The sequence below is a fragment of the Kribbella steppae genome, assembly GCF_004342025.1.
GTDB lineage: Bacteria > Actinomycetota > Actinomycetes > Propionibacteriales > Kribbellaceae > Kribbella > Kribbella steppae.
This window is the reverse complement of sequence record NZ_SLWN01000011.1, coordinates 284011-341681: the sequence shown is the minus strand read 5'-3', so window position 1 is coordinate 341681 and position 57671 is coordinate 284011. Positions and strand designations below refer to the sequence as shown.

Below are 57671 nucleotides of genomic sequence, written 5' to 3'. Positions count from 1 at the left end.
CCGTGAGGTCGCAGAATCCCTTATCCACAAGGGGAAACGTCACACGAGCGCGACATGCTTTGAGTGGTAAGAACCTGTGACTGTCGGGACCGGCGAGTGAGTCGCAGAGCCGACGCACATGCTTCGGTTCCGGCTTCAGGCACTCGCGAGGGGCGGCTCGGGTGCGCGACGGCACGGTTCGTTGAGGTGGCTTCTGATTGAGGACACGCGACGAAGACAGCGCGAACGAGGGCGAGTGGGAGCGACTGGCCAGCATGTGATGGAGGAGCGGGCGCGGCGTCGCGTGGGGTGGGCCGCGCTCGCCCCTCGGCGTGCGACGTGGCCCTAGGAGTCGTCGGCTTTGCGGACCCAGACTTCTCGGATGATGAGGAGGAGGGCGGCGGCGGTGGGGATGGCTAGGAGGGCTCCGACTACGCCTAGGAGGGCACCGCCCAGGAGGGCGGCGATGACGGTGACGGCGCCGGGGATGTCGACGGCTCGGCGCATGATGCGGGGGGCTATGACGTAGTTCTCGATCTGCTGGTAGACGATGCCGTAGGCGAGGCAGGCGACGCCGGTCCACAGGCCGGTGGTGAAGCCGATGAGGGCGACGATGATGACGCCGATCAGGCCACCGACCATCGGGATGAAGGCGGTGAACATCACCACGATCGCCAGCGCCAGGGCGTACTCGCGCACGCCGACGATCTGCAGGAAGACGAACATGAAGAAGCCGGCGCAGGCCGCGACCAGGAACTGGCCGCTGACGTAGCCGCCGACCCGGCTGAGTACCTCGTCGCCGAGGATGGAGACGCGGGCACGGCGGCTGGCCGGGACCAGGCTGTACGCCGCGCGCTTCACCGAGGGCAGGGACGCGAGGAAGTACAGCGTCAGGATGAGGATGGTGAAGGCGGAGAACAGGGCGTTCGCGACCACCCTGCCGACGCCGAGGATGCCGCCGAACGCGCGCTGCGCCAGGGCCGGGTCCTGGATGTAGTCCTGGGCCTTCTGGATGAACTGGTAGCGGTCGTTGAGCTCGTTCAGGGTCCGCGACTTGGTCAGCAGATCGAGATAGTCGGGCGCGTTCCTGATCAGGCTGTTGATCTGGTCGGTGACGACCGGGACGATCGCGAAGCCGACGCCGGCCACTGCCATGATCATCAGCAGGAAGACGACGCCGACGGACAGGCCGCGCTTCAGGCCGCGACGCATGAACCACTCGACCAGCGGGTTCAGGCCGACCGCGATGAACATCGAGACCAGCAGCAGGATGAGCACCGACCGGGCCTGGCCGAGTGCGTTCCACAGACCCCAGGCGACCAGTACGCCGAGGGCCGCGAAGAACCCGAACATGAACGGGTTCGACCGCCGCAGCGGTGGGCCCGGCAGGCCCATGCCGACGTCGGGGTGTCGCTCCTCGATCAGCAGCTCGCCGGCCAGGTTCTCGTCCCCGGCGGCCACCTCGACCTGATCCGCCGACCGATCAGCCTCGTCGGCCGACTTGTCCGCCTTGTCGGCGGAGGCTGCGGCCTTGTCAGCGGCACCCTCGGCCGCGGCCTCGGATTCGTCGGCCTCGTCGGCTGACTCGTCGGCATCGTCGGCGGCGTGCTCGGCCTGGGTTGCCGACTGCTCGGCGTCCTTGGCGGCGGCTTCCGCCTCGGCAGCGGCGGCCTTGGCCTCGCGGGTGGCCTCCGCGAGGTCCCGCTCAGGCGTCGCTGTGGAGTTTTCGTCGCCGGGTGGCGTCACATCTTGTCCTTCGGGGATCGCGAGCCGGAAGCGGTCTCGTCGGTCTTCTTCTTCTCGTCGTCGGCGGCCGCTTCCTCATCGGACGTCTCGGCCGACGCGTCCGGAGCCGCCTGCACCCGAGTCTCCTCGTCCTCGAGGTCACTCAGCCGGAACTCGTCGATCCTGGTCGAGTCAACCGGCTCCTCGTCCAAGTCCGCAGGCCCGCCGGCGGACTTGCTGGCGAGCTCGTCGGCCAGCTTCGTGTCCACCCGCAGCCCGGTGTCGATCCGCGTCTCGTCCACCCGCGCGTCACCCGCATCGGCGCCCACGAACGGGCTGGACCCGGTGAACGGGCCGTCGTCCTCGTCGTACGACGCCTCAGCCGGCTCCTCCGTGGACGCGGCCGGCGCGAACGGGCTGTCGGCAGGCGCATCGTCCTTCGCCTTCGGCGCGAAGGGGGTCGACACCGCTGCGTCGTCGTCCGCCTCCTGCGTGAAGGAGTCGTCCTCGTCCGGCTTCGGGGCGAACGGGCTCGGCGCGGCCAGGGAGTTCTCCCGCGGCGCGAAGGAGGGCGCCGGGGGAGGGGTCTGCGGCCGGGCGAACGGGTTCACGTACGCCGGTGCGGCCGTTTCGGAGTCGAGTTCGGCGGCCTGGCGGGCGATGTTGCTGGCGATCTCGTTCAGCCCGGCGATCTGGGTGAGGATGCCGTCGCGGCGCTTGGCCAGCCGCTCGGTCTCGCGGGCGACGATGGTGCGCGACCGCTCGGCCTCGTCGGCTGCGTTGGCCAGCTCGGCCTCGGAGCGGGTCCGCGCGGTGGTGAGCAGCTGCTCGGACTCGCGGCGGGCGCGGGAGATGGTCCGCTCGGCCGATTCCTCGGCCTCGGCGCGGATCTTGCGGGCCTGCTCGGTCGCCTCGGCGACGCGCCGCTCGGAGGCCTCGGCGGCCTCGCGCATCTGGGTGGTCAGGTTCTCGGTGTCGGCCGCGATCTGCTGGTGCTTGTCGGCCAGCTCCTTGGCCTGCTGCTCACGCTCGTCGGCCAGCCGGGCCCGCAGCGCGGCGGACTCGCGCTGGATCGCGGTCCGGATCTTCTCTGCCTCGTGCAGGGCGCCGTTCTTCAGCGTGCTGGCCTGCGACTCCGCGGTCAGGATCAGCTGCTCGGCCTTGCGCCGCGCGGTCTGGAGCACCTCGGCGCCCTCGGTCTCCGCGGTCCGGCGAAGCTCCGCGGCATCACCCTCGGCGGTCCGGCGCATGCTGTCCGCCTCGTTCAGCGCGACGGAGCGGATGTCCTCGGCCTCCCGGTCGCCGGTCGCGCGGGCAGAGGCTGCTTCCTTGGCCGCGGTGATGCGAAGCTCGTCGGCCTCACGCCGCGCTTCCTCGAGGGCCTCGGACGCCTGGTCCTGAGCGAGCCGGAGGATCTGCGCTGCTCGGTCGCCGAGACCGGCGTACGACGGGTTGGCGCTGGCCTCGAGTTGGCGCCGGGTTTCCTCCAACTGGCGCTGCATGGGCGCAACGCTGCCCTGGAGCTCGTCGGCGCGGTTGCGGGCCTCGACGAGTTGCATTTCCAGCGCGCGGACATAGTCGTCCACGGCCTGCTTGTCGTACCCACGGCGACTGACCGGGAATCCCCCGGCCGCGGTCGCCGTACGGTCGAAGAATGGCAGGCTCGACTCGTCAGGCATTTCCCGAGATTCCCTTCTGGCGGCTCAGTGTGAATCCCCCACCTTAAGCCTGTCAGAACCCGGGTGTAACCAGCCAGTCGGCCCCGGTGGACAACCCCGCCCCAACTACCTGTTGCGGAAGCGATTGATGGCCGCTTCGTGTTGTTCGCGAAGGGCAGCATCGCGGACGCCGAGGCCTTCGGCCGGAGCGAGGGTGAGGACGCCGACCTTGCCCTGGTGCAGGTTGCGATGGACGTCGTACGCCGCCTGGGCCGTCTCCTCCAGCGAGTACACCTTGCTGACGGTCGGGTGGACCATGCCCTTGGCAATCAACCGGTTGGCCTCCCAGGCCTCGCGGTAGTTGGCGAAATGCGAGCCGATGATCCGCTTCAGGTTCATCCACAGGTAGCGGTTGTCGTACTCGTGCATGAAGCCCGAGGTCGAAGCGCACGTCACGATCGTCCCGCCGCGCCGGGCGACGTACACCGAAGCGCCGAACGTCTCCCGTCCCGGGTGCTCGAACACGATGTCGGGGTCGTCGCCACCGGTCAGCTCCCGGATCCGCGCGCCGAACCGCTTCCACTCCCTCTGGTCCTGGGTGTGCTCGTCCGACCAGAACTTGTACCCCTCCGCCGACCGGTCGATGATCAGCGAGGCGCCCATCGCCCGGCAGATCTCCGCCTTCTCCGGCGACGACACCACGCACACGGGGATCGCCCCGCCGTTCAGCGCGAACTGGGTCGCATAGGAACCGAGCCCGCCCGACGCGCCCCAGATCAGTACGACGTCGCCCTGCTTCATGTCGGCGCCGTTCGAGGAGACCAGTTGCCGGTACGCCGTACTGTTCACCAGACCCGGCGACGCGGCCTCCTCCCAGGTGAGGTGGGCCGGCTTGGGCATCAGCTGGTTCGACTTGACCAGCGCGATCTCGGCCAGCCCGCCGAAGTTGGTCTCGAAACCCCAGATCCGCTGCTCGGAGTCGAGCATCGTGTCGTTGTGCCCGTCCGGCGACTCGAGCTCGACCGACAGGCAGTGCGCGACGACCTCGTCGCCGGGCTTCCAGGCGTTCACGCCGGGGCCGGTCCGCAGTACGACGCCCGACAGGTCGGAGCCGACGACGTGGTAGGGCAGGTCGTGGCGGGCGGTCAGCGGCGACAACTTCCCGTACCGCTTGAGGAAGCTGAACGTCGACACCGGTTCGAAGATCGACGTCCAGACGGTGTTGTAGTTGATCGCGCTCGCCATCACCGCGACCAGCGCCTCACCCGGGCCAAGCTCGGGGGTGGGGACGTCGTCCAGGTGCAGGCTCTTGCGGGGATCCTTCTCCTTGCTGTCCAGACCCTCGAACATGCCCGCCTCGTCGGCGTGCACGGTGATGCCGCGGTAGTGATCCGGTACGTCGAGCGCGCCGACGGACGCGGTGTCACCGGACAGAATCGCTTCGAGGATCTGCTTCACGTCGTACCTCCTGCAGCGGCGGTCTGGGTGAGCGGAACTTACCGCTGAGTATGCCCGTCTGGCTGTGCCTTGTGACACAGGACAGGACAGGTGAGACGACCGTCACTTTTCAGTCCACCGTTGTCAGTGGTCTTATCAGCGCAGACGGGTGTGCAGCCGCACCTGGGTGAAGTCGTCGCCGGACCTCAGCTGGACCAGATCGCACAGCTGATTGGCCAGCCAGACACCACGACCACCGAGCCCGTCGAGCGGCGGGAGCACCCGGCCGACGAGCAGGTTGTCGATCCGGCCGCGGTCGGCCACGTCGCAGATCAGCGAGCCGTCCGCGATCCACACCGACAACGTCCCGCGCGCACCGCCGAAGCGGATGCTGTTCGTGCAGATCTCGTGCAGCGCGAGCGCCAGGTCGTCCAGCCGGTCCCGCGACACCCCGTGCGACGACGCCTGCGCGTTCACCCACTGCCGCACCTGCCCGAGATCGGCCAGCGTGAACTCCCACCGCTCGGCCCGATCCGGTACTTCGCTCAGCGCCATCCGAAACGCCTTCTCTGCAAGGGCTTCCGCGCCGGAATGGGTCGCGGTCGGGTCGATGCCGACCGAGGCCTCGTACGGGCAGACCAGCCGGAAGCCGGTGTCGTTGGCGAAGGCGATGTCGAGCAGGGCCTCGTGCAGCACGGCCTCGTCGTACTCCGCCGTGCTCCGGCCGGCGTAGGCCGGTTCGCCGAGGCCGCGGACCGGGCGGCCGGGGTTGCGCTCGAGCGCGTCACGCCAGAGTGGGATCAGGCGGGCCGGGTTGCGGCCGGCCATGGTCATGTCGATGAAGCCGACCTGGTCGCCCTCGGGCCCGAGCGCCTCGCGCAGGCGGGCGATCCGGGCAGGCGGCAGGGCAGCCACGATCGCCTCACCCGTTGCCAGGCCGTCGCGGACGAAAGGTGTCGCGAGCCGCACGAACTCCTCGTCCGAGGTGTAGACGAAGGCGCCGTGCTGGAACCCCGTCGGCACACCGTCAAGAGCGTCGGTGGCGCTGTCCCTCAGCACTCGGACAGCCTAGTCCGCGAAACGCGACTCAGCAGTGTGTCGGCGCGTGCCGTTACCGCCTGTTCGACAGTGGTGACGGTGAGGTTTCTTCAGCTTTATCGTGCAACACGCTCAGAGTCGCCCCGGTCACACAGAGGTCAGGCGGGTTCGACGAGTTCGACCAGGACGCCACCGGCCGACCGTGGGTGGATGAAGTTGACCCGCGACCCGGCCGTGCCCCGCCTCGCCTCGTCGTACAGCAACTGGGCGCCGCGCTCCCGCAGCGTCGCCGAGACCGCGTCCAGGTCACGCACCCGGTAGGCGAGCTGCTGGATCCCCGGACCGCGCTGGTCGAGGAACTTGGCGATCGGCGACTCGTCCGACAGCGGCGCCAGCAACTGGATCGACGAACCGGACCCGCCCACGGACAGCATCGCCTCGCGGACGCCCTGCTCCTCGTTGATCTCCTCGTGCGCGACGGTCATCCCGAACACGTCGGCGTAGTACCGCACGGCCTCGTCGAAGTCGGCCACGGCGATTCCCACGTGGTCGATCGCCTCGAACAGGGTCTTGGTGGCGGTGAGGTGGTCCATACCGCCAGCGTGGACCAGTCAACGGCATGATTCCAATGAAAAGTGGCCGATGCGACACTCGAGCTGTGGCGGGGGATGTGCTCATCGGCCTCGGCCGACTGCTGGCGGCCGTGCAACCCTGGCGCGCGCCCGGGACCTTCCACCGGCACGGCCTGACGCTGGCCACCCTGACAACTCTTGCCGCGCGCAACCATCCCGCCGACACGGCGCTCATCGACGACGACGGTGCGCTCACGTACGCCGACCTCGATCAGCTGACCCACGAAGCCACCGCCGGCGAACGGATCGCGGTCCGCGAGCCCAACGGACGGTCGTTCGTCACAGCCGTCGTCTCCGGTCTGCGGGCGAACGCGGACGTCGTCCTGGTCGATCCCCGCGCACCGGCCGTCGAAGTGGGGACACGACGGGCCGGGCAACGCGGTCAGGTCGTAGTCATGACGTCCGGCAGCACGGGTACGCCGAAGGTCGTCGATCGGAAGGTGAGTACGGCGCAGGCTGTGCCGGTCGCGACCTTGCTGCGCCATTTGCCCTTGCAGCGTGGGGTTCCGCTGGTGATCACGCAGCCGCTGTTCCACGGGTTCGGGGTGGGGTTCCTCGCGTTGGGGTTGGCCTTCGGGATGCCGGTCGTCGTACGGCGTCGCTTCCACGCGGACGAGGTGGCGGACTTCCTGCGCGACCACCCGGGCGCTGTGCTGACTGGCGTACCGCCGATCCTGTCCAAGGTCGCGCGAACCGGAGTCGTGGTTCCGCTGGCGGCTGTGGTGAGCGGAGGCGGGTCGTTGCATCCAGTGGTCGCAGATCGGTTGGCGAAGGCATTCGGGCCGGCACTGTTCAACCTGTACGGATCGACTGAGCAGGGCTGGTCGACGCTCGCGACACCCACCGATCTTGCCGAAGCACCAGGGACGATCGGCCGACCCGCGGTCGGTGTGAAGCTGGCGATCCTCGACGATGCCGGCCTGCCGATGCCGGCCGGCGAGATCGGTCACTTGTGGGTCGGTGGCGAACTGGCCGGCCGGATGACGGACTCCGGCGACCGGGGCCATCGCGACTCGGCCGGGCGGTACTTCGTCGACGGGCGGGTCGACGACCTGATCGTGACGGGCGGGGAGAACGTATTCCCCATCGAGGTGGAGAACGCGCTCCTCAGTCACCCGGCCGTGGCCGACGTACGCGTGGTCGGCGTACCGGACGAGGAGTACGGCGCTCTGCTCGAGGCTCACGTCGTACGACGGGAGGCCGTGGACGGATGGGAATTGCTCCGGCACGCACGGACCCGGCTCAGTCCCGCGAAGGTGCCGCGGTCGATCACGTTCGTGACCGAGCTTGCGGTCACGTCGACGGGTAAACCGGCCAGGCGTGTGACCTGATCGACAGCGGCGTACCAGTGCCGTCGCAGGTATCGTGACAAGCATGTCTGACGCTACTCGCAGCTCGCAGAACCAAACCGTCATAGTCGCCGGCGCGCGCACCCCGATCGGGCGGCTGCTGGGTGGCCTCAAGGGCTTCACCGGCGCCGAGCTCGGTGGGTTCGCGATCAAGGGCGCACTGGACAAGGCCGGGGTCGCACCGGACCAGGTCGAGTACGTGATCATGGGCCAGGTGCTGCAGGCCGGCGGCGGTCAGATCACCGCCCGCCAGGCCGCGACCAAGGGCGGCATCCCGATGAGCATCCCGGCGATCACGATCAACAAGGTCTGCCTGTCCGGCCTGAACGCGATCGCGCTCGCCGACCAGCTGATCCGCGCCGGTGAGTACGACATCGTCGTCGCCGGCGGGATGGAGTCGATGACGAACGCCCCGCACCTGCTGCCGAAGTCCCGCGAGGGCTTCAAGTACGGCAACACCACGCTGGTCGACTCGATGGCGTTCGACGGCCTGTGGGACGCGTTCACCGACCAGGCCATGGGTGCCCTCACCGACCAGGCGAACACCACCGGCCTCAAGCTCAGCCGCGAGGAGCAGGACGAGTTCAGCGCCCGCTCACACCAACTGGCCGCGGCAGCCTGGAAGAACGGTGTCTTCGCCGACGAGGTGGTGCCGGTCGAGGTGCCGCAGCGCAAGGGCGACCCGATCGTGGTCGACAGTGACGAAGGTGTCCGGAGCGACACCTCGGCCGAGTCGCTGGCCAAGTTGCGGCCGGCCTTCGGCAAGGACGGCACGATCACCGCCGGTTCGGCCTCGCAGATCTCCGACGGCGGTTGTGCCGTGGTCGTGATGAGCAAGGCGAAGGCCGAAGAGCTCGGGCTGACCTGGCTCGCCGAGATCGGCGCGCACGGTTCGGTCGCAGGTCCGGACTCGTCGCTGCAGAGCCAGCCGGCGAACGCGATCGTCAAGGCCTGCACGAAGGAAGGTATCGAGCCGGCCGCGCTCGACCTGATCGAGATCAACGAGGCCTTCGCGGCCGTCGGGATCGCGTCGGCGCGGGAGCTTCAGGTCGACGTCGACAAGGTCAACGTGAACGGCGGTGCGATCGCCCTCGGCCACCCGATCGGCATGTCGGGTGCCCGGCTCGTGCTGCACCTGGCGCTGGAGTTACAGCGTCGCGGTGGTGGCGTCGGAGCCGCGGCGCTGTGCGGCGGTGGCGGTCAGGGTGATGCCCTGATCGTGCGGGTACCGCAGCGCTGACTGAAAGAGGGCTGATGCCACGACGCACCGCTCCGGTCGGCGAGTTGGTCGAGCGTGCCCGGGAGGGTGACTCCCGGGCCGTCGCCCGGCTGATCTCGTTGGTCGAGGACGAGTCGCCGCTGCTTCGCGAGGTGATGGCGGCACTCTCGCCGTACGCCGGTCAGGCGCACATCGTCGGGATCACGGGCTCGCCAGGTGTCGGTAAGTCCACGTCGACGTCGGCGCTGGTTTCGGCGTACCGGGAGACCGGGAAGCGGGTCGGCGTACTGGCGGTCGACCCGTCGTCGCCGTTCTCCGGCGGTGCGTTGCTGGGGGACCGGGTGCGGATGCAGGACCACGCGACGGACGCCGGGGTGTTCATCCGGTCGATGGCGTCGCGCGGGCATCTGGGCGGTCTGGCGTGGACGACTCCGCAGGCGTTGCGGGTGCTGGACGCGGCCGGGTTCGACGTGGTTCTGGTGGAGACGGTCGGGGTCGGGCAGTCCGAGGTGGAGATCGCCGGGATGGCCGACACGACCCTCGTGCTGCTGGCGCCGGGGATGGGTGACGGGATCCAGGCGGCGAAGGCCGGCATCCTCGAGGTCGGCGACATTTACGTTGTGAACAAGGCCGATCGCGACGGCGTGCAGAACGTCACCCGCGACCTGCGCGCGATGCTCGCACTGGCCGAACGGGCCGAAGGCGCCTGGACGCCGCCGATCCTGAAGACTGTTGCCTCGCGCAACGAAGGGATCGCCGAGGTGGTGACGGCGATCGAGGACCGGCTGGCCTGGATGACGGCGAACGGCGTCCTGGAGGAGCGCCGGCGCAGTCGCGCCCGGGACGAGATCGAGGCGATCGCGATGACCGCGCTGCGGTCGCGGTTCGCCCACCTGCACGGCGACGCCAGGTTGGACGTGCTGGCGGCCAAGGTCGCCGAGGGGAACACCGACCCCTACACGGCCGCCGACGAACTGATCGACGCGCTCTGAGTGCGACATTCGACCACTGTCTGTCACATTGTGTCGCCGGATGTGATATGAGTGGGGCGATTTCCGAAATCGGGCAAATACCGGACGATTTACGCTCCACGGCGCGATCCGCGTCTCACGGCGGCGCGCCGGTGGCTGCCATGCCCCCGAATCCGTTACAGAATGGACCTTGTAGCTGGTGAGCATTGTGCGGTGGGCTGTGTTCAGTCAGTGACAATTGGTGACGGTCCGTGATACAACACAAACACAGTCGACCGAGTGGTTGCGAACGAGGAGTGGTGACATGCCGAAGAAGCTGTTGATCTGGTCGGTCATCGCCTTTGCGGCTTTTTATCTGTTCACTCAGCCGGCCAACGCCGCCGACGCGGTAGGAGGCGCGTTCTCGGCCGTCGGCGACGCGTTCGAGAGCGTGATCACGTTCCTGAGCGCGCTGTTCGGCTGATCTGCTGACCGGGTGTCCCGTAACGAGCGATCGTGCGGGACACTTGGCTGTAAGGCACGCAGCCGGAGCCGACCGGCCGACAGCTAGGTGTTCAGGGGAGTGAACGGATGGCCGGACTAGGCCTGTTCCGGATCTTCGACCCGAAGGTCCGGCGGCACCTGATCTCGGACGAGGGCGAAGTCGTCATCGACGAGGTCCGCCAGCACTGGGTGGTGTACTCGGTGCCGATGCTCGAGGTGGCGCTGGCGACCGCCCTGCTGGTGGCGCTGGCGAGCAACTCGATCGGTGGCACACAGGTGCTGCTGGCGATCGTGCTGGTGCTGCTGTCGCATGCCTTCTGGACATTCCTCACCCATCACCGGGACCGGTTCGTGGTCACCAACATGCGGGTCATGCGGATCCGTGGCGTCTTCTCCCAGACGGTCGCGACCACTCCGATCGCGCGAGTCCTCGACATCACCCTGCAGAAGCCGATCGTCGGCCGGATCCTCGGCTACGGCCACTTCGTGTTCGAGTCGGCGGCGCAGGACCAGGGCTTCCGCGAGATCAGGTGGGTCAGCCGCCCGGACGACCGGGATCTGACCATCCAGCGAGTCATCCAGCGCACCGGTCTGCGCGCGTCGGCGAGCGTCGACGTGGTGGAGGGCGACGACGACTCCGACGACGACGGCACCGGTCCGATCGGGATGGACTCCGCGCAGGAGGTCACGACCACGGTCGCCCCCGCGCCCGCCCATCAGGCCCGCCCGGCGCCCGGCGGCTCCGGGACCAAGTCCATCTTCAACAGCGACCGCGGCAACTGGACCGACGACCCGACTGACTGACCAGTCAGTCGGGCTGGGCCTGGCTGAGGAAGACCCGGCGACGATGTTCGCGGTGTGCGTGTTCCGGGTCCGTGGCGGGTCCGGCGAGTGCCTGGGTGAGCTCTGCGGCCGCTTCGGCGTACCGGTGATCACGCGCGAGCAGTTCGGCGCGTACGGCGTGCCAGCGAGGGCTCGGTGGGAGTTCGTCGAGCAACGCGAGCCCGGACGCGGTGCCGTCGGCCTCGGCAATGGCGACCGCGTGGGCGAGGTGAGCGGACGTGCTGGGTGCGATCGACACGAGCAGGTCGTACAGGCGGACGATCTCGCGCCAGTCGGTGGCGGCGTAGCTGGGCACGCGGGCGTGCTCAGCCGCGATGGCCGCTTGGAGTTGATAGGCGTCGGCCTGCTGGCCCGAGCGCAGGAGTGAGTCATTCAGAAGCGCGATCCCGCGGCTGATCGCTGTCGCGTCCCACCGCGTGCGATCCTGCCGGTCGAGTGTGACCACCTCGCCGTCGTCGTCCAGCCGAGCCGGTCGACGTGCCTCGGTGAGAAGCAGCAGGGCCAGTACGGCGGTCGGCATCGGCTGCTCGGGTAGCAACTCATGTAGCAACTCGGCCAGCCGGATTGCCTCGGTGCAGCCGTCGACGTCGTACGCCGTCTGTCCCTCGACCGGGGCATGGCCAGAGGTGTAGAGGCTGTGGATGACACCGCACACGGCCGGCAGCCGAGCGGGTAGCTCGTCCTCAGCCGGCACCCGGTACGGGATCCGCGCCGCCGCGATCTTCTGCCGCGCCCGGGTCAGCCGCTTGGTGGTCGCGACCTCGGTGGTCAGCAGGACGCCAGCGATCTGCGCCGGCGACAGACCACACAATGTGCGCAGCGCCAGCGCTATCCGGGTCGGTGGCGACAACGCGGGATGACAGCAGGTGAAGATCAGCCGCAGCAGATCGTCCTGCACGACGCTGTCCGGGACGATTCCGTCCGACTGGGAGAGCTCCATCAGCTCCAGCCCGTCTCGCTCCTTGCCGCGGCGTGCTTGCTCGCGGCGGATGATGTCGATCGCCTTCCGCCGGGCGGTCACGGTCAGCCAGGCACGCGGTTCCGGCGGTACTCCGGTGACCGGCCAGGCGCCGAGCGCCGCCAGGGTTGCCTCCTGGACGGCGTCCTCGGCCAGCTGTACATCGCCGACGGTCCGGATCAGGGTCGCCAGGATGCGCGTCCCCTCGACCCGGATCGTCTCCGCGACTGCGTCGTACATGGTGTTACTTGGCCAGGATGACCGGCCGCACCTCGACGGCGCCGTTCCAGGCGGCCGGGATCTGCGCGGCGATCGCGATCGCTTCCTCCAGATCCTCGGCCTCGATCAGGTAGTAGCCGGTCAGCGCTTCCTTCGTCTCGGCGTACGGCCCGTCCGTCGTGACGACCTTCCCGCCGCGCGCGCCCTCCACCCGGACGACGGTCGCCGTCGGCGTCGGATGCAGGACGGCGCTCGCCTTGACGCTCTCGGCGTGGTCCACCCCGAACTGCCGGTACTCCGCCAGCTCACTCGCCTGCTCAGGCGCCCACCAGTCGACGTCCGCGGTATAGGTCAGTGCAAGGTACTGCGCCATCGGAACGCTCCTTCTTCGTCAGGCCCACTGTGGCCCCTCAGCAAGTGAACGAACAGCCACCCGCATCCAGGACATCCCTCAGGTGGTGCACTCCGCGACCCGCGCCCGGAACTCCTGTACGACGTCCGCATCACCGGCGGACTGAATCGCGGAATCGTCCAGCCGGCCCCACAACCACAGGAACACCGCATCGGCCGCCCCGAAGATCTCGGCCGCCACCTCACCCCCGGCGTCCTGGCTCACCACGACACTCGTCGCGTCGGCGCGGACCGTCCACGACCTGCCGTCGGCCGTGATCCGTACGGCGGCATCCAGCGGATGCGCGGTGTCGCCTTCCTCCCACCAGGGACCGCCGAGGTTGGGGAAGAGCAACTCGTCGATACCGTCGAGGGCCAGCGCAGGGTCGATCGGGGTGACCACGTCGTGAGCCTGCTCGACGTCGATCCGGTGAACCACACTCTCCAGCGCCATCCGCCGGTACCAGAACCCGGAGGTCTTGTCGTCCGGGTTGAACGTCCACGTCTCCCGCTCGGTCCCGGCCGCCTCCAAAGCGGCCACGATCGCCGCGCGCGCCTCGTCGTACAACTCGAGCGCATCCCGCCCACCGAAGTCCGGCGGCCACGGATCCGGCAGCGCCCCGAGCCTCAGGACCTCCACCTTGTGCAGATACACCGTCGCGACATGCCGCACCACCGACTCGACCGTCCACCCGGGACAGCTGGGCACCGCGGCATCCAACCCCATCCGCCCGACCTCACCCAACCGCGCAGACTCAGCCCGCAACTGCTCGAGGTAGAACCCAGCCAGCTCCGTCATAGGGCAGAGCATGACACCATCCCCGGACACTTTCAGATACTGCGGGCCTTCAACGCCGTCTCCCAGTCGACGGTCTCCGACCGGCTGATCTCGGCAACGCGCTCGGCGAGCAGTTTGGCCGGCTCTTCGGCCGCGGCGTAACGGCCGGCCAGTTGGGCATAGAGCCATGCTTCGCTGCGCAGTTCCTCGGCGGCCCGGCGGTAGGTCGGGTAGGAGTCCTTGAAACCGAAGAGTGTACGAATTCCCTCGGCGAGGGCGATGAGACCGCCCAGCGCCGGGGCCAGCCAGGTCGGCACGTCGAAGGCGACCGAGACTGCGATCGAGAGCGCGGCCACGAGTTGCACGACACCCAGGGTGCGGTAGGCGATGCGAGCCTGGATGGCCTGGCGGTGATACCAGCGGAAGCGGATGTCGATCATCCGCTCGGCGGGCGAGTCCTTGCCGAGCGTCGGGAAGTCTGAATCTCTGAGAGTCGCCACGGTCAGCCACGATAAGCGTTTCGGCAGTTAATGTTCCGGTCATGGCGAGGAAGAGGGCGTTGCCGTTCGATCCTATTGACGAGGCCTCGCGGCAGTGGGGGCGACGGTGGGGCGCGGTCGAGCAGATGCGGGCCGTCACGTCGCTGATGCGGGCCCAGCAGATCGTCATCGGTGAGCTCGACGACATCCTGAAGCGGCACGGGCTGACGTTCGCGCGGTTCGAGGCGCTGGTGCTGCTGACGTTCTCCCGGCGCGGGTCGTTGCCGCTGGGCAAGATGGGGGAGCGGCTGCAGGTGCACCCGACCTCGGTGACGTCGATCGTACGGCGCTTGGAAGCGGCCGGCCTGGTCACCCGGACGCCGCACCCGGACGACGGCCGGGCCGTCCTCTGCGAGATCACCCCCGAGGGCCGCGAACTGGTCGAACGCGCCACTGCCGACCTGGTCGCTGCCGACTTCGCCCTGTCCGGCCTCACCGACGATCAGCTCAAGATGCTCTGGTCCGTCCTCGAACCCCTCCGCCACAACGCCGGCGACTTCACCTAGATCCCCGGGAGCAGGGCCCGGATCTCCAGGCCATCACAACCGCGCTGCTCTGCGTCCCTCCACGCGGCGGCCCGCCGCCGGCGCGCGATTGTGATGGCCTGGCGGTCCGTCACCAGTTGGAAATAGTTGGACGTCCTAGTATTTTGGGACCAGTTCCCGAGGAGGTCTGACTGATGGATGCCGAGCAGATTGCGGCCGGCCGGAGCCGGTGGCAGCAGCGGTACGACGCGGCACGGCGGCGGGAGGCGGATTTCACCACGCTCTCCGGCGTCGAGGTCGCCCCGGTGTACGGGCCTCCCGAGGGCGTGGACGACCCGCGGATGGACCGGATCGGCTGGCCCGGTGAGTTCCCGTTCACCCGCGGTCTGTACCCGACCGGCTACCGGGGCCGCACCTGGACGATCCGCCAGTTCGCCGGCTTCGGCAACGCCGAGCAGACCAACGAGCGGTACAAGATGATCCTCAACGGCGGTGGCGGCGGCCTGTCGGTCGCGTTCGACATGCCGACGCTGATGGGCCGCGACTCCGACGACCCGAAGTCGCTCGGCGAGGTCGGGCACTGCGGGGTCGCGATCGACTCCGCCGCCGACATGGACCGGCTGTTCAAGGACATCCCGCTGCAGGACGTCACGACCTCGATGACGATCTCGGGTCCCGCCATCCCGGCGTTCGTGATGTACCTGGTCTCGGCCGAGCGCCAGGGCGCCGACATCACGAAGCTGAACGGGACGCTGCAGACCGACATCTTCAAGGAGTACATCGCGCAGAAGGAGTGGCTGTTCCCGCCGGAACCGCACCTGCGCCTGATCGGCGACCTGATGGAGTACTGCGCCTCGACCATCCCGGCGTACAAGCCGCTCAGCGTCTCCGGCTACCACATCCGCGAGGCCGGTTCGACGGCCGCGCAGGAGCTGGCGTACACGCTCGCCGACGGATTCGGGTACGTCGAGCTGGGCCTCAGCCGGGGCCTCGACGTCGACGTGTTCGCGCCCGGCCTGTCGTTCTTCTTCGACAGCCACCTGGACTTCTTCGAGGAGATCGCGAAGTTCCGCGCGGCCCGGCGGATCTGGGCCCGCTGGCTGCGTGACGTCTACGGCGCCCGCACCGAGAAGGCTCAGTCGCTGCGCTTCCACACCCAGACGGCGGGGGTGTCTCTGACCGCCCAGCAGCCGTACAACAACGTCGTCCGGACGGCTGTCGAGGCGCTGGCCGCCATCCTCGGCGGGACGAACTCGCTGCACACCAACGCGCTCGACGAGACCCTCGCGCTGCCGAGCGAGGAGTCGGCCGAGATCGCGTTGCGGACCCAGTCGGTGCTGATGGAAGAGATCGGGGTCACCAACGTCGCCGACCCGCTCGGCGGGTCCTGGTTCGTCGAGGCGCTCACCGACGACATCGAGGCACAGGCCGAAGAGATCTTTGCCCGGATCAAGGAGATGAGCCCGGACGAGTCGATGACCGGCGGCATTCTGCGCGGGATCGAGGACGGCTGGTTCATGGCCGAGATCGCCGACGCCGCTTTCGAGTACCAGCAGCAGTTGGAGAAGGGCGAGAAGAAGATCGTCGGGGTGAACACCCTGACCGACACGGTCTCCGGTGAGCTGTCCATCCTCCGGGTCAGCCACGAGGTGGAGGTCGAGCAGTGCAGGGTGCTCGCGGAACGCAAGGCGCACCGCGACGAGGACCGAGTACGTCGTACGCTGTCCGCTCTGGTCGAGGCGGCCAGAGGGACCGGCAACCTCATCGAACCCATGCTGGAGGCGGCGCGTGCGGAGGCCACGATGGGGGAAATCTGTCACGTTCTTCGGGAACAGTGGGGCGAGTACCGAGAACCCGCCCGGTTCTGAGGACCCGCCGGCAGAACCTCCACCGTCACCGACCCCTGCCGGCAACGGTGGCGGTCCGCTCGACGGTCGCAGCGTGGTCGTCTGTGGTTCGGACCGCACGATGCTGCGGGTCGTCACCGAACTGGTCGACTCCGGCGAACGGGTCACCGCGATCGTCAACCCCGCGTCCCGGCACTACGAACGGATCGGCGAGCTCGGCGCGCAGGTGATGGGTGTCCGCGTCGTCAGCGAGGCGCTGTTACGGCGCGCGGGGATCGATTCCGCGGACGGGCAGCCGTCGACCGCGCGTGCCCTGGTGCTGCTGGACAACGACGACGTACGCAACGTCCACACCGCGTTGACCGCGCGGGACATGGATCCGAATCTGCGCATCGTGGTGCAGATGGTCAACCCGCGGCTGGGTGAGCAGTTGCACCGGCTGCTCGGCGACTGCGTGGTGATCTCGGGCCCGTCGCTGGCCGCGCCGGCGTTCGTGTCGGACGCCCTCGAGGACGACGAACTGACCTGGCTCGACATCGGCGGACGCCGGCTGGTCGCCGGACAGGCCGAGCTGATTCGTGGACCGCATCTGGCAGTGCTTGCCGACACCACTTCGTCGGCGACGCCGGAACTGCTGCCGGTCGTGAGTTCCGATCCGACCGGCGACATCGTCCTCGGCACCGGCGTCCGCAGCGTCTGGCGGACCAAGGACGTACGGCGGGCCGGGTGGCTGATGGCGATGCGCGACATCTTCGATCGCCGGGTACGGCGGATCGCCGCGGTGATGGCGTTGCTCGTCATCGGCGGGACGGTGCTCACGCACTACATGGCGAACATCGACTGGTTGCGGGCGCTCTACCTGGCCGCCGGTGCGGTGACGTCGGCCGGGATCGAGGACGACGCGTTCTCCGACGCGGCGCCCTGGACGAAGGTGGCCGCGGTCGTGGTGCAGTTGACCGGCATCGTGCTGGTGGCGCTGCTGACCGCGGTGATCGTCGACTCGTTGATCGGGGCCCGGCTGTCGCGGGTGATCGGCGGTGTCCGCGGCCGGCCCCGGAACCATGTCGTCGTCTGCGGTCTCGGGACGGTCGGCGCGCGCGTCCTGGAGATCCTGGCCGAGCGCGGGGTCGCGGTGGTCGGGGTCGAGCACGACGAGGACGCGCCCGGCGTACAGACCGCGCACCGGTTGCGGATCCCGGTGGTGATCGGGGACAGCAGCAACGAGGAGACGCTGCGGTTGGCCGGCGTCCAGCGGTGTCAGTCGGTGCTGGCGCTCACCGATGGCGACATCACGAACCTGGAGTCCGCGATGGTGGTCCGCGATCTGAACCCGGAGGCGCGGATCACGATGCGGATGTTCGACCACGACCTGGCCCAACGGGTCGAGCGGCGGCTCGGGCTCGGGCACAGCCGGTCGGTGTCGATGCTGGTCGCGCCGGCGATCGCCGCAGCGGTGGCGAACCGGCGCAGTCAGGTGACCGTGCCGGCCGGCCGCCGGGTGCTGCTGCTGACCGAGGTGACCGTGGAGCCGGGATCGGTCGCGGGCGGCCTGCGGCTGGGCGAGCTGGGTGAGGCGGGCGGTCTGCTGATCCTGGCGCGCCGGAACGGGACCACCTGGGACTGGTCGCCGGCGTCCGGCAAGGTGCTCCAGCCGGGCGACCGGATCGCCGTCGCCGGCACCCGCAGCGGCCTCGCCCGACTGCTCCTGGCGACCCGGGCGCACCACAGTTGAGGGCTGTCGGGGAGGATGGACCCGTGAACGTGAACGGAATGCGAGGGCAGTCGTGAGTCAGTCGAACTTCTCCCGTCCCGGGGCGATCGATCTGTCGTCCCTGCGCAAGCCCGGCGCGGCGCCTGCCGGTCCCGGTGGCACACCGGCCGCGGGTGGTGCACCGGCCGGCGGCGGCGCTGTGGGGTCGTATGCGCTGAACGTAGATGAGCCGACCTTCCAGGCCGATGTGATCGAGCGGTCGCTGCAGGTGCCGGTGGTGGTCGAGTTCTGGTCGCCGCGGTCGCAGGCCTCGACCTCGCTCAGTGCGGTGCTGGTCCAGCTGTCGACCGAGTACGCCGGCAAGTTCCTGCTGGCCCGGGTCGACATCGACGCGAACCCGCAGCTGGCCCAGGCGGTCGGCGTCCAGACGGTTCCGCTGGTGATCGCCGTACTGCGGGGTCAGGTGGTCCCGCTGTTCCAGGGCGCGCTGGGGGAGTCGGAGGCGCGGCAGTACCTCGACCAGCTGCTCACGGTGGCGGTCGCAAACGGCATCACCGGGCGGGCCGAGCCTGTCGGTCCGGCGGCCGAGGCTGCGTCGGAGGAAGAAGAGCCGCCGCCGAACCCGCGGTACGAGGCGGCGGAGAACGCGGTCGGTGCCGGTGATCTGGACGGCGCGATCGCGGCGTACGAGGAGCTCGTGAAGGAGACCCCGAACGACGCGGAGGCGAAGGCCGGTCTGGCCCGGGTCCAGCTGGTCAAGCGGACCCAGGACGTGCCGGCCGACGTCCGGGCCCGTGCGGCCGACAACCCTGCGGATGTCGAGGCGCAGAAGCTGGTCGCGGACGTCGACCTGATGGGCGGCCACATCGAGGACGCCTTCAACCGGCTGATCAACACCGTCCAGGTGACCGCGGGCGACGAGCGCAACGCCGTCCGGCTGCATCTGCTGGAGCTGTTCGAGGTCGTCGGCGCCGACGACGAGCGCGTGATCAAGGCGCGTCGGCGGTTGATGGCCGCGCTCTTCTGATCTCTGGTCTGATCTGGATCGTTTCGGACCCCCTCGGCCGTGCTGGTCGAGGGGGTCTTTGCGTGTGTCCGTTCCCGGTCGGGTGTGAACTCTTGCAATCTTGGTCGTCCTGGTTTGAGAATTATTCACATGAGCGTTCTCGCCGCGTCGCAGCAGCCGAGCCTGGAAGCCCGGATCAAAGGGTTGCTGCCCGCGCTCAGCCCGGCGCAAGCCCGGATCGCGACCGAGGTCCTGCGGGATCCGGCCGGTGTGGCGGCGTCGACGATCGGCCAGCTCGCGGCCCGCTGTGGGACGTCGCTGCCGAGTGTCACGCGGTTCTGCCTCGCGCTCGGGCTGTCCGGGTACGCCGAGCTGCGGCTGGCGCTCGCGGCCGAGAGCGGGCGGACCAGCAGCAGTTGGGAGCGGGGGACCGGTGCCGAGGTCGGGCCGGACGACTCGCTGGAGGACGTCCTGCAGACGCTGCTGCGCGCCGACACCCGGGCGCTCGAGGACACGGTCGCGTCGATCGACGTGCGTGCGCTCGGCCGGGCGGTGCAGGCGATCTCCGACGCGCGGCGGATCGACATGTACGCCGTGTCCGGGTCAGCGTCGACCGCCGAGGATCTGCGGCTGCGGCTGCACCGGATCGATCGCGCGGCCAGCACCTGGAGCGACGTGCACAACGCGTTGACGAGTGCGGCGTTGCTCGGTCCCGGTGATGTTGCCATCGGCATCTCGCACAGCGGCGAGACGGTCGAGGTGCTGGAGCCGTTGCAGCGCGCGGGGCGTGGCGGTGCGACGACAGTTGCCGTGACCAACTATCCGCGGTCGCCGCTGGCCCTGAGTGCGGACGTCGTCCTGCTGACCGCTGCTCGTGATGTCACCTTCCGCACCGGCGGGATGTCGGCTCGCCACGTGCAGATGCTCGTCCTCGATGCGCTGTATCTCGGGGTGGCGCAACGCGACTATCCGCTGGCCGAGCAGGCCTTCGACGCCACGGCCGAAGCTGTTGCGTCCCATCGCAAGCGCTCCTGATTTGCCCGTGATTGCTCCGTCCACCCGCCCGTGAAGGAGAACCATGCAAAGCCCCCACCAGATTCTTGGTCCCAGTCGTCGCGCCCTCCTGCTCGGTGCCGGCGCGGCCGCGCTGACTGGCGCGGTCTCGACCACGACTGCCGCGGCGTCAGGCGTCGTACCTGCTGCTGCGGCGATTCCGTCGCCTGACGACCTGCCGTTGACGGGTGGGCCGGAGTTCCCGATCGGGTTGTTCTGGCCGCCGCACCCGTACGCGAGTACGCCGGAGCGGTTCGCCGAGATCAAGGCGGCCGGGTTCGACTTCGTCATCTCCGGCAACTACGCCGGTGACGGCAACATCTTCCAGTACCAGCTCGGCCTCGCCCGCACCGCCGGGCTGCAGATGCTGATCTCGGACGACATCCAGATCCGCAACATGTCGCGCTGGTTCTCGATCTCCGACAACCCGGCCGACTTCCTCAGCGTCACCCCGGACGAGGCCCGCGCCCTCTACGTCCGCGCCCGCGACGCCTACGGTCCCTACTCGTCACTGGCCGGCTTCAACCTGTACGACGAGCCCGGCGCCGGCTGGTTCGGCACGCTGGCGAAGGCCGTCGCGGTTTCTCGCGAATTGGCTCCCGCGTTGCTGCCGTACATCAACCTCTTCCCGTCCGACGATCCGGCGTACTACCGCAGCTTCGTCGATGTCGTGAAGCCGTCGCTCATCTCGTTCGACCGGTACCCGCTGCTGTCCGAGGGCCGCGAGGACGGGAACTACTTCCACAACTGGGCGATCGTGCGCGACGCCGCACTGCACGGCGACATCCCGTCCTGGGTGTTCATCCAGACTCTCTCGTACAACAACCACCGGGAGCCGACCGCGGCCGAACTCCTGTGGCAGGTCAACATCAGCCTCGCGTACGGCGCGAAGGGCATCCAGTACTTCACCTACTGGACTCCGGAGGCCGCTCGCGGTGAAGGTTTCGGCCCGGCGCTGATCACGGTCGACGGTCGTCGCACACCCCGGTACGCCGCCAGTCGCACGATCAACACCACCTGGCTTCATCAGGTCGGTCGCGAGCTCAAGCCGCTCGTGTCCGAGTCCGTTGTCCATGCCAACGAGACGCCGTTGCCCAACGGGACGGTGGGTTTCACTCCGACGGACCTGATCTCCGGTGTCTCCGGGTCTCCTGTCGTGGTGGGCACCCTCCGCTCTCGCGACGGCTCGGCCGATCGGTGGGTCCTGGTCGCCAACCGGTCCCACTCCGCCGAAGCCCGGACGACGCTGACGCCCCGGTTGTCCGGCGTCTCGGCGGTCGGTGTGTTCGATCCCCGTACGCAGACCTACAGGGCGCGCGGGACCGGTCCTGTGCCGCTCATGCTGGCTCCAGGCGCCGCCACGTTGCTCAAGCTCGAAGCGCGCTGAGGGCTCAGCCGGTCTGACCCGTGTAGATCCCCAACGCCCGGAAGCGCAGAGCCGGCGCCGCGTACTCCTCCAGCGCATGTGCGGTCCATCCGATGATCCGCGCCAGCGCGAACAACGCGTCGCCGGCATCTGCCCGGAACTCGAAGGCATGCATCATCGCCGCCACGGCGAGGTCGCTGTTCGGGAACGACGGCATCCGCGCGGCCAGCACCTGAATCGTCTCCACCACCGGGTGGTCGCCGAGGATCCCGAGCAGCACCTCGGCGCGCGGATCCCGCTCCTGGTAGATCCGGTGCCCGAACCCCGGCACCGGTTCACCCGACCGGAGCTGATCCGACAACGCCTGGAGTGGATCACGCTGGGCGCGCTGGAGGAACTCGTACGCCAAGGTCGGTGCGGCGCCGTGGTACTGCCCGTCCAGCGCGCCCAGTCCCGCCGACACCACGGCGTACAGATTCGCCCGGGCACTTGCCGCCACTCGGGCGGCGACAGTCGACACCGCCAGGCCGTGGTCCGCCAGCAGGATCAGTGCCGCGTCCAGCACCTCCGGCTGTGGCGGGTAGGGCGAGAGCTTCGGCCAGAGTCTCTTGCCCAGCGAATCCTGCGCGCCCGCCGGTCGTCCTGGCAGAGCAGCAACCAGTACGCCGATCAGCTTCTCCGCGGCCACGACCACCGACCGCGGTGTCAGGTCGAACCGCATCGGATCGGCAGCCCCCAGTACGGCGACAGCCACCCGCAGTTGGTCCGTGAGGCGCGCCGAATCCGGCAGCACGCTCATCGCCAACCGGGCGAGCTGCACCGAGTCACCCGGCGCCGGGAACATCCGCTGCTTGGTCAGCTCACCGGTCCAGAGCAGGTGGGCCACCGACTCGACTGTCTGGTCGGTTGCGAGCTCTCTGACTGAGTGGCCGCGGTAGTACAGCTCGTCGTCCTGCAGGAGGGTGAGCTCGGACTCGATCTGCTCGACGACGCCGGAGTGTTCCACGGACTTGCTGGCCAGCCGCTCGACGTCCGCCGCCGCGAAGAGGCTGCCGCGCCGACCGCGGGCCCGGACGCTCGTCAGCAGCCCGCGGCTCACGTAGGCGTAGATCGTCTCCGGCTTCACCTTCAGCTTGCGCGCGACCTCAGCCGTGGTCAGGTAATTCTCGTCACTCTGCTGGCTCATCCAGCGCTCCTCCGGCCCTTCATGTTGACTGGATCAACATTGACAATAGTTGATTCCCTGTCAACTCTGAAGGTATGTCAACAACAATCAATGTTCCGCCTGGCCTGCGCAACGTCGTCGTCACCGAGACGACCCTCGGTGATGTCCGCGGTGACGAAGGGTTCTACCACTACCGCCAGTACTCGGCGATCGACCTCGCCAAGTCGAAGACGCTGGAAGACGTCTGGTTCCTGATGTTCGAGGCCCGTCTCCCGACCGCCGAGGAGCGCGACCGCTTCGTCGCCGAGCTCGCGCCGTTGCGCGTGCTGCCGGACGAGGTTCGTGCGGTGCTGCCGGCGATCGCGACTGCCGGCCCGTCGTTCAACCCACTGGCCGGTCTCCGCACCGCGTTGTCGCTACTGGCCGCCGTACGGAGTCTCGCGCCGTTGTGGGACGCGGACCCGGTACGGCGGAAGGCCGACGCGATGCTGGTGTGCGCGGTGACGCCCACGATCCTGGCAGCGCTGTACCGCCTGCGTGAGGGGCAGGAACCGCTCGAGCCGCGCGCTGATCTCACCGCCGCGGCGAACTGGCTGTACATGGTGACCGGCGCCGAGCCGAGCGCCGTACAGGCAGCTGCGATCGAGCACTACCTGGTCGCGACCGTGGACCACGGGTTCAATGCGTCGACGTTCACCGCCCGGGTGATCGCGTCAACGGGTGCTGATGTCGTGGCCGCCATCGCCGGTGCGATCGGAGCCTTCTCGGGACCACTGCACGGTGGGGCGCCGGACCGTGCGCTGGCCAGCCTGGACGAGATCGGTACGCCGGATCGCATCGACGCCTGGGTGCGCGCGAAGGTGTCGGCAGGGGACCGGATCATGGGCTTCGGGCACGCGGTCTACCGGACCGAGGACCCGCGGTCGCTGATGCTGCGCGACATCGCCCGCGGCCTGGGCGGGGACCTGGTTGACTTCGCCACCACCGTGGAGCAGCGCATCGTCGACGTACTCGCCGAGCTCAAGCCGGGCCGCAACCTCTACGCCAACGTGGAGTTCTACGCCGGCGTCGTGATGGAACTCTGCGGCCTGCCGCGCCCGATGTTCACGCCCACCTTCACCGTCAGCCGCGTCATCGGGTGGTCCGCCAACATTCTCGAACAGTCCACCGACCCCAAGATCATCCGCCCCATCGCAACCTACGTCGGTCCGCAGCCTCCGGTCCCTGTCGTGTAGTCAGGCGGCGGGTTTGAACCGCATGGAGTCGTCGGTGATCGGGCCGAAGCGGAGCAGGACCAGGTCGCGGGGGTAGTTCTGGCGGAGGCGCCAGGGGCCGCGGGTGCCTTGGCGGGGCAGGACGGACGCGGCCCGCTGGATGTAGCCGGAGGAGAGATCGACCACGGGACGGCGTGGGGCGTCGTACTCGGACTGGTCGATCTCGGGCACGCAGATGCTGGTGCCGGTGGCGGTGAGGTGGTTGAGCAGGCGGCAGACGTACTGCGAGGTCAGGTCGGAGCGGAGCGTCCACGAGTTGTTGGTGTAGCCGATGCACCAGGCGAGGTTCGGTACGCCGCTCAGCATCATCCCCTTGTAGACGAACGTGTCGTGCGGGTCCACCGCCCGCCCGTCGACCGTCAGCTGGATGTTGCCGAGTGCAACCATGCGCAGTCCGGTCGCGGTGACGATCAGGTCGGCCTCCAGTTCCTGCCCGGAGCGCAGTCGCAGACCGGTCCGCGTGAAGGTCTCGATCTCGTCCGTGACCACAGCGGCCGAGCCGTCACGCAGTACCTCGAACAGGTCCGCGTCCGGCACCAGGCAGAGCCGCTGGTCCCACGGCTTGTAGCGCGGGGTGAAGTGCGGGTCCAGCGGGATCGAGTCCGGCAACTCCTTCGCCACGGTCCTGTTCAGCAGCCACGCAGCATGCGCCGGCCACCTCCGGAAGGCGCTGTAGACAGCCGTACTGAACAGCACGTTCTTGCCCCGGATCACTCGGTGCGCGAGCTTCTCGGGCAGTACGGCGCGCAGGCGGTCGGAGAACGCGTCGTGAGCCGGTCTGGACGCGACATAGCTCGGTGAGCGCTGCAGCATCGTCACGTGCTCCGCCGTACGAGCCATCGCCGGTACAAGCGTCACAGCCGTCGCGCCGCTGCCAACCACCACCACCCGCTGACCGGTGTAGTCCAGGTCCTCCGGCCAGTGTTGCGGATGCACTACCTGACCCTGGAACTCACTCTGCCCCGGGAAGTCGACCACATAGCCCGAGTCGTAGTCGTAGTACCCGCTGCACACATACAGGAACGAGCACGTGTACGACGCCTCTGTGGTCTCCACGGTCCACCGCGCATCCGCCGACGACCACGACGCCCGTACGACGCGCTGCCCGAACCGGATGTGCTCGTCGATGCCGTAGGTGGATGCGGTCTCGTGCAGGTACTCCAGGATCGACGGGCCGTCCGCGATCGCCTTCGCCGCCGTCCACGGGTGGAACGGGAAGCCGAGGGTGAACATGTCGGAGTCGGACCGGATCCCGGGGTAGCGGAACAGGTCCCAGGTGCCGCCGATGCTCTCGCGCGCCTCGAGGACGGCGTACGTCCGGTCCGGGCACTGCGTCTGGAGCCGGTAGGCGGCGCCGATGCCGGACAGGCCGGCCCCGACGACGAGGACGTCCAGGTGCTCCATGAATGCCTCCTGGGTTCCTGTTGAGTACCTGGTCAAGAGTACGTGGCGCGGGCACGATGGTGCTTGTTCGTGTCTGCCACGTCACAGGAGGTGAGCCGGAAACATGACTGGGAAGTTGATGGCCGGTGCTGTCGATTCCCACTGCCGCCGATCGTCAGCAAGATGTCCAGTACACACCCGATTCAAGGGAGCCGGAGATGGCGCAGTACGTGTTCTTGCTGTACGACAGCGAAGAATGGTTCGACAACCTCACGCCGGAGGAGTGGCAGCAGGCGATGAAGCTGCACGGCGCGTTCACGGAGGCCGTGCAGAAGGCCGGAGCGCGGGTCCTCGGCGGCGAGGCGCTGGAGCGGTCGACCACCGCGAGCACGGTGCGGCAGCGCGAGGGTGCCGAGCCACTGGTCACCGACGGCCCGTTCATCGAGACCAAAGAGGCCCTCGGCGGCTACTACGTGATCGAGGCCCGCGACCTCGACCAGGCGCTCGAGCTCGCCAAGGTCTGCCCGTCGGGGAACGTCGAGGTCCGCCCGATCATGGACACCTCGTCGGACGCCGAGGCGCCGGCCTGACATGTCGCAGCAGCCGGGTGCACCGACGGACGGCCCACCGTCGGCGTACCCGCCTGCACGGGGATGAGTGAGGTGGGACCGGCGTCGGTGGTCGAGGTGGCTCGGGCGGTCGACCGGGCGCACCGGGAGAGTTGGTCGACCGTGCTCGCGTCGGTCGTGCGGCTGACGCGGGATCTGGATCTGGCCGAGGACTGCACGCAGGACGCGTACGTGCAGGCGTTGCGGACCTGGTCGGACGGGCTGCCAACGAACCCAGGCGGTTGGCTGACCACCGTCGCGCGGCGGCTGGCACTGGATCGGATGCGGCGGGAGACGAACCTGCGGCGGAAGCTCCCGTTGCTGGTCGAGGATCCGCTCGCATCCGACGACGACGAGCAGCCGACGGATCCGCTTCGGTTGGTGTTCACCTGCTGCCACCCGGCGCTCGCGCGTGACTCGCAGGTGGCGTTGACGTTGCGGCTGATCTGCGGCCTGACCACGCGCGAGGTGGCGGCCGGCCTGCTGATCAGTGAGCCGACGGCGGCCGCACGGATCACCCGGGCGAAGAAGAAGATCGCGGCGGCCTCGATCCCGTACCGGATCCCGGCCGATGACGAGTTGCCGGCGCGACTGGACGCCGTACTGACGGTCGTGCATCTCGTGTACACGGCTGGGCATGTGGCAGCCGGGTCCGAGCTGACTCGTGCGGATCTGACCGGGCGGGCGGTCGAGTTGGCGCGGATGCTTGTGCGGCTGATGCCAGCCGAGGCGGAGCCGCAGGCGTTGCTGGGGTTGCTGCTGATGACGGAGGCGCGCGGCGATGCGCGGCTGAGCGATGACGGGGAGTTGGTGCTACTCGCGGATCAGGACCGGTCGCGGTGGGACATCCGGCTGCTGGCCGAAGGCGTGTCGAGGGCGACGACCGCGCTGGAGCGGGGACAGGGTCGATTCGCGCTGCAGGCAGCCGTGGCTGGGTTGCACGTGACCGCTCCATCCTGGGAGAAGACGGATTGGGGTCAGGTCGTGCGCATGTACGACGCCATGATGGTCAGCTGGCCGACCCCCATCGTCGCCCTCAACCGAGCCGCCGCCCACAGCCTCGTCCCCGGCGCCGACCTCGACACCGTCCTCGCCGAGCTAGATGCCCTCAGCAACGAGCCCGCCCTCAAGACCTACGCCTACCTCCCCGCGGCCCGCGCCGACGTGCTGGCCCGCCTCGGCCGCACCGACGAAGCAGCCCAGGCCTACAAGACCGCCATCACCCTCACCGCCAACGAAACCGAACGCCGCTTCCTCACCCACCGCCTCGCCACCCTGCCCGCCTGACCGGTTCAGCCGGCCGGCTCGCTGGGTTCAGCAGGTGCCCACAGGAGGTCGGCGGTGCCGGCGTGGAGGCGGCCTCGGTAGACGTCGATCTTGTGGTCGATCAGTTCGAGGTTGTCCTGGAGCTCGGCGAGTTTCGCGAGCACCTCGGCCCGGTGGGATTCGAGGAGCTCCAGGCGGTCCTTCTCGTTGCCGCGGCCGGCCGAGACGAGTTCGGCGTACCGGCGGATGGTCCGGATCGGCATACCGGTGGCGCGCAGCCGCGTGCAGACCTTGATCCAGTCCAGGTCCAGCTGCCGGTAGCGGCGGCGGTTGCCGGCGGTTCGGTCGACGGTGGTGACCACCAGCCCGGCGCGTTCGTAGTACCGCAGGGTGTGCACGCTCACGCCGGTACGACGTGCGGCCTCGGCGATGCTGATCCCGGTCTCGGCAGGTTCCTTGACTTCGAGCACGCTCTAAATCCTAGCGTCGTGGATATGAGTGCTCCAACGCTCCCGACCACCGCCCCGACCGAGCTCAGCCGGCGCCGTCGCCTCGGCGTGCTCGCGATCTGCTGCGCCAGCATCATCGTCGTGGTGATGGACATCTCCATCGTCAACGTCGCGCTGCCGTCGGTTCGCGCCGACCTCGGTGCCTCGATGTCCGACCTCCAGTGGACGGTCGACGCCTACACGCTGGTCCTCGCGAGCTTCCTGCTGCTGGCCGGTTCCACCGCCGACCGGATCGGTCGCCGCCGGGTGTTCCTGACCGGGCTCGTCCTGTTCGGTCTCGGCTCACTGCTGTGTGGCCTCGCACCGAGCGTCGGCTGGCTGATCGGCGCCCGGACGGTGCAGGCCGTCGGCGGCACGATGCTGAACCCGGTCGCGATGGCGATCGTCGCCACCACCTTCCCGGACCGGGCCGAGCGGGCCCGAGCCATCGGGGTGTTCGGATCGATGTCCGGTCTGGCACTGGCCTTGGGCCCGATCCTCGGCGGTGCGCTGGTCGACGGCTTCGGGTGGCGTGCCGTGTTCTGGATCAACCTGCCGATCGTCGCGTCGGCGATCGTCTGCGCCGCCCTGTTCGTACCGGAGTCCCGCGCGGCCCGCGCGCGCCGGGTCGATCCGATCGGGCAGATTCTCGTGATCCTCGTCCTCGGCAGCGTCGTCTCCGCGATCATCGAGGCCGCAAGCCTGGGCTGGACCTCGCCGGTGATCCTCGGTCTGCTCTTGGTCGCCCTCCTCGCCGCGGTCGGCCTTCTCGTCTACGAACCACGCAGAGCCGATCCGCTGCTGGAGTTGCGGCTGTTCCGCAGCGTCCCGTTCAGTTCGGCCATCCTGATGGCACTCTTCGCGCTCTGCGGATTCGGCGCCTTCCTGTTCGTCACGACGCTGTACTTGCAGAACATCCGCGGCCTTTCGGCGCTCACCGCCGGGCTCTGCCTGCTCCCGGTGGGAGCAGTGATCTTGGTCCTCTCACCGTTGACCGGCCACGTTGTCGGCGCCCGAGGTCCCCGCATTCCGCTGGTGATCGCCGGTGCCGCCCTGGCCATGGGTGCCGCCGCATCACTCTGGATCGAACCAACCACGCCGCTTCCGGCTGTGCTCGCGATCTACCTGTTCTTCGGTCTCTTCCTGGCCACGGTCAACCCACCGATCACCAACACCGCGATCTCCGGAATGCCCACGTCCATGGCCGGCCTGGCCGCCTCCGTCGCCTCGTCCGCCCGCCAGACCGGCACCACCCTGGGAGTAGCTGTCGCCGGCACGATCGTCGGCTCGACAGCCAACCCGCAGGCTTTCACCGCCGCCGAACACCGAGTGTGGTCGATAGTCCTCGCGCTAGGCCTTGGCATCCTCGGTCTGGCCTTCGTGAGCACCACTCGGACTGCTGAGCGGTAGCCCGAACTTGGTCACGAGACCAGGCGTGCTGAAGACATGGACGTGGGTGAGGCCGGCCGAGGTGGGCGTGAGCAGAGCAAGTCCGAAGGCCTGGTAGGTCCCGTCGGCATCGCGGAGATAGGCGGCGGCCGCCGGCTGGCCGTTGGCCACCGTGCCGATCATCCGCCAGTCGCCAGGGGAACCGACCGCTGTGGCCAGCAGGCGAAGGCAATTGACCCGGCCGGAGAACCAGGTGCTGGTGCCGACCAGTTCGATGGCCGCGTCGGTGCGGAGGGCTCGTTCCAGGGCTGCGACATCGGCCTTCTCGAAACCGGCGATGTATTCCGCGAGCAGGGCGCGGGCCTGGGGATCGGTCGGTTCGATGACGTCGGAGCGATCTGGGGCCGTCTCGTCGAGGCGGGCGCGGGCTCGTTGCAAGGTGCTCTTCACCGCCGCGACCGTGGTGTCGAGCATCGAGGCGACCTCAGCGGCGGGGAAGGCGAGAACCTCGCGCAGGATCAGTACGGCGCGCTGCTTCGGCGGGAGGTATTGCAAAGCGGCGATCAGTGCCAGCCGCAGACTCTCCCGGGTGGTGACGATCGCCGCGGGATCGAGCAGGGAGTCCGGGATCGGCTGCACCCACGCGACACCGGGATCGGAGTCCACCGCAGCGGGGTCGTCGCTGGGACCACCGAGACCCGACGGGAGCGCCCGCCTGCCGCGCTGCTCGAGCGCGGTCAGGCAGGCGTTGGTGGCGATCCGGTACAGCCAGACCCGCACCGAGGAACGGCCTTCGAAGGTCGAGTACGAGCGCCAGGCCCGCAGGTACGTCTCCTGCACCAGATCCTCGGCCTCGTCCACCGAGGCGAGCATCCGATAACAGTGCGCCAGCAGTTCCTTGCGGAATGGTTCGGTACGACGCTCGAACTCGGCCATCACGGCTCCCTGTGTAGCACCGGCCGGACCCAGGCGGCCATCCGCTGAATCGCGTCGTCCGCCTCGGGTGCCCGGCCGGCCGCCATCTGGAAGGTGTGCTGCATGTCGGGGAAGACATCCAGCCGCGCCTCGACGCCTGCCTTGCGGGCATGCTCGTAGAGCAGTCGAGCATCGTCGACCAGCACCTCGTCCCCGCCGACCTGGATGTAGATCGGCCCGAACCCGGTCAGATCGCCGTACAGCGGGTTGACCAGCGGATCGCGGGGATCGCCGCCTTCGCCGACGTACATCGCGGCCAGGTCGCGGACGAGGTCCCGGTGGAAGTAGGCATCCCGGTCCCGGTTGGCGTCGTACGAGTCGCCGGTGACCTCCATGTCCACCCACGGGGAGAACGGCATCGCGGCGGCCGGTAGCGGCAGGCCCTGCTGCCGGGCGCGCAGTTGGGTGGTGATCACCAGCCCGCCGCCGCAGGAGTCGCCGGCGAACACGATCCGGGCCGGATCGACGCCCTGATCGAGCAGCCAGCGGTAGACCGCGGTCGCGTCGTCGACCTGGGCGGGGTGCGTGTGTTCGGGTGCCAGGCGGTAGTCGAAGACCAGCGCCCGCGCGCCGACGGCCTTGGCGAGGTGGCCGAACATCTTCCGGTGCGAGTAGATCGACCCGCTGAGGAACCCGCCGCCGTGCATGCACAGCAGCACCCGATCCGGTACGGCGTCCTTCGGCACGATCCACAACGCCGGCACCTCGCTGACGGAGAGGTAGTCCACATCGCGAGGCTCGCTGGTCAGTCCGGCCCAGGCGTGGTCGGCGGTCTCCCGGTCGGGTTGCTCCGCCACCGGCAGTTGACTGGTCAGGCGAGCCGTCGCCCAGTGCCGCACGACCGCTTCTGACTGCTTGCTCGGCATCCTTGCCGTCCCTTCGTCGATGAGCTTTCCCCTGTACAGACCCGGGGAGGAGCGAAAAGGAATCGGTGACGATGCGTGCCCGGCGTGCTTGACTGGAGTATGAGTGCGCCTGGTGCCGGGCCGCCGCTGTCGGCCTCGGAAGAGCGGACGTGGGGGATGCTGGCTCACGTCGGTGTGTTCGTCGCGGCCTGGTTCGCGATGGGGTTCCTGTGCCCGCTGGTGATCTGGCTGGTGTACCGGTATCGGTCCGATTTCGTCCGGCGGCATGCGCTGGAGTCGCTGAACTTCCAGCTGTCGCTGCTGATCTACACCGCGGTCGCGGTGGTGCTGATCCTGATCACGTTCGGCCTGGGCGTGCTGATCATCATCCCGCTGGTGGTGATCGGGGCGGTCGCGGCGCTGGTGGTGATCATCCTGGCCACGATGGCAGCCTCCAGCGGCAGCGACTACCGCTACCCGCTGTCGATCCGCCTGGTGCGCTGATCCAGTTGGACCAGCAGTCACCCTTTTGGCAGAGTTCCGGGCGTGGAGCTGATCGGCCAGGGGATGGAAGGTGCCGTCTACGATCTCGGTGACGGCCGGGTGCGCAAGATCTGGTTCGATCGGCGGCCGGACGACGTACGCCCGCTGAAGGCGTTCCTCGACGAGCTGCCGCCGCTCCCGTTCCGGACGCCGCGGATCCACGAGATCACCGCGGATGCCGACGGGCAGGCGGTCAGCGAGGAGGACCTGCTGACCGGCACCGCACTGCAGGAGTCCGGCGTCGCCGAGGAGCAGGCGCTCGACGCATTCGTCGCCGTGGTCGAGGCACTCCGCGCGACCGTCGCGGGTCCGGCGAGCAAGGCGCTCCCGGTCCTCAACCAGCCGTTCTGGCGCGAGGACCTGTCCTGGGGCGAGGCGCTGGCCGCCCTGGTACGACGACGTGCCGCCGAATCCCGTCACCACTTCCGGCGCGACGTACCCGACTTCGACAACCTGCTCGAGACCCTGACAACGCGACTGGCGACGATCGAGCCGGACCGGCTGAGCGTCGTCCACGGTGATATCTGTCAGCCCAACCTGCTGATGGACGGGCCGCGGACTGCCGCGGTGCTCGATTGGGGGTTCTACTCGACGGCCGGTGACAACACCTTCGACGCCGCGCTGGCAGCCGGGTTCTTCGACATGTACGGCCCCGATGCGCAACGGCTCGACAATCTGCTGCTCGACCGGTTCGAGCGGCTCGGGCACGACCGGCAGCGGATGTACCTGTACCGCGCGGCGTACGCCATCACCACCGCGACCATCTATGACGCCGACGCCGGCGACGGTCACTACGTGTGGTGTGTCGGCAACCTCAACCGACTGCCTAGATGATCGGCTCCCCGTCACGCAGGTTGTGCAGCGTGGAGGGATTGTCGAGGATCATCGGCAGCCGGCGCGCGTTCAGCGGCGACACCAGCCCTTTCAGTGCGTCCGGCGCATGCCAGGCCACTCCGCGGATCTCGAAACCGTCGGGATGCAACGTGTCCACCAGTGACGGGTCGTGAACGCCACCGTCGTACAGGATCTCGACGGCGTCGCCCCATCCCTCCCAGCGGGGTAGCCAGTCGATCGCGAGTACGCCGACCAGCGGCAAGGCGACTCCGAGCTCCTCGTGCATCTCACGGGACGCCCCGGTCGCCGGGTCCTCATCCGGCTCGACCACACCGCCGGGCAGCTCCAGATCCTTCTTGTAGCTGACCTGACACAGCAGCACCCGGCCAGCGGTGTCCCGCACGATCACATGCGCGATGACCCGCTTCTTCGGCAAAGCCGAGTCCATCAAGGCGGTCCAGCCCGTCAACGTATTCGGGCGCGGGTCGTCCTTCCGCATCCCGTACACAGCCACGTCGCGGCGTTCGTCGTCCACCAGCGCCGCACCACGCAGCACGCCCTCGCGCCGGAACCCGGACCGGATCGCGACCCGGGCCGACGCATGGAGCTCCGGGTCCACCTCGACCTGCAGCCGCTCCATCCCAAGCTCACCGAAGGCGTACTCGGCCACCAGCTGGACGGCCCGCTGCGCGACCTCGGGCCCGCCGTCCATGGCCCACGTGACCAACCCGACACCAGGGGTTGTCCGCCGTACCTCGACCGTGCCGAGCGCTCCGCCGTGCTCGACGTCGAAGGTCACCAGCTGTGGATCCTCCTGCGACAGTCGCAGGGTCAACTCACCATCGGTCAGTGGATGTACGGCGGTCACCCGGTGAACGCTACCCGGTGCGCCCCAACACTCAACCTCACGGGTTGTAGCGCAGGAACACCGTGGACAGGGGTGGGACGGACAGTTCGGTGCTGGTTTCCATGCCATGCCAGCCGGGGCCATGGGCGTCGACGGCGCCGAAGTTGCCGACACCCGAGCCGCCGTAGACGTCGGCGTCGGTGTTGACCGCCTCCTGCCACTGGCCGCGGTACGGAAGGCCGAGCCGGTAGCCGTGGTGCGGGATGGCGGAGAAGTTGGAGATGCAGGCGATGGCGGGCTCGCCGTCGTCGCCGTACCGGAGGAAGGAGAACACGTTGTTACCTGCGTCGTTGGCGTCGATCCAGCTGAACTTCTCCGGCGAGTGGTCGGTCCGCCAGAGTGCCGTGGTGTCGCGGTAGACGCCGTTCAGGTCGCGCACCAGTTGCTGCAGGCCACGGTGGTCGGCGTGGTCCAGCAGCCACCAGTCGAGCTCGCCCTTCTCGGACCACTCCGACTCCTGGCCGAACTCGCAGCCCATGAACAGCAACTGCTTGCCCGGGTGCGCCCACATCATCGCCAGGTAGGCGCGCAGGTTCGCCAGTTGCTGCCAGCGGTCACCCGGCATCTTGCGCAGCAGCGAACCCTTGCCGTGCACAACCTCGTCGTGGGACAGCGGCAGGACGAAGTTCTCCGAGTAGGCGTACATCATCGAGAACGTCAGCTCGTGGTGGTGGTACTGCCGGTGGACCGGCTCGTGCTCCAGGTAGCGCAGCGAGTCGTTCATCCAGCCCATGTTCCACTTGAAGCCGAACCCGAGCCCGCCCAGATGCGTGTCCCGGGTGACCCCCGGCCACGAGGTGGACTCCTCGGCCACGGTGATGACACCGGGCACCCGCTTGTAGAGGGTCGCGTTCATCTCCTGCAGGAACGACACCGCCTCCAGGTTCTCGCGGCCGCCGTACTGGTTCGGCACCCACTGACCCTCGGTGCGGGAGTAGTCGAGGTAGAGCATCGAGGCGACCGCGTCCACCCGGAGGCCGTCGATGTGGAACTCCTCGGCCCAGTAGATCGCGTTCGCGACCAGGAAGTTGCGCACCTGCGGCCGGCCGAAGTCGAAGACCAGCGTGCCCCAGTCCGGCTGCTCGCCGCGGCGCGGATCCGGGTGCTCGTACAGCGGCGTACCGTCGAACCGGGCCAGCGCCCAGGCGTCCTTCGGGAAGTGTGCCGGCACCCAGTCGACGATCACGCCGATACCGGACTGGTGCAGCCGGTCGACCAGGAAGCGGAAGTCGTCGGGGTCGCCGAAGCGCGAGGTCGGCGCGAAGTACGACGTCACCTGGTAGCCCCAGGAGCCGCCGAACGGATGTTCCATCACCGGCATCAGCTCGACGTGGGTGAAGCCCATCTCGTTGACATAGGCAACGAGCTCGTCGGCCAGCTCACGGTAGGACTTGCCCTTGCGCCAGGAGCCGAGGTGCACCTCGTAGACGCTCATCGGCTCGGCATAGGCGTGCGAGGCCGCGCGCCGCTCCACCCACTCGGCGTCGTTCCACTCGTACGACGACTCGTGCACGACGGACGCGTTCGCCGGGGGAGTCTCGGCCAGGTTCGCCATCGGGTCGGCCTTCTGCCGCCAGACGCCGTCGCGACCGCAGATGTCGAACTTGTACCGCGTGCCCGGGCCGACACCCGGAACGAACAGCTCCCACACACCGGACGACCCGAGCGACCGCAGCGGATGCGCGCGGCCGTCCCAGAAGTTGAAGTCCGCGGTCAGGCGGATGCCCTGTGCGTTCGGGGCCCAGACGGCGAACGACGTACCGGTGATGGTTCCGGCCGGGCCGTCGTACCGGCGGACGTGGGCGCCGAGCACGGTCCACAACAGCTCGTGGCGGCCCTCGCCGATCAGGTGCAGGTCGACCTCGCCGAGTGACGGCAGGTAGCGGTACGGGTCGTCGAGCTCGAGCGCGGGCCCGTCGGTGTAGGCCACCTCGAGGCGGTAGTCGGGCACCTTGTCGACATCGAGTACGCCGACCCAGACACCTTCGAACTCGTGCCGCAGCTCGACCCGCTGGTCGTCGTACAGCACAACGACGGACTGGGCGAACGGGCGCAGCACGCGGACGGTGACACCATGGTCGCCGAGATGCGGCCCGAGCACCTGATGGGGATCGTGGAACGTCCCGCCGACCAGCCGCTCCAGGCTCGTCCGATCAACCGGAACCGCTGTCACCACAGGCTCTTCGGTCGCCACCACCGGCGCCTCGAAAGCATCGGTTGCCGGCCCGGCGTCGTGCTCGCTCGATCCCATAAACCCCATCCTGCCCGATCCATCGGCCATCTACCGCACCCCCGTACCCGTCGATGCCGGACGTACACAAAGGATCAGGCGCGCGGGGCCGCGGTCGACTCGCGGATGATCAGTTCAGGGCGGAACAGCAGCGACTGGCCCTTGCTCGGGGAGGAGTCCTCGAGCCGGGCGCGGAGCAGGCCGAACGCCTCGGCGGCCATCTCCGGCATCGGCTGCCGGACGGTGGTCAGCGTGGGTGCGTAGAGGTCGGCGAGCACGATGTCGTCGAAGCCGACCACGGACACGTCCCGGGCGACCTCCAGGCCGCCGTCGCGGATGCCGCGGCAGACTCCGAGGGCGCACATGTCGTTGATCGCCACGATCGCGGTCGGCGGCTCGTCGAGGGAGAGCAGCTCGGCAGCGGCCGCGCGGCCCAGCTCCGACGCCTCGACGTCACCGAAGGCGTCGCCGCCGCTGCCGCTCGGCGCCAGCAGCGCCTCGGCCGGGTCGAGGCCCGCTCGCTCCAGCCCGGCCACGAAACCGCGGTGCCGCTCCTTGCGGTTGATGCTGGCCAGCGCGCCGGAGACGAAGGCCAGCCGGCGGTGCCCGAGGTCGGTGAGGTGCCGGGTGGCCAGCTCGCTGCCGACGGCGTTGTCGACGCTGATGCTCACCAGGGACGCGGGGTCGCCCGCCTGCGCGGTCCGGTCGAAGGCGACCAACTGAAGCCCCCGCTCGACCAGCGGCATGACGTGCTCGAGGGAGGGCAGCGACGAGCACAGTACGACGCCGTGCACGCCGTCGGCCCAGAGTTCTTCGATGTAGTCGCGCTCGCGGCGGGGATCGCGCTCGGAGTTGCAGAGCAGCACGTGATAGCCCTCAGCCAGTGCGGCCGACTCCAGATGCCGGGCCAGTGCACCCCAGAACGGGTTGCCGACCGACGGGACGACCAGCCCGACGGTCTGGTTGCGGCCAGTGCGGAGCTGGCGAGCGGCCCGGTTCGGCCGGTAGCCGAGTTTGTCGATCGCCGTCTCGATCCGCTGCCGGGTCTCCGGCAGCATCCGGTGACTCCGCCCGTTCAGCAGATTCGACACCGTGCTCGGCGAGACACCGGCCGCTGTCGCCACCTGCTGGATCGTCACCTCTCCCATGGTCACCCCGCGCATTCTTCCCTGAAGCTCACCGTCCTGCCACTAGGTGGTGTAACGATGCAGCAGATATGCCTCCAAGTCTAGAACAGAATCCGGTCATGGTGAGGTCTTGACGTCCGAGAATCTCCATCTCTAGCATCGGTGCATCGTTGCACCAACCGCCATCACCAGCGCCGGTGCCGGCGGTAGATCGTTGCACCAAATCCATTCCGGTCGCAGCACCACGAAAGGGCGCGCCATGGAGTACACCCGCAGATCAGTCCTGACGGTCCTCGGCCTCGGCGCGCTCGGCGCCGCCACCGGGTGTTCGGCCGCGCCGGAAGGCAGCCAGGCCGCGGCCGACGGGCCGGCCGAGGGCGAGATCACCCTGCTGACCCCGATCTTCGAGGGCAGCACGGGCAAGCAGTTGCTGGAAGGCAAACTGCTGCCGGCGTTCAAGCAGAAGAACCCGAACGTCACGGTCAAGGTCGACTACACGACGTACACCGCGCTGAACGAGAAGCTCACCACCGGGCTGGCCGGCGGTCTGATGCCGGACGTGGTGATGCTCGGCGTCGGCTGGATCCCGCCGTTCGCGCACAAGAAGGTGCTCGCCCCGTTGCCGGAGTCGCTGGCCACCCGGTACCAGTACGAGAAGCGGGTGCTGGAGCCGTCCCGGTACGACGGGAAGCTGTACGCGCTGCCGTTGGTGCTGGACACCCGGATCGTCACCTACCGCAAGGACATGTTCGCCGAGGCCGGCATCACCGCACCGCCGAAGGACTGGGCCGAACTCCGCACGATGGCCAAGGAACTGGCCCGCACGAACGGCTCCGGCAAGCTGACCCGGGTCGGGTTCGACCCGTTCTCGATCGATCTGCGGCAGTGCTGGGAGACGTTCCTGTTCGCCAACGACGGCAACCTGTTCGACGAGTCCGGCCAGCAGGTCCGGTTCGACGACGAGCGGGGTGTCGAGGCGTTGCAGCTGTTCCTGGACGTGGTGAAGGACAAGTCGGCCGACTTCTCGTTCAAGTCGGCGGCCGGTCAGCCGAGCACGCTGGCCCAGGGCCGGTCGGCGATGATGATGGCGAACAACTCCCTGTGGGTGCAGTTGCAGCAGCAGAACCCGGAGCTGCTGAAGGAGGACAAGGTCGGCGCGTTCATCCTGGCCAACAAGGTGCCGGCGATGTTGCAGGGCGGGACCCTGGTGGCCCGCTCGGCCTCGACCAAGCACGCGGCCGCGGCCCAGGCGCTGGTGGAGTTCCTGGGGACGCCGGAGACGATCCTGCCGACCGCCCAGCAGCGGGGATCGGTGCCCGGTGTGCAGGACCTGCGGACCTCGGACTACGTCAAGAGCAACGGTTTCGTGAAGCTTGCCCTGGACAACATGAACAAGGCCCGGTCCGAGGGTGGGACGCCGGCCTGGATGGAGATCCGGGAGAAGATCAAGACCACCCTGGAGACCGCCGTGGTCGGCCAGCGGACCGCCAAGGAAGCCATCGACGAACTGGCGAGCCTGAGCAAGGAAGCGATCTCGCGGCTGTGAGCGGAACCGTCGTGTCGATGCCGGAGCGGGTGCGCGAGGCCGCGCCCGGTCCGGCCACCACCCCACCCCGCCGGCGACTGTTGCGGAGCCGGCGACGGGCCGGTCTGCTGATGGTCGCCCCGGCGCTGCTGCACGCGACGATCTGGATCGGCATCCCGCTGGTCGCCGCGGTGGTGCTGAGCTTCACGTCGTACGACGTGCTGACGCCGCCGCGGTTCGTCGGACTCGAGAACTTCCGCGACCTGTTCGGCGACGACGTGTTCCGTCGCGCGGTGCTGAACACCAGCATCTACACCTTCTTCACCGTCCCGGTGGCGATGGCGATCGCGCTGCTGATCGCGTTGATGCTGAACACCAAGCTGACCGGACGGGCGATCTTCCGGACCGCGATCTTCATCCCGCAAGTGACCGCGACCATCGCGGTCGCGCTGGTCTGGCTGTGGATCTACGACCCGCGCAGTGGCTTGGCGAATGCCGTGCTGTCGTTCCTCGGCCTGTCCGGGCCGAACTGGCTGTCCTCGACCAGCTGGGCGATGCCGGCGGTGATCGCGGTCGGCATCTGGCAGGGCATCGGCCTGAAGATGCTGATCTACCTGGCCGCGCTGCAGAGCCTGCCGGCCGAGCTGTACGAGGCGGCATCGGTGGACGGTGCGTCGAAGGTCCGGCAGTTCTTCAGCCTGACCCTGCCGTTGCTGAAGCCGGCCACCTTCTTCGTCTTCGTCACCTCGGTGATCGGTGCGTTCCAGTCCTTCGACCAGGTCTACATCCTGACCGACGGCGGCCCGGCCAACAGCACCACGATGATGACGTACGAGATCTACAAGTCCGCGTTCCGGGAGTTCCGGATGGGGTACGCCTGCGCGCAGAGCCTGGTGCTGTTCGCGCTGCTGCTCGTCCTGACGCTGGTGAACCGGCGGATCACCGGAGGCGACCGTGGCTCGCGTTGACCTCCGCCGGCCGAGCCCCGGCCGGATCGCGCTGTACCTGACCCTGACCGTGATCTCCGCGGTGATGATCGTCCCGTTCGTCTGGATGCTGCTCACCTCCGTGAAGACCCCGGCCGACATCGCCGCCGCACCACCCCGGCTGTTCCCGACGGAATGGGCTTTCGGCAACTATGCCGACGCGCTCGAGGCTGCTCCGTTCGCGACGTACGCGCGGAACAGTTTCGTCATCGCGGCCAGCCATACGATCCTCAACGTGGTGATCGCCTCGATGGCCGGCTACGCGCTGGCGCGGCTGCGGTTCCGGGGGAGCACGCTGATCTTCCTCGGCTTCGTCGGGGCGCTGATGATCCCGACGTACACCAAGATCCTGCCCGAATTCCTGATCGTGCGGTTCATGCCGCTGTTCGGCGGGAACGACATCACCGGTCAGGGCGGAACCGGGTGGCTGGACACCTGGTGGGCGCTCATCATCCCGGGCGCGGTCAGCCCGTTCTCGGTGTTCCTGTTCCGGCAGTTCTACCTCGACCTGCCGGTGGAGCTGGAGGAGGCGGCCCGGCTCGACGGTCTCGGTGAGCTGGGCATCTACGCCCGGATCATGACGCCGTTGGTGAAGCCCGCGTTCATCACGGTCGCGCTGCTCACCTTCGAGGGGTCGTGGAACAACTTCCTCTGGCCGCTGCTGGTGACCAAGAGCGACAGTCTGCGGGTGATCCAGGTCGGGTTGTCGGTGTTCCGCACCGAGAACGACACCCAGTGGGCCTTCCTGATGGCCGGTACGACGCTGGCCACCGTTCCGATGGTGGTGCTGTTCCTGATCGGGCAGCGCTACTTCGTCCAAGGTTTCGCGACCGCGGGGATCAAATGACAATCATCGAAGGAGACACACCTATGCCGGAGGAACTGCAGGGATCGCGCGCACTCGTCACCGGGGCCGGGCACGGGATCGGCCGGGCGATCGCGCTCGGCCTGGCCGCGGCCGGGGCGGACGTCGTGGTCCACTACGGCACGTCCGCGGACGCCGCCGCACAGACGGTCGCCGAGATCGAGGCGCTCGGCCGGAAGACGATCGCGGTCGGTGCGGACGTCACCAGTACGGCGGACGTCAACCGGCTGCTGGACGAGACGATCGCGTTCCTCGGCGGTCTGGACATCCTGGTCTGCAACGCCGGTCACCTGATCGGCCGGGTGAAGGTCGAGGAGATGACCGACGAGCACTTCCAGCAGGTCGTCGACGTGAACCTCGGCGCCACCTTCCGCACCACCCGGGCCGCGATCCCTCACCTCGCGCAGTCCGCGAACCCGCGGATCATCACGATGGCCTCGCTGGCCGCACACAACGGCGGTGGCCCCGGTTCGGTGATCTACGCCGCCGCCAAGGCCGGGATCCGAGGTTTCGCCAAGGGCCTGGCCAAGGAACTCGGTCCTCGCGGGATCACGGTCAACTCGGTCGCGCCCGGGTACATCGCCCAGACGGCGTTCCACCAGACCTTCTCCACCGAGCAGGCGCAGGCGGCGATGGTCGCCGGTACGCCGATCGGGCGGGCCGGCTCGGTCGAGGACGTGGCGAACGCGGTCCGGTTCCTGGCGCTGCCCGCGTCGGGGTACCTGACCGGGATCACCATCGACATCGACGGTGGCTCATGGCCTCGCTGACCGGACGCCCTCCGGCCGAGCGTGGTGGCTGGTGGCACCAGTACGTCTGCCCGGCACACGGTGTGGAACTCGAGCACGTCGGGTTCGAGGCCGGTGAGTTCCCGGTCGGCGGCATTCCGTGCGCGTACGGCTGCCGGGTGGACACCGAGGCGGTGCGCGGGGCCTGGCGGGTGCTCGCGCACCACTGGTGGGCCCGCCGGATCCGATTGCTCTCGTACGACGGTCAAGGCGCGGACCTGCTCACGTCGTACGCGCGCCTCTACCTGGAACTGACCAAGGAAGGTGAGCACGAGCAGGCGCAGGGGTGGATGCAGCGCGGCCGGCTGTTCCACCAGGCGCTGACCGACGCGGTGTGGGGTGTGCCGATCGCCCATGCCATCCGCAACCTGGCCGGCCGCGCCGAGCTGAGCGAAACCTTGCCGATGCTCGACGACATGGTCGCCGGTGCTCGCCGGGCCCGTGACGCGATGGTTGCCCAGGACAAGTTCTCCTCGAACTACACGGCCTGGTTCAACGCACTCGGCATCACGGCCGGTCAGGCTGCGGCAGCAGTGCGGGGGGAGCCCTGGGAAGGCGAGAAGGAGTGGCTGACCGGTGAGCACGGGCAGTTCGCTCATCTCGAGGTCTCGACCGGTGAGGACGGCTGGGAGTGGGAAGCGAGCACGTACTACCACGGCTTCGTCCTCCGCGCGTACCTGCTGAGCCTGCGTGGTCACGACCCGGCCGCCGTACCTGACCGGCTCGAAGCGATGATCGCGGCGCTGGCCGGTATCGCCACCGACGGCGGCATCCTCCCGGCGCTGCACGACGGTCCGTACCTCCGGGTGCCGCTGGCGCTCGAATGGCTGGAGATCGTTGCCCTGGCGCGGCAGTTCACCTCGAACCACGGTCTCGACGCGGTCGCCGCCCGAGCCCGCGCGGAGGTCGGCCCGGAGTACGACGGGCTGGAGGACCGGTACGACGGCTGGTTCGCCGGACCGCCGCGAGTTGGCACGCGAGCGCACCCTCCGGTCGTCGAGCTGACCAACTCGTACGCCGTCATCCGCGTCGGCGGCATCCACGCGGTACTCGACCACGGACCACACGGCGGCTCACACGGACACCACGACAAGCTCGCGCTCTACTTGTACGGCGCGACGACACCGTGGCAGCCCGATCCCGGCCAGGTCCCCTACGGCCATGCGGAATGGCGACGCCACTACACGTCGGTCGCCGCCCACCCGACGATCCGCATCGACGGCGCCGATCCCGAGGAGGCGACCGGAGTCGTGGTCGAGTCCGGGCCATCGTTCGTAACCGCCGAGGTGAGTGGCTGGTACGACGGCGTCCGCGCGGTGCGGCATGTCGAGGCCGGAGACGGTTATCTGGTCGACGTGGTCCGGGTGGAGGCCGATCGCGAACGGGAGATCGTGCTGCAGTTCCGGCCCGACGTCGACCTCACCGTGCGGATCGAGGGCGACGAGGTGCACACCACCTGGACGGGTGACGAGGTGTTGTCCGGACATCATGTTGCCGAGGGCAACGCCGTACCGGTGACGCGTCCGGGCCCTGGGCCGGCAGACGATCCGCAACGGACGCGCACCGGCCTGGACTGGACGGTGGTCGGCACGACCGCGACTTTCCGGTCGGTCTACTCGATCAACCGGAGCGGGGGTCGCTGATGCTGATCGACCATAGGCTCGACGACCTGCGCTCCGAGCTGGACGGCCGGTACGCCGCTGGCTGGCGGCGACTGGCGGAACAGTGCGACTGGTACCGAGGTCAGACCCCGCCGACCGAGCACCCATCCGCGAGCATCACGTACTTCGGCCCCGCCGCCGCGAACCTCGCGCTGGCCTACCGACTGACCGGCCACGAGCACTATCGCGTGGAGGCCGCGCGCTGGATCTCGGCCGCGATCGGGTTCCCGCACTGGGGCAAGGCGCACCTGCCCGACCACGACCTTGACGCGGGCTGGCTGCTGCACGGCTTGTCGCTCGCGTACACCTGGCTGGGTGACGACTTCGAGCTGGCCGACGAGTTGCGCGCGAAGCTGGAGTTGCAGGGCACCCGCCTGTACGAGTTCGCCGTCGAGTCCGAGGGTTCGTGGTGGAGTTCGTCGTACTGGCAGAACCACAACTGGATCTGCTACACCGGCCTCGCCGCTGCCGGGTACGCGCTCGGCCGGAAGGACTGGACCGAGCGGGCGAAGGCGAACTTCGCGACTGTGATCGACCTGCTGCCGGCCGACGGCTCGGACATGGAAGGCGTCGTCTACTGGCGGTACGGCGTGCCGTGGCTGGCGACGTACCTCGACCTGCTGCAGGACCAGGAAGGTCTGGACTGGTGGGACCGATGCCGCTTCCTGGCGAACACGTTCTCCTACCGGCTGCAGCAGTGCGCACCCGGCTTCGAGGAGAACATCGACCACGGCGACTGCCATGACCGGCGCAGTGGGCACAGCGTCGCGCTGTACTACAAGCTCGCCTCGGCCTATCGCATCGGCGAAGCGCAGTGGCTCGCCGGTCAGGTGGCCGAACGGTTCTTCTGGCGCGAGGCGTACGCGAGTGGTGTGAAGCCTGGTGTCATGCCCGAGGCCTATCTGGAGCTTCTCTGGTACGACGACACCGTGCCGGCCGTTGCACCCGCCGAGTCCACGCCGTTGTCGGCGTACTTCCCGGACCTCGGTCTGGTCACCGCGCGAACCGGTTGGGACGACCAGGCGACGATGGTGTCGTTCAAGGCCGCGCCGGGTGGTGGCCACCAGGCGTGGGAGACCTCGCACCGGCTGGACACCGAACGCGGCTGGGAGACGTTGAGCGCTGGGCACCATCACCCGGATGCCGGGTCGTTCGTGCTCACGTCGCGGGGTGCGTTCCTCGCCGTCGACGAGGGGTACAGCAACCGCAAGCGGGCCGGCGACCACAACCTGATCCTGGTGGACGGGCAGGGGTTCGCCGACGAGGACCGCTACCACGTGTACAAGGGCGCGCCGTACGAGCGTCAGGCGCAGATGGTGGACGTCCTGGCCGAGGACGGAATGGCGCACGCGACCGCTCGGATCGCGGCGATGTACCCGGCCGAGCTGGAGATCGAACGGCTGGACCGGACGCTGGTGTTCACCCCGGCCGGCCGCCTGGTGCTGCTGGATCAATGCGCCGCGCGGTCGCCCCGCGAGTGGACGTTCTTGCTGCACGCCGATTGGCCGCTCGAGTTCGACGGCGACGACGTCGTCCTGCGGTCGGGGTCGGCCCAGGCCTGGGTCCGGACGCACTCCCCGGTCGATGTCTCGTCCGTGGTCACGGAGGTCGAGGCGAATCCGACCTCGAGTACGCCGAGTCTGCGGCTCACCCGGACGATGCACACGCTGCGCGCCACCGCGGAACGCAATACGACCGCGACCTTGCTGACCACGATCGAGCCAACGTCCTCGCTGCGGCCGGAGAAGGCGAGCGGCCGGCGGATCGAACTGACCCGCGGGTGCGGAATCGCTTTCGAGGGCGAGACCGTGCTGCTCGCAGATGACGACGGGTACATCGAGGGCGAAGGGGTTTCGGCGCGCGCGAAGGCGGTGATCCGCTCCGACACGTCCGGGTTGTCGCTGGTGGTCGAGGGCGAGCTGTCATGATGCGGCGGGCGCTGGACTGGCTGGGTTGGCTGGCGAGTCCGGTGATGGCCGGCGCCGCCTTCTCGATCCTGTGTCTCGGGGTGGTGACCTGGCTGCCGGCGCTCGCGGCAGTCGGGTTCGCACTCAGCCGGTGGCGGACCGACGGTGACACCCGCGTGTTCATCGGGGTTTTCACCGGGTGGCGCCGGTACTGGCGCCCGCTGCTGCCGCACTCGATCCTGCTCACCGTCGCCGCAGTCGTTGCCGTCAGCAACCTGATGTTCCTGTCCGGCCAATCGGGTCCGGGCGCCCTGGTCCTGTTCATGGTCCACGTCGGCCTGGTCGCGGCCGGCGTCACCTACCACCTCGCGCTGGCCGTGGCGGCCGGGCGCAACCCCTCCGGTACTGCGTCCGGCTGGCGTCGGACGGCGTTCGGCCTCGCCTTTACGTCCGTTCCCCGCGGTACGGCGCTGCTCGGCGCCGCGATCGCGGCCCCCGTCTTCTCGCTCGTCGTTCCGGCGGGCCCACTTCTGCTCGGCACCACCGTTCCGGTGCTGGTCGGCCTGGTCGTGGCCGACCACACCGAGCGTGCCACGTCCTAGTCCCCAACCGCCCTCTGGGAGGACAGCTATGTCCAGAAGACTCGTCCCGATCCTGATCCTCGGCACCGCCCCCGAACAGCAGGGTGAGAACGGCGCGCCCGACGACCAGCCCGACCGCAGTCGCAACAACCGGATCCACCACAACACCATCGCGACGGCCGGCAACGAGTGCGTCGACGTCAAGGAGAACTCGACCGCGAACATCGTCGAGTACAACGACTGCAGTCAGCAGAAGGACCCCAGCTCCGGCGGCCTGGACGCCCGGGGAGCGGCAACACCTTCCGCTACAACACGATCTACGACAACACCGGCGCCGGCGTCCGGCTCGGTGGCGACACCGCGACCGACGGCGTCGACAACGACGTGTACGGCAACACCATTGACCGGCAACGACGCCGGCGGCATCAAGTTCATGCGTACGCCGCAGGGCCAGATCTGCGGCAACACGATGTCCGGCAACACCGGCGGAAACTCTGTCGGCACGTACGGCGCCGACTTCGACCCCACCGGATCCTGCTGATGAGCACGCTGTCCCGCCGAGGGCTCCTCGGCGGGGCGGCCGCCGGCTCGCTGACTCTGATCGCCGCGCCGGCCACCGCCACCGCGACTCCGAGCGGGCCGCGCCGCTGGAGCACCAGCTGGGCCACCGCCCAGACAGCCCCAACAGCATCCGACGCCGACGCGACCACCGGATTCACTGACACGACGATCCGGCAGGTACTGCGCTTGTCCGCGGGCGGCCCGATCCGGCTCCGATTCGCCAATCCGTTCGGAACCACACCGGTCACCGTCGGCCCTGTCACCGCAGGACGCCACCCAGTCCTCTTCTCCGGCGAGAAGCAGGTGTTGATCGCGACCGGTGCGACTGTGATCAGCGATCCCGTCGACCTGCACGTGCCCGACCACGGTGACTTGGTGGTGAGCATCTATCTGCCCGGACCGACCGGTCCACTGAGCTTCCATCGCAATGTCCACGCCACCGGACTGATCGGTGCTGGCGATCTGACCGGTGCAGGCAATTCGGCGTACCAGCGGCAGACCAAGTCGGTCTTCCTACTCACCGGCGTCGACGTCACCAGCCGTGACCAGCGGACGCTCGCGATCCTCGGCGATTCGATCACCGAGGGGGTCGGCACACCGGACGACACGAATCTGCGCTGGCCTGATCAGTTCGCTGCGCTGTTCCGGAAAGCACCCGCGGTGGCGAATCTCGGGATCAGTGGTAACCGGCTGCTGCTCGACGACGGACGGTTCGGTCCCGGCGGACAGGCCCGGTTCGACCGGGACGTGCTGGCATTGCCCGGACTCGATGCCGTGCTGGTGTTCCTGGGGATCAACGACATCCAGCAGCCGCCGAGTCAGCTCGATCCCGCCGTGCTGCTGGCGGCGTACGGCCAACTGGCGCGGCGGGCCCGGGACCAGGAGCTGAAGGTGCTCGGGGCAACCATCGGCCCATTCAGGGGCTGGATCCGCTACACCGACGAGCTGGAGATGGTCCGGCAGCAGGTCAACGCCGGACTGCGGACCGGCGGCATCTTCGACACCCTCGTGGACGTCGACGCGGCACTTCGTGATCCCGCCGATCCCGCCCGGCTCCGGCCCGACTTCACCAGCGGCGACGGACTCCACCCGAATGCCGCCGGAGCCCGAGCGATCGCCCTTTGTGTTGGAAAGGAATTCGATGCCTGATCTCACCCTCCGCCGACGAACGGTCCTCGGCGGCATGCTCGGCGGCGCGGCCGCGTTGACGGCCGGCCCGCTCACGCTGCCGTCCTGGGCCGACGAGTCCACCAACGAGTTGCGCCGCCGGTGGCAGACGCTGCTCACCGGCGGTCCCACCGTGGATCCCACCGACCCCGATCTCGCGGTCGCGATCGCGCGGATCGACAAGCTCGCCAAGTCCGCGCTGACCACCCTCGACCGTTCCGCGAACCGCACGACCCTCTGGCCCGACCTGGCCAGCACCACCCTGTCCAACCACGTCGCGTCGAACTTCCGGCGGATCAAGCAGATCGCGGTCGCCTGGGGCACCACCGGTTCGTCGTACGCCGGGAACGCGCAGGTCGCCGCGGATGTGCTCGGCGCGCTCGACTGGATGTACGCCAACCGGTACAGCCCAACCCTGCCGCGGTACGACAACGACTACGACTGGGAGATCGGCGGCGCCTCCGCCTTCGCCGACACGCTCGTTCTGCTGTACGACGTGATCGACCCGGCACTGCGGTCGACGTACACGGCTGCGATCAACCACTACACGCCCGATCCGAATCTCTGGCGTGCCGACCGGCAGATCGCCACCGGCGCCAACCGGGTCTGGATCGCGACCGTGGTCGCCGTACGGGCGGTGCTCGATGGCGACACCGCGGCACTCACCCGCGTGCGCGACGCGATCAGCGATGTCGAGGGCGACGGCGCGAACAGCGTGCTCGCCTTCAACGACGCACCCGGCCGGACCGACGGGACCGGCGAGGGCTTCTACAGCGACGGCGCGTTCCTCCAGCACTGGAAGCATCCGTACAACGGCGGCTACGGGAAGGAGTTGCTCGGCACGCTGTCGTCGCTGCTCTACCTGCTCGGCGGCACCCAGTGGTCCGTCACCGATCGGGACCTGGACAACATCTACCACTGGATCGACGACGCGTTCGACCCGTTGATGGCCCGCGGCGACCTGATGGGCTCGGTCTGCGGCCGCGAGATCGCCCGGCCCAGCAAACAGAACCACGCGCCGACCCAGACGGTGATCGAGGGTGCGTTGCGGCTCATCCCCGCTGCTCCGCCGGACCGGGCCACCCGGCTCACCGCGCTGGTCGAACAGTGGATCACCGAGGACACGTTCCGCGACTTCCTGACCGTCACCGACCCGGCCTCGCTGGTGGCGGCCCGGGCCGTCCTGGCCTCCGGTACGCCGGCCCGCGGCCCGCTCGTTCTGCACAAGCAGTACCCACGGATGGACAAGGTCGCCCACCACCGGCCCGGGTTCACGATCGGGCTCAGTGCGTATTCGTCGCGGATCTACAACTACGAGTCGATCCAGACCGAGAACCTGCACGGCTGGCATCTGTCCGACGGCATGGTCCTGGTGTACGACGACGACCTCGGCCACTACTCCGGCGACTACTGGCCGACCGTCGATCCGTACCGGCTGCCGGGGACGACGGTCGACAGCCGGCGACTGGCCGACTCGTACGGTTTCCGCAGTACGAGTGCCGCCGACTGGGTCGGGGGAGCGGCCGTGCCCGGCCGGACGATCGGTGCCTACGGGATGGACCTGCGCGGTCACGGCACCGGCCTGACCGCGTTGAAGAGCTGGTTCCTGATCGATGACGTGATGGTCTGCGTCGGCTCGGACATCACCGGACCCGGGTCGGTGGAGACGATCGTGGAGAACCGCAAGCTTCGCACCGGGTCCGAGACGTTCACCCAGGCAGCCGGCTACTGTCACCTGGCCGGCACCGGCGGCTACGTCTTCCCGGACAACACGCCGGTCCGGGTGCTCCGGGAGAACCGGACGGCGACGTGGCGCGAGATCAACCTCAAGTACGGCACCGACACCCCGGTGACCAGGCCGTACCAGACCCTCTGGATCGACCACGGTGCCGCACCCGTTGCCCAGGGCTACTACTACGTCCAGCTCCCGACCGCGAGTCTGGCCGCGACCACGGCCTTCGCCAGGAATCGGCCGGTACGGCGACTACGTGCCGACTCGACCGTCCACGCCGTGCGGCTGCACGACGTACTGGCCGCGAACTTCTGGCAGGCCGGATGCGCCGCGGAGCTCACCGCGGACGGGCCGGCGTCGGTCGTGGTGGCGCGCGGCACGGTCGCGATCTCCGACCCGACCCAGACCCGGAACACGGTCACCGTCGACCTGGCCACGCCGGAGCTGCGCTTCATCGAGGCCGACGACAAAGTGCAGGTCGTCCGGCGGGGTGCCGGCTGGCGCCTGATCGCCGACGTCACCGACAGCCACGGCGGCACCCTGACCGCCACCTTCCGCTGAGGAGAACCCCTGATGCTGGTTGACATGCCCCTGGACCGGTTGCGCGAGTACCGGCCGGACCCGGAGGAACCCGCGGACTTCGACGCGTTCTGGAAGCAGACGCTCGACGACGCGGCCGGCAGTCCGATCGACGCCCGGTTCGAGCCGTACGACGCTCGCCTCGCGACTGTCGACGTACAGGACGTGACGTTCGCCGGGTGGGGCGGTCAACCGGTCAAGGCGTGGCTGCTCCTGCCACGTCATCGCAGTGGACCGTTGCCCGTGGTCGTGCAGTACATCGGCTACAACGGCGGCCGCGGCATCCCGTACGAATGGCTGACCTGGAGCGCCGCCGGCTACGCCCATCTGGTGATGGACAACCGCGGCCAGGGCGGTGGCGGCAAGACCGTGGCCGACACCGCCGACATCGCGCCGGACGGGCACGGGTCGTCGTCGCCCGGGTTCCTGACCAGAGGGATCGAGGACCCGTACCGGCACTACTACCGGCGGCTCATCACGGACGCGGTGCGCGCCGTCGACGCGGCGAAGGCCAGCCCGGACGTCGATCCCACCCGGGTCGCCGTCATCGGTGGAAGTCAGGGCGGCGGCCTCGCGCTGGCCGTTGCCGGTCTCCGCGACGACCTGTCCGCGGCGATCGCCGACGTACCGTTCCTCTGCCACTACCGGCGCGCGTCGCAGATCACCGACAACGGCCCGTACGCCGAGATCGGCCGCTGGCTGAAGGGTCACCGGTTCGAGGTGGAGAAGGCGATGGCGACGCTGTCGTACTTCGACGCGGTCAACTTCGCGGCGCGGGCGGACTGCCCGGCGTGGTTCTCGGTCGCGCTGATGGACAACGTCTGCCCGCCCTCGACCGTCGTCGCCGCCTTCCACCGGTACGGCGGTCCGGCCCAACTGGAGGTGTTCCCGTACAACGGCCATGAGGGTGGCGCCGAGTACGACGTACCGCGCAAGCTCGGCGCACTCGCCTCAGTCTTCGGACCGAGCTAGCGCCTCACGGTAGGTCGGCCTACCTGGCGCAGATTACTGTTCGGCCAGCTGTGCGGCCGCGGCCAGCGGGATCGGCAGCCAGGACGGCCGGTTGCGGGCCTCGTACAGGGTCTCGTAGATCACCTTGTCGGCCAGGAACGCGCTCAGCAGCACCGCTTGCTCCCGCGGATCCGTGCCCGCCACCTCGGCGTACCCGTCGCAGAAGGCCTGCTGGTTCCGGCTGGCCCACTCGGCCGCCCGGTACGCGATCTGCTGGTCGCCCTGGTGGTCGGCCAGCAGCGACCGGGCCGCGTAGTCGAACGACCGCAGCATCCCGGCGATGTCCTTGATCGGGGTGTCCAGCGCCCGCCGCTCGATCAGCGACTTGGCCGGCTCGCCCTCGAAGTCGATCAGCTTCCAGCCGTCGATCGTCCGCAGTACCTGACCCAGGTGGAAGTCACCGTGGATCCGCTGCACCGTCACCGGCTGGTCGTACGACGCCAGTGCGTCGAACGCCCGGGTCAGCCCGGCGGCGAACGGCGCGAGCTCCGGGATCGCCGCGGCCGCCACCTCGAGCCGGCGCCGCATCGCCGCGGCATGCTCGACCAGCAGGGCCGGCTCCCAGATGTCGGTGCCGAGTGCCTTGGCCAGCTCGGAGTGGACCTGCGCGGTACTCGCGCCGAGCCGGTGTGACTCGGCCGCGAAGTCGCCGCCGACCTCCTCGGCGTGCAGATCCGCCTCGGCGTACAGGTCCCGCACCGACGAGGTCGCGAACGCCCAGCCGTCGGTGGCGTTCTTCTGGAACGCCGTCATCATCGCGAGCTCGCCGGTGTCGGTCCCGCCGCCCGCGCGCGGCCAGGATCCGCGGGCGGATCCGAGCACCTCGGGGACCAGTTCGGACCCCGCCTCGGTGAGCGCCGACTCGATCTCGACCCCGGGATTGCTCCCGGGCTCGAGCCGGCGGAAAACCTTCAGCAGCGCCACGTCGCCGAACACCAGCGACGTGTTGCTCTGCTCCACCGTGAGGACCAGCGAGCGCGAGTCCTCCGGTACGACGGTCGCCCGCTCCGGAGCGTGGACGGGATGGAACTCCAGCCCGTCCAACTGCCGTCCGTGCGTCAGGCCGTCCAGCCAGTACGGCGTGGCTTCCTTGTCGTGCAGCGCGTCGTACACCCAGACCTGGGCGTCGGCCAGGTCTTGTTCCTCCCACTCACCGACCAGCGCGTGCCCGAGGTTGTCGACCGGTTCGCGGTGGTAGCTGAGCGGCAGTTGGTACACCCGGATGGGGAACTCCGACCCGGGCGGGCCGGCGCAGTAGACGAACCCGATCCGGACCGCGGGCCAGGCATCCTCGCCCGACAGCCACACCGAGGTGGCCATCGCGTCGACGTGGACGTCGTGTCCCTTCTCGCCGAACCACCTCTGGCCCGAACAGAAGGACTGGACCTGGTCCAGATGGGAACTCACTACATGCTCTCCTCGTGATCAGCCGGCTTGGTGACCGGCAGCCGGAACCAGTAGAAACCGTGCGCTCCGAGCGTCAAAAGGTAGGGCAACTCACCGATGGTGGGGAAGTGCACCCCGCCGAGCAGCTCGATCGGCTCCACGCCCTGCCACTGGCGTAGGTCCAACTCGATCGGCTGCGGGAACCTCGACAGATTGTTCACGCACAGCACCACATCGTCACCGAACTCGCGGACGTACGACAGCACGCTGGGGTTGGAACCCCCCAGGTCTGTGAAAGTACCCATGCCGAAACACGGGTGCTGCTTGCGGGTCTGGATCATCCGGCGGGTCCAGTGCAGCAGCGACGAGGCGTTCTCCATCTCGGCCTCGACGTTGACCGCCTGGTAGCCGTAGACCGGGTCCATGATCACCGGCAGGCTGAGCTTGCCCGGCGTGGCGGTGGAGAACGAGGCGTTGCGGTCCGGCGACCACTGCATCGGGGTCCGGACACCGTCGCGGTCACCGAGCCAGATGTTGTCGCCCATGCCGATCTCGTCGCCGTAGTACAGGATCGGCGAGCCGGGCAGGCTGAGCAGCATCGCGGTGAACAACTCCATCTTGTTGGTGTCGTTGTCCAGCAGCGGGGCCAGCCGCCGGCGGATGCCGATGTTGGCCTTCATCCGCGGGTCCTGCGCGTACTCGCCCCACATGTAGTCGCGCTCTTCGTCGCTGACCATCTCGAGTGTCAGCTCGTCGTGGTTGCGCAGGAAGATGCCCCATTGGCAGGTCTCCGGGATCTCCGGCGTCTGGGCCAGGATCTCCGAGATCGGGAACCGCGACTCCCGCCGTACGCCCATGAAGATGCGCGGCATCACCGGGAAGTGGAACGCCATCTGGCACTCGTCACCGCCAGAGGAGCGGTCGCCGAAGTACTCGACCACGTCGGCCGGCCACTGGTTCGCCTCGCAGAGCAGGACGCGGTCGGAGTAGTTCGCGTCCACCTCCTTGCGGACCCGCTTGAGGAACTCGTGGGTGCGGGGGAGGTTCTCGCAGTTGGTGCCCTGGGTCTCGAACAGGTACGGCACCGCGTCCAGCCGGAAGCCGTCCACACCGAGGTCGAGCCAGAACTTCAGCGCCTCGATCATGGCGTCGCCGACGGCCGGGTTCTCGAAGTTCAGGTCGGGCTGGTTGGCGTAGAACCGGTGCCAGAAGTACTGGCCGCGGACCGGGTCCCAGGTCCAGTTCGACGACTCGGTGTCGACGAAGATGATGCGCGCGTCGCCGTACTTGTCGTCGGTGTCGGACCACACGTAGAAGTCGCCGTACGGACCGTCCGGGTCGCTGCGCGACGCCTGGAACCAGGGGTGCTGGTCGGAGGTGTGGTTCATCACGAAGTCGACGATGATCCGGATCCCGCGCGTGTGCGCGGCCTCCATGAACGCGGCGAAGTCGGCGATCGTGCCGACCTCGGGCATCACCCCGGTGTAATCGGAGATGTCGTAGCCGCCGTCGCGCAGCGGCGACGGATAGAACGGGGGTAACCAGAGACAGTCCACCCCGAGCCACTCGAGGTAGTCGAGTTTCTCGGTCAGGCCTTGCAGATCGCCGATGCCGTCGGCGTTCGAGTCCTTGAAGGACCGCACGAGGACCTCGTAGAAGACGGCCCGCTTGAACCACAGCGGGTCACTCTTCGTCAGTCCGTGGTGCTGCTCCGGCAGCATGTCGGTCACGCTCACCTCCATCGGGTGTCTCCAAACCTAGCGGTACTGCGGCCTGTCGCCACGGACCGTGGCGACAGTGCGGGTGGACTTTCCCGGGCATGCACTGGTCTCCCATACCCCAAAGCGGGGCTCGTACTCTGGTCGATCGGGAGACTTTGCGATGCGTCCGGTGGGTGTCCGGTGATCTGGTGCACGCCGTCGGTGGGTGATCCGTCCTGGCGTTCGGCTCAGTGTGACGGGCATTTGCCAGTACAAGCAAATAGGGGCCCGATCGCGCTATTCGTGCCGGTGGTCAACCGTCGTGAACCTGCTCGCGGGACCGGTCCGGTCGCTCAGCGACGACGTCCTTCGTTGTGCCGCTCGGATGACTGCGACGGCTTCGGCGCACCGCGGGCGCGCCAGAGCCGGAGCCGTCGGCGGACGGCGCCGCGCGCATCCGCGACGCCCTCGCGAGGGTCCTTGATCTGCTCGGCCGGACTGATGATCCGATCAGGATCCAGGGGTTCCGACGCGTCGTCTCCCATCGGTCTCTCCCTATCCCCTCAGCGACGCTCCACCCGGGATCGCGCCGGGGTCAGTCGCGGGGGTTGGCCGACTTGCGGGGGCGGCGGGTGTACTTGGTGAAACCGGCGCGTTCGGCGTCGGCCTCGGAGCGGAACCAGACCTCGGGTTTGGTCCGGCCGTAGTACGGCGAGTCAGGGGTGTGGAACAGCTTCGACTGGGTGTTGCCCTTGATGGTGAACCCGTCCGGCGGACCCTGGTGCGGTACCGCTTCGGCTGAGCCCTCACCGTACCGACCGGGCGGTACAACGGCTTGCACCTGCGGCTCGGTCGCAGCTGTGTCGTCGTCCACATCGAAGAGGGTTGGCGGCGCCGCGGTCCGGTCGGCGTCCATCCGCCGGTTGAACGCCGGTTCGGGCTCCCGGGGTACGTCGGCAACCGGAGCGGGTCGTGGTTCCACCGGAGCGGGTCGTGGTTCCACCGGAGCGGGTCGTGGTTCCACCGGGGACGGTCGTGGTTCCACCGGAGCGTCGACTGCTCCGACCGAAGCTCCGACGAGGACCTCTTCCTCCACCGACTCCTCGACGACGGCCGGTGCGGGCTGCTCGCGTCGTGTCAGCAGGATCCAGGTGATCGCCGCTCCAAGCAGGAAGGCGAGCAGGGACCACAGCCAGTTGTGCCGCAGTAACCAGCTCATCGGCGCGCCCCTCTCGGCAGCAGCCGGTGTAGCAGCCAAGCGGCCGCGCTCCCCAGCAGGAACGCGACCAGCAGCAGGATCCAGGTCTCTGCGATCAGCCAACTCATGAGTTTCCTTGCAGTACTCGAAGCTCGACCCGGCGGTTGGCGATGCGGCCGGCCGGGGTGCCGTTGGACGCGATGGGGAAGGTCTCGCCGTAGCCGTGGGCGAGGAGACGTGCGGCGGGTACCCCGAGCCGCACCAGCGTCGCCTTGACCGCGGTCGCCCGTCGCTCGGACAGTGGCAGGCTGCTGGCGGGGGAGCCGAGGTTGTCGGTGTGACCCGCGATCTCGACGCGGACGGTCGAACACGACTTCAGCAGCGTCGCGGCCCGGACCACCGTCGGCTTGGAGGCGTTGTTCACGATCGACGTACCGGACAGGAAGATGATCGAGTGCTGCCGGCTGAACTCCGACAGCCGGCTCTGGAACGTCCGGCACGCCTCGCTGATCTCCGGCTTCGGCGGTGCCGGGGTCTGCAGCTGGTCCGCGATCACCGCACCCGGGACCGCCTTCGCCGCGGCTCGCGCCACGGTCGCCTTGGTGGCCTGGTCGGGCACCTTCCCGGTCAGCGTGATCGTCGTACCGTCGTACCGCACCGACGCGTCGCCGGTCCCGATCGCGAGGGCGTGGATCAAAGCCGACAACGCGGTGGCGTCCTGCAGGCCGGTCGCCGCATCGATCGTGATCCGGTCGTCGAACTCGCGCGCCTCGCCGAGCACCTTGTCGACCTGGGCGGCGATCGCGTCCTTGACCCCCTGGTCCTTCACCGCGGCCTGCACCCGGATGGAGTTGTTCGTCCGCCCGACCTCGAACGACGCGACCGCCGGTGCTTCGGTCGGCGAGGGCGCAGGCGTGGGTGGGGGCGTGGGCGTGGGCGAGGACGTGCCGCCCTCGACCCGGACCGCGCGGACGCCTTCGACGCCCGCGACCACTTCCTTGACCAGGCCGGGCTCGACACCGGCCGGTACGACGACCGTCGCATCGCGACCGTCCACGTCGACCTCGGCGCCGGTGATCCCGCGGGCTTGCAGCGCCGTCAGCGATCGGTCCCGGATGTCGTCCTCGGTGGTGCCCGCCTTGGCCGGAATGAGCACAGCCGTGATCAGCACGGGTACGGCGAGGGCCGCGAGCAGCCAGACGACGACCGGCCGCCGAACGAGTCCGGACACTGTTCCTCCGTCGGATGCGGTCAAGAGTGACCGTGCGCGTGGACATTACTCCGCCCTGCGCTCCGTCTGCACACCCCGTCCGGGAGCGTCGTGATGATCACGAGAACATTTTTATTCGGGTTTCTTCTTTTCTTAACTTGACGTGCTCGGTAGGGTGCGGACAGTTCCTCTCCGCCCCCAGGAGGTAACGCAATGAGAATCCGAGTTCTGGCTGTCGCTGCCGCGATGGCTCTGTTGGGTGCGGGCGCCGTACCCGCGGCCGCCCGCTCCGCCGATCCGAGCGGGACCCAGGCAGTCGCCGCCGACAAGAGAGTGGTCGGGTACTTCACCGAGTGGGGTGTCTACGACCGCAACTACCACGTGAAGAACATCAAGACGAGTGGCTCGGCCTCGAAGCTGACCACGATCGTCTACGCGTTCGGCAACACCACCGGCGGCCGGTGCGCGATCGGCGACTCCTACGCGGCGTACGACAAGTTCTACGACGCGGCTTCGTCGGTGGACGGCGTGGCCGACACCTGGGACACCGGTGCGCTGCGCGGCAACTTCAACCAGCTGCGCAAGCTGAAGCGCGAGTTCCCGAACATCAAGGTGGTCTGGTCGTTCGGCGGCTGGACCTGGTCCGGCGGGTTCACCGAGGCCGCGAAGAACCCGGCCGCGTTCGCCGACTCCTGCCACGCGCTGGTCGAGGACCCGCGCTGGGCTGACGTGTTCGACGGGATCGACATCGACTGGGAGTACCCGAACGCCTGCGGCCTGAGCTGTGACACGTCCGGGCCGAACGCCTTCAACAACGTGGTCACCGCGCTGCGCAACAAGTTCGGCTCGTCCGCGCTCGTCACCGCGGCGATCACCGCCGACGGCACCGAAGGCGGCAAGATCGACGCGACCGACTACGCGACGGCGGCCGGCAAGCTCGACTGGGTCATGCCGATGACGTACGACTACTTCGGTGCGTTCAGCCCGCAGGGCCCGACCGCGCCGCATTCGCCGCTGACGTCGTACACCGGGATCCCGACCGCCGGGTTCCACAGCGACGCGGCGATCCAGAAGCTGAAGTCGAAGGGCATCCCGGCCTCGAAGCTGCTGCTCGGGATCGGGTTCTACGGCCGCGGCTGGACCGGTGTCACCCAGGCCGCACCCGGTGGCAGCGCGACCGGTGCGGCGCCGGGGAAGTACGAGGCCGGCATCGAGGACCTCAAGCTGATCTCGACCCGCTGTCCGTCGACCGGGACCGTCGGCGGTACGGCGTACGCCTTCTGCAACGGGCAGTGGTGGGGGTACGACACACCCGCCACTATCCAGAGCAAGATGACGTACGCGAACCAGCAGGGACTCGGTGGCGCGTTCTTCTGGGAGCTGTCCGGTGACACCGCCGACGGCACCCTGATCACCGCGGTCAAGACGGTCGGCTGATCCCAGCGGACCGCCGGCCGGGCCCGCCGCCCCGCGGCCGGCCGGCGGTCCCCACTACTGCGGTCGTGTCCTGTCTCGGACAGGTCGCATTTGTGCCAGCCCGGCGTACCGGGAATCCCTTGACTTACTTCGCGTCGTAAAAGGTACTTGTGCCTGGCGGTTGACCAGGAGGGGACTCGAAATGGAGAGGTCGTCGGATTCGTCGTTGATCATCGGGGTGGCCACCTCCACGGCCGAGCGGGTGCAGCTCGTCAGGTTGCTGGGCGGTGCGGAGGCGCTGTTGCTGGTGTCCAGCGCGGACCAGGCGCGTGCGTTCCTCGAACTCACCGCGGTGACCTCGCCGGCGGGTCCCGTCGTGCTGACGCCAACTGTGCTCCCCGGTACCGGCCAGGCGGCCGTTGCCCAGATCGAGGCAGTGGCACGGTCCGTGGCCATCGTTCCGGTCGCGGTCTCGGCGCCGGCCGCCGTACCCGAGGTGGAGACCGAGCTCTTCCTGGACGTGGACCGGCGGGTCGTGCGGTGGAAGGACCGTGAGGTGCCGCTGACCCGGCTCGAGCACGACTTCCTGCACTGCCTGGTCAAGGAACCCGGCCGCGTCTGGACCTACCAGCGTCTGCACCACGCCGTCTGGGGCAACGAACACCTTGGCCACGGTTC

The 57671-nt window shown here is 68.7% G+C and carries 52 protein-coding genes (1 of these 52 running past the window's edge); 30 read left to right on the top strand and 22 right to left on the bottom strand.

The window, feature by feature from the left end:
- Positions 1-324: 324 nt before the first annotated feature.
- The 5 genes from EV652_RS30800 to mce form a co-directional block, all read right to left on the bottom strand.
- Positions 325-1725, bottom strand: a complete 1401-nt coding sequence (locus EV652_RS30800; RefSeq protein WP_132212766.1) for an AI-2E family transporter — start codon at positions 1723-1725, stop codon at positions 325-327.
- The gene (locus EV652_RS30795; protein WP_132212765.1) at positions 1722-3383 is read right to left on the bottom strand and encodes a coiled-coil domain-containing protein; all 1662 of its coding nucleotides are present in this window, start codon (positions 3381-3383) and stop codon (positions 1722-1724) included. Before EV652_RS30795 ends, EV652_RS30800 begins: the two co-directional genes overlap by 4 nt.
- A 105-nt stretch (positions 3384-3488) precedes the next feature.
- Positions 3489-4820, bottom strand: a complete 1332-nt coding sequence (gene ccrA, locus EV652_RS30790) for a crotonyl-CoA carboxylase/reductase (protein WP_132212764.1) — start codon at positions 4818-4820, stop codon at positions 3489-3491.
- A 135-nt stretch (positions 4821-4955) separates the two neighbouring features.
- Positions 4956-5858: a sensor histidine kinase gene (locus EV652_RS30785; protein WP_132212763.1), complete on the bottom strand. Its 903-nt coding sequence runs from the start codon at positions 5856-5858 to the stop codon at positions 4956-4958.
- 137 nt (positions 5859-5995) lie between these two features.
- Complete coding sequence (gene mce / locus EV652_RS30780) at positions 5996-6430, bottom strand: methylmalonyl-CoA epimerase (RefSeq protein WP_132212762.1); 435 nt, start codon at positions 6428-6430, stop codon at positions 5996-5998.
- A 65-nt stretch (positions 6431-6495) separates the two neighbouring features.
- Here mce and EV652_RS30775 point away from each other — a divergent pair, with 65 nt between their 5' ends.
- The 5 genes from EV652_RS30775 to EV652_RS30760 all read left to right on the top strand — a co-directional run bounded on the left by EV652_RS30775 (position 6496) and on the right by EV652_RS30760 (position 11295).
- Positions 6496-7800 carry an AMP-binding protein gene (locus EV652_RS30775; RefSeq protein WP_158441284.1) on the top strand — a complete coding sequence of 435 codons (1305 nt, stop codon included), beginning with the start codon at positions 6496-6498 and terminating at the stop codon, positions 7798-7800.
- 43 nt (positions 7801-7843) lie between these two features.
- Entirely contained in the window at positions 7844-9058 is a 1215-nt protein-coding gene (locus tag EV652_RS30770; RefSeq protein ID WP_132212760.1) for an acetyl-CoA C-acetyltransferase, read from the top strand.
- A gap of 14 nt (positions 9059-9072) precedes the next feature.
- On the top strand, positions 9073-10029 hold the full coding sequence (gene meaB, locus EV652_RS30765; RefSeq protein ID WP_132212759.1) for a methylmalonyl Co-A mutase-associated GTPase MeaB: 957 nt from the start codon (positions 9073-9075) through the stop codon (positions 10027-10029).
- A 283-nt stretch (positions 10030-10312) separates the two neighbouring features.
- Positions 10313-10471: a hypothetical protein gene (locus tag EV652_RS44770; RefSeq protein ID WP_199238479.1), complete on the top strand. Its 159-nt coding sequence runs from the start codon at positions 10313-10315 to the stop codon at positions 10469-10471.
- Positions 10472-10578: 107 nt separating this feature from the next.
- Positions 10579-11295 (top strand): PH domain-containing protein, encoded by a 717-nt coding sequence (locus tag EV652_RS30760; protein ID WP_132212758.1) that lies wholly within the window; start codon positions 10579-10581, stop codon positions 11293-11295.
- Between the two features lie 4 nt (positions 11296-11299).
- On the opposite strand, the gene EV652_RS30755 is transcribed toward EV652_RS30760, so the two are convergent.
- The 4 genes from EV652_RS30755 to EV652_RS30740 form a co-directional block, all read right to left on the bottom strand.
- Complete coding sequence (locus EV652_RS30755; RefSeq protein ID WP_132212757.1) at positions 11300-12532, bottom strand: RNA polymerase sigma factor; 1233 nt, start codon at positions 12530-12532, stop codon at positions 11300-11302.
- A 4-nt stretch (positions 12533-12536) separates the two neighbouring features.
- A complete protein-coding gene (locus EV652_RS30750) occupies positions 12537-12884 on the bottom strand; it encodes a YciI family protein (protein WP_132212756.1) in 348 nt (115 codons plus the stop codon).
- A 78-nt stretch (positions 12885-12962) separates the two neighbouring features.
- Positions 12963-13700, bottom strand: a complete 738-nt coding sequence (locus tag EV652_RS30745; RefSeq protein WP_132212755.1) for a maleylpyruvate isomerase family mycothiol-dependent enzyme — start codon at positions 13698-13700, stop codon at positions 12963-12965.
- 32 nt (positions 13701-13732) lie between these two features.
- Positions 13733-14179 (bottom strand): DUF4231 domain-containing protein, encoded by a 447-nt coding sequence (locus EV652_RS30740; RefSeq protein ID WP_132212754.1) that lies wholly within the window; start codon positions 14177-14179, stop codon positions 13733-13735.
- A gap of 41 nt (positions 14180-14220) precedes the next feature.
- Here EV652_RS30740 and EV652_RS30735 point away from each other — a divergent pair, with 41 nt between their 5' ends.
- The 6 genes from EV652_RS30735 (at position 14221) to EV652_RS30710 (ending at position 21707) form a co-directional block, all read left to right on the top strand.
- On the top strand, positions 14221-14724 hold the full coding sequence (locus EV652_RS30735) for a MarR family winged helix-turn-helix transcriptional regulator (RefSeq protein ID WP_132212753.1): 504 nt from the start codon (positions 14221-14223) through the stop codon (positions 14722-14724).
- Between the two features lie 173 nt (positions 14725-14897).
- Positions 14898-16571 (top strand): coenzyme B12-dependent isobutyryl-CoA mutase large subunit, encoded by a 1674-nt coding sequence (icmA, locus tag EV652_RS30730; protein WP_132212752.1) that lies wholly within the window; start codon positions 14898-14900, stop codon positions 16569-16571.
- 73 nt (positions 16572-16644) lie between these two features.
- The gene (locus EV652_RS30725; protein WP_242002110.1) at positions 16645-18282 is read left to right on the top strand and encodes an NAD-binding protein; all 1638 of its coding nucleotides are present in this window, start codon (positions 16645-16647) and stop codon (positions 18280-18282) included.
- 52 nt (positions 18283-18334) lie between these two features.
- Entirely contained in the window at positions 18335-19288 is a 954-nt protein-coding gene (locus EV652_RS30720) for a co-chaperone YbbN (protein ID WP_132212750.1), read from the top strand.
- Between the two features lie 129 nt (positions 19289-19417).
- Positions 19418-20302, top strand: a complete 885-nt coding sequence (locus EV652_RS30715) for a MurR/RpiR family transcriptional regulator (RefSeq protein ID WP_132212749.1) — start codon at positions 19418-19420, stop codon at positions 20300-20302.
- 43 nt (positions 20303-20345) lie between these two features.
- Positions 20346-21707 carry a hypothetical protein gene (locus EV652_RS30710; protein WP_242002109.1) on the top strand — a complete coding sequence of 454 codons (1362 nt, stop codon included), beginning with the start codon at positions 20346-20348 and terminating at the stop codon, positions 21705-21707.
- 4 nt (positions 21708-21711) lie between these two features.
- Here EV652_RS30710 and EV652_RS30705 read toward each other — a convergent pair whose 3' ends face one another.
- The gene (locus EV652_RS30705; protein WP_132212748.1) at positions 21712-22872 is read right to left on the bottom strand and encodes a citrate/2-methylcitrate synthase; all 1161 of its coding nucleotides are present in this window, start codon (positions 22870-22872) and stop codon (positions 21712-21714) included.
- A 74-nt stretch (positions 22873-22946) separates the two neighbouring features.
- Here EV652_RS30705 and EV652_RS30700 point away from each other — a divergent pair, with 74 nt between their 5' ends.
- Complete coding sequence (locus tag EV652_RS30700) at positions 22947-24086, top strand: citrate/2-methylcitrate synthase (protein WP_132212747.1); 1140 nt, start codon at positions 22947-22949, stop codon at positions 24084-24086.
- On the opposite strand, the gene EV652_RS30695 is transcribed toward EV652_RS30700, so the two are convergent.
- Positions 24087-25529: a flavin-containing monooxygenase gene (locus EV652_RS30695; RefSeq protein ID WP_132212746.1), complete on the bottom strand. Its 1443-nt coding sequence runs from the start codon at positions 25527-25529 to the stop codon at positions 24087-24089.
- 197 nt (positions 25530-25726) lie between these two features.
- Here EV652_RS30695 and EV652_RS30690 point away from each other — a divergent pair, with 197 nt between their 5' ends.
- Both EV652_RS30690 and EV652_RS30685 read left to right on the top strand, forming a co-directional pair.
- Positions 25727-26098, top strand: a complete 372-nt coding sequence (locus EV652_RS30690) for a YciI family protein (RefSeq protein WP_132212745.1) — start codon at positions 25727-25729, stop codon at positions 26096-26098.
- A gap of 63 nt (positions 26099-26161) precedes the next feature.
- Positions 26162-27403, top strand: coding sequence for an RNA polymerase sigma factor (locus EV652_RS30685; protein WP_132212744.1), 1242 nt, complete (start codon positions 26162-26164; stop codon positions 27401-27403).
- Between the two features lie 5 nt (positions 27404-27408).
- Here EV652_RS30685 and EV652_RS30680 read toward each other — a convergent pair whose 3' ends face one another.
- The gene (locus EV652_RS30680) at positions 27409-27852 is read right to left on the bottom strand and encodes a MerR family transcriptional regulator (RefSeq protein WP_132212743.1); all 444 of its coding nucleotides are present in this window, start codon (positions 27850-27852) and stop codon (positions 27409-27411) included.
- Positions 27853-27876: 24 nt separating this feature from the next.
- Here EV652_RS30680 and EV652_RS30675 point away from each other — a divergent pair, with 24 nt between their 5' ends.
- Positions 27877-29280: an MFS transporter gene (locus EV652_RS30675; protein ID WP_132212742.1), complete on the top strand. Its 1404-nt coding sequence runs from the start codon at positions 27877-27879 to the stop codon at positions 29278-29280.
- On the opposite strand, the gene EV652_RS30670 is transcribed toward EV652_RS30675, so the two are convergent.
- Positions 29221-30195: a sigma-70 family RNA polymerase sigma factor gene (locus tag EV652_RS30670; protein ID WP_132212741.1), complete on the bottom strand. Its 975-nt coding sequence runs from the start codon at positions 30193-30195 to the stop codon at positions 29221-29223. The two genes, EV652_RS30675 and EV652_RS30670, sit on opposite strands and share 60 nt — an antisense overlap.
- Positions 30195-31100 carry an alpha/beta hydrolase gene (locus EV652_RS30665; protein ID WP_132212740.1) on the bottom strand — a complete coding sequence of 302 codons (906 nt, stop codon included), beginning with the start codon at positions 31098-31100 and terminating at the stop codon, positions 30195-30197. The genes EV652_RS30670 and EV652_RS30665 overlap by 1 nt, the downstream gene beginning before the upstream one ends.
- A gap of 99 nt (positions 31101-31199) precedes the next feature.
- Here EV652_RS30665 and EV652_RS30660 point away from each other — a divergent pair, with 99 nt between their 5' ends.
- Together EV652_RS30660 and EV652_RS30655 are read left to right on the top strand one after the other, a co-directional pair.
- Positions 31200-31583, top strand: a complete 384-nt coding sequence (locus EV652_RS30660; RefSeq protein ID WP_132212739.1) for a DUF4870 domain-containing protein — start codon at positions 31200-31202, stop codon at positions 31581-31583.
- Between the two features lie 42 nt (positions 31584-31625).
- Positions 31626-32456 (top strand): phosphotransferase, encoded by an 831-nt coding sequence (locus EV652_RS30655; protein ID WP_132212738.1) that lies wholly within the window; start codon positions 31626-31628, stop codon positions 32454-32456.
- Here EV652_RS30655 and EV652_RS30650 read toward each other — a convergent pair.
- From EV652_RS30650 to EV652_RS30640, 3 genes are all read right to left on the bottom strand, one after another.
- A complete protein-coding gene (locus EV652_RS30650) occupies positions 32449-33324 on the bottom strand; it encodes an NUDIX hydrolase (RefSeq protein ID WP_242002108.1) in 876 nt (291 codons plus the stop codon). The two genes, EV652_RS30655 and EV652_RS30650, sit on opposite strands and share 8 nt — an antisense overlap.
- A gap of 37 nt (positions 33325-33361) precedes the next feature.
- Positions 33362-35614: a 1,4-alpha-glucan branching protein GlgB gene (glgB, locus tag EV652_RS30645; protein ID WP_132212736.1), complete on the bottom strand. Its 2253-nt coding sequence runs from the start codon at positions 35612-35614 to the stop codon at positions 33362-33364.
- 74 nt (positions 35615-35688) lie between these two features.
- Entirely contained in the window at positions 35689-36741 is a 1053-nt protein-coding gene (locus EV652_RS30640; RefSeq protein ID WP_132212793.1) for a LacI family DNA-binding transcriptional regulator, read from the bottom strand.
- 238 nt (positions 36742-36979) lie between these two features.
- On the opposite strand from EV652_RS30640, the gene EV652_RS30635 reads away from it, so the two are divergent.
- From EV652_RS30635 to EV652_RS30585, 11 genes are read left to right on the top strand one after another with little or no spacing between them, the layout of a single operon-like run.
- Positions 36980-38266: an ABC transporter substrate-binding protein gene (locus tag EV652_RS30635; protein ID WP_132212735.1), complete on the top strand. Its 1287-nt coding sequence runs from the start codon at positions 36980-36982 to the stop codon at positions 38264-38266.
- Positions 38263-39213: a carbohydrate ABC transporter permease gene (locus EV652_RS30630; RefSeq protein ID WP_199238477.1), complete on the top strand. Its 951-nt coding sequence runs from the start codon at positions 38263-38265 to the stop codon at positions 39211-39213. The genes EV652_RS30635 and EV652_RS30630 overlap by 4 nt, the downstream gene beginning before the upstream one ends.
- Complete coding sequence (locus tag EV652_RS30625) at positions 39200-40078, top strand: carbohydrate ABC transporter permease (protein ID WP_242002107.1); 879 nt, start codon at positions 39200-39202, stop codon at positions 40076-40078. Before EV652_RS30630 ends, EV652_RS30625 begins: the two co-directional genes overlap by 14 nt.
- A gap of 23 nt (positions 40079-40101) precedes the next feature.
- Positions 40102-40866: an SDR family NAD(P)-dependent oxidoreductase gene (locus EV652_RS30620; protein ID WP_132212734.1), complete on the top strand. Its 765-nt coding sequence runs from the start codon at positions 40102-40104 to the stop codon at positions 40864-40866.
- On the top strand, positions 40854-42527 hold the full coding sequence (locus EV652_RS30615) for a heparinase II/III domain-containing protein (protein WP_132212733.1): 1674 nt from the start codon (positions 40854-40856) through the stop codon (positions 42525-42527). Before EV652_RS30620 ends, EV652_RS30615 begins: the two co-directional genes overlap by 13 nt.
- On the top strand, positions 42527-44473 hold the full coding sequence (locus tag EV652_RS30610) for a DUF4962 domain-containing protein (protein WP_132212732.1): 1947 nt from the start codon (positions 42527-42529) through the stop codon (positions 44471-44473). Before EV652_RS30615 ends, EV652_RS30610 begins: the two co-directional genes overlap by 1 nt.
- Complete coding sequence (locus EV652_RS30605; RefSeq protein ID WP_132212731.1) at positions 44470-45054, top strand: YesL family protein; 585 nt, start codon at positions 44470-44472, stop codon at positions 45052-45054. Before EV652_RS30610 ends, EV652_RS30605 begins: the two co-directional genes overlap by 4 nt.
- Positions 45055-45082: 28 nt before the next feature.
- Positions 45083-45574: a hypothetical protein gene (locus EV652_RS30600; protein WP_199238476.1), complete on the top strand. Its 492-nt coding sequence runs from the start codon at positions 45083-45085 to the stop codon at positions 45572-45574.
- A complete protein-coding gene (locus tag EV652_RS30595) occupies positions 45574-46743 on the top strand; it encodes a GDSL-type esterase/lipase family protein (protein ID WP_132212730.1) in 1170 nt (389 codons plus the stop codon). The genes EV652_RS30600 and EV652_RS30595 overlap by 1 nt, the downstream gene beginning before the upstream one ends.
- The gene (locus EV652_RS30590) at positions 46736-49054 is read left to right on the top strand and encodes a polysaccharide lyase 8 family protein (RefSeq protein ID WP_132212729.1); all 2319 of its coding nucleotides are present in this window, start codon (positions 46736-46738) and stop codon (positions 49052-49054) included. Before EV652_RS30595 ends, EV652_RS30590 begins: the two co-directional genes overlap by 8 nt.
- Positions 49055-49066: 12 nt before the next feature.
- The gene (locus tag EV652_RS30585; protein WP_132212728.1) at positions 49067-50044 is read left to right on the top strand and encodes an acetylxylan esterase; all 978 of its coding nucleotides are present in this window, start codon (positions 49067-49069) and stop codon (positions 50042-50044) included.
- 33 nt (positions 50045-50077) lie between these two features.
- Here the strand turns inward: EV652_RS30585 and EV652_RS30580 are convergent, their stop codons facing one another.
- From EV652_RS30580 to arfA, 5 genes are all read right to left on the bottom strand, one after another.
- Complete coding sequence (locus EV652_RS30580; protein ID WP_132212727.1) at positions 50078-51490, bottom strand: maltokinase N-terminal cap-like domain-containing protein; 1413 nt, start codon at positions 51488-51490, stop codon at positions 50078-50080.
- A complete protein-coding gene (gene treS, locus EV652_RS30575; protein ID WP_132212726.1) occupies positions 51490-53211 on the bottom strand; it encodes a maltose alpha-D-glucosyltransferase in 1722 nt (573 codons plus the stop codon). The genes EV652_RS30580 and treS overlap by 1 nt, the downstream gene beginning before the upstream one ends.
- A gap of 311 nt (positions 53212-53522) precedes the next feature.
- On the bottom strand, positions 53523-53714 hold the full coding sequence (locus EV652_RS30570) for a hypothetical protein (RefSeq protein WP_132212725.1): 192 nt from the start codon (positions 53712-53714) through the stop codon (positions 53523-53525).
- 50 nt (positions 53715-53764) lie between these two features.
- Positions 53765-54388, bottom strand: a complete 624-nt coding sequence (locus tag EV652_RS44185; protein WP_158441283.1) for a sunset domain-containing protein — start codon at positions 54386-54388, stop codon at positions 53765-53767.
- Positions 54389-54491: 103 nt separating this feature from the next.
- Entirely contained in the window at positions 54492-55598 is a 1107-nt protein-coding gene (arfA, locus tag EV652_RS30555; protein ID WP_242002106.1) for a channel-forming protein ArfA/OmpATb, read from the bottom strand.
- Positions 55599-55790: 192 nt separating this feature from the next.
- On the opposite strand from arfA, the gene EV652_RS30550 reads away from it, so the two are divergent.
- Both EV652_RS30550 and EV652_RS30545 read left to right on the top strand, forming a co-directional pair.
- The gene (locus EV652_RS30550) at positions 55791-57014 is read left to right on the top strand and encodes a glycoside hydrolase family 18 protein (protein ID WP_132212722.1); all 1224 of its coding nucleotides are present in this window, start codon (positions 55791-55793) and stop codon (positions 57012-57014) included.
- Between the two features lie 181 nt (positions 57015-57195).
- Positions 57196-57671 carry the 5' portion of a winged helix-turn-helix domain-containing protein gene (locus EV652_RS30545; protein WP_132212721.1) on the top strand. Its footprint extends 112 nt past the window's final position, so only the first 476 of its 588 coding nucleotides appear in the window; the start codon lies at positions 57196-57198; its stop codon lies off the right edge, out of view.

Coding starts and splice junctions, on each gene's coding strand:
- EV652_RS30795 (WP_132212765.1), bottom strand. CDS start 3,383: ATGCCTGACGAGTCGAGCCTGCCATTCTTCGACCGTACGGCGACCGCG.
- mce (WP_132212762.1), bottom strand. CDS start 6,430: ATGGACCACCTCACCGCCACCAAGACCCTGTTCGAGGCGATCGACCAC.
- EV652_RS30770 (WP_132212760.1), top strand. CDS start 7,844: ATGTCTGACGCTACTCGCAGCTCGCAGAACCAAACCGTCATAGTCGCC.
- meaB (WP_132212759.1), top strand. CDS start 9,073: ATGCCACGACGCACCGCTCCGGTCGGCGAGTTGGTCGAGCGTGCCCGG.
- EV652_RS44770 (WP_199238479.1), top strand. CDS start 10,313: ATGCCGAAGAAGCTGTTGATCTGGTCGGTCATCGCCTTTGCGGCTTTT.
- EV652_RS30760 (WP_132212758.1), top strand. CDS start 10,579: ATGGCCGGACTAGGCCTGTTCCGGATCTTCGACCCGAAGGTCCGGCGG.
- EV652_RS30755 (WP_132212757.1), bottom strand. CDS start 12,532: ATGTACGACGCAGTCGCGGAGACGATCCGGGTCGAGGGGACGCGCATC.
- EV652_RS30750 (WP_132212756.1), bottom strand. CDS start 12,884: ATGGCGCAGTACCTTGCACTGACCTATACCGCGGACGTCGACTGGTGG.
- EV652_RS30745 (WP_132212755.1), bottom strand. CDS start 13,700: ATGACGGAGCTGGCTGGGTTCTACCTCGAGCAGTTGCGGGCTGAGTCT.
- EV652_RS30735 (WP_132212753.1), top strand. CDS start 14,221: ATGGCGAGGAAGAGGGCGTTGCCGTTCGATCCTATTGACGAGGCCTCG.
- icmA (WP_132212752.1), top strand. CDS start 14,898: ATGGATGCCGAGCAGATTGCGGCCGGCCGGAGCCGGTGGCAGCAGCGG.
- EV652_RS30715 (WP_132212749.1), top strand. CDS start 19,418: ATGAGCGTTCTCGCCGCGTCGCAGCAGCCGAGCCTGGAAGCCCGGATC.
- EV652_RS30710 (WP_242002109.1), top strand. CDS start 20,346: ATGCAAAGCCCCCACCAGATTCTTGGTCCCAGTCGTCGCGCCCTCCTG.
- EV652_RS30705 (WP_132212748.1), bottom strand. CDS start 22,872: ATGAGCCAGCAGAGTGACGAGAATTACCTGACCACGGCTGAGGTCGCG.
- EV652_RS30700 (WP_132212747.1), top strand. CDS start 22,947: ATGTCAACAACAATCAATGTTCCGCCTGGCCTGCGCAACGTCGTCGTC.
- EV652_RS30695 (WP_132212746.1), bottom strand. CDS start 25,529: ATGGAGCACCTGGACGTCCTCGTCGTCGGGGCCGGCCTGTCCGGCATC.
- EV652_RS30690 (WP_132212745.1), top strand. CDS start 25,727: ATGGCGCAGTACGTGTTCTTGCTGTACGACAGCGAAGAATGGTTCGAC.
- EV652_RS30685 (WP_132212744.1), top strand. CDS start 26,162: ATGAGTGAGGTGGGACCGGCGTCGGTGGTCGAGGTGGCTCGGGCGGTC.
- EV652_RS30675 (WP_132212742.1), top strand. CDS start 27,877: ATGAGTGCTCCAACGCTCCCGACCACCGCCCCGACCGAGCTCAGCCGG.
- EV652_RS30670 (WP_132212741.1), bottom strand. CDS start 30,195: ATGGCCGAGTTCGAGCGTCGTACCGAACCATTCCGCAAGGAACTGCTG.
- EV652_RS30665 (WP_132212740.1), bottom strand. CDS start 31,100: ATGCCGAGCAAGCAGTCAGAAGCGGTCGTGCGGCACTGGGCGACGGCT.
- EV652_RS30660 (WP_132212739.1), top strand. CDS start 31,200: ATGAGTGCGCCTGGTGCCGGGCCGCCGCTGTCGGCCTCGGAAGAGCGG.
- glgB (WP_132212736.1), bottom strand. CDS start 35,614: ATGGGATCGAGCGAGCACGACGCCGGGCCGGCAACCGATGCTTTCGAG.
- EV652_RS30640 (WP_132212793.1), bottom strand. CDS start 36,741: ATGGGAGAGGTGACGATCCAGCAGGTGGCGACAGCGGCCGGTGTCTCG.
- EV652_RS30635 (WP_132212735.1), top strand. CDS start 36,980: ATGGAGTACACCCGCAGATCAGTCCTGACGGTCCTCGGCCTCGGCGCG.
- EV652_RS30620 (WP_132212734.1), top strand. CDS start 40,102: ATGCCGGAGGAACTGCAGGGATCGCGCGCACTCGTCACCGGGGCCGGG.
- EV652_RS30615 (WP_132212733.1), top strand. CDS start 40,854: ATGGCCTCGCTGACCGGACGCCCTCCGGCCGAGCGTGGTGGCTGGTGG.
- EV652_RS30610 (WP_132212732.1), top strand. CDS start 42,527: ATGCTGATCGACCATAGGCTCGACGACCTGCGCTCCGAGCTGGACGGC.
- EV652_RS30605 (WP_132212731.1), top strand. CDS start 44,470: ATGATGCGGCGGGCGCTGGACTGGCTGGGTTGGCTGGCGAGTCCGGTG.
- EV652_RS30600 (WP_199238476.1), top strand. CDS start 45,083: ATGTCCAGAAGACTCGTCCCGATCCTGATCCTCGGCACCGCCCCCGAA.
- EV652_RS30595 (WP_132212730.1), top strand. CDS start 45,574: ATGAGCACGCTGTCCCGCCGAGGGCTCCTCGGCGGGGCGGCCGCCGGC.
- EV652_RS30590 (WP_132212729.1), top strand. CDS start 46,736: ATGCCTGATCTCACCCTCCGCCGACGAACGGTCCTCGGCGGCATGCTC.
- EV652_RS30585 (WP_132212728.1), top strand. CDS start 49,067: ATGCTGGTTGACATGCCCCTGGACCGGTTGCGCGAGTACCGGCCGGAC.
- treS (WP_132212726.1), bottom strand. CDS start 53,211: ATGGAGGTGAGCGTGACCGACATGCTGCCGGAGCAGCACCACGGACTG.
- EV652_RS30570 (WP_132212725.1), bottom strand. CDS start 53,714: ATGGGAGACGACGCGTCGGAACCCCTGGATCCTGATCGGATCATCAGT.
- EV652_RS44185 (WP_158441283.1), bottom strand. CDS start 54,388: ATGAGCTGGTTACTGCGGCACAACTGGCTGTGGTCCCTGCTCGCCTTC.
- EV652_RS30550 (WP_132212722.1), top strand. CDS start 55,791: ATGAGAATCCGAGTTCTGGCTGTCGCTGCCGCGATGGCTCTGTTGGGT.